53 protein-coding genes (1 of these 53 cut by a window edge) are annotated in these 54,675 nt (G+C 33.7%); 16 read left to right on the top strand and 37 right to left on the bottom strand.

The window, feature by feature from the left end; genetic code table 11:
• From DW114_RS12070 to DW114_RS12150, 18 genes are all read right to left on the bottom strand, one after another.
• Positions 1 to 425, bottom strand: partial view of a hypothetical protein gene (locus tag DW114_RS12070; protein WP_147322630.1) — the 5' portion only. It extends 328 nt beyond the left edge of the window; the window shows 425 of its 753 coding nt (coding positions 1–425); its start codon is at positions 423 to 425; its stop codon lies off the left edge, out of view.
• A complete protein-coding gene (locus tag DW114_RS12075) occupies positions 412 to 1,050 on the bottom strand; it encodes an ATP-binding cassette domain-containing protein (RefSeq protein WP_117454012.1) in 639 nt (212 codons plus the stop codon). Before DW114_RS12075 ends, DW114_RS12070 begins: the two co-directional genes overlap by 14 nt.
• Positions 1,051 to 1,064: 14 nt before the next feature.
• Positions 1,065 to 2,324 (bottom strand): hypothetical protein, encoded by a 1,260-nt coding sequence (locus DW114_RS12080; RefSeq protein ID WP_117454013.1) that lies wholly within the window; start codon positions 2,322 to 2,324, stop codon positions 1,065 to 1,067.
• Positions 2,311 to 3,135: a hypothetical protein gene (locus tag DW114_RS12085; protein WP_117454014.1), complete on the bottom strand. Its 825-nt coding sequence runs from the start codon at positions 3,133 to 3,135 to the stop codon at positions 2,311 to 2,313. Before DW114_RS12085 ends, DW114_RS12080 begins: the two co-directional genes overlap by 14 nt.
• Before the next feature lie 134 nt (positions 3,136 to 3,269).
• Entirely contained in the window at positions 3,270 to 3,758 is a 489-nt protein-coding gene (locus tag DW114_RS12090) for a response regulator (protein ID WP_117454015.1), read from the bottom strand.
• Positions 3,759 to 3,908: 150 nt separating this feature from the next.
• Positions 3,909 to 4,661, bottom strand: coding sequence for a hypothetical protein (locus DW114_RS12095; protein WP_117454016.1), 753 nt, complete (start codon positions 4,659 to 4,661; stop codon positions 3,909 to 3,911).
• The gene (locus tag DW114_RS12100; protein WP_117454017.1) at positions 4,648 to 5,286 is read right to left on the bottom strand and encodes an ABC transporter ATP-binding protein; all 639 of its coding nucleotides are present in this window, start codon (positions 5,284 to 5,286) and stop codon (positions 4,648 to 4,650) included. Before DW114_RS12100 ends, DW114_RS12095 begins: the two co-directional genes overlap by 14 nt.
• A gap of 12 nt (positions 5,287 to 5,298) precedes the next feature.
• A complete protein-coding gene (locus DW114_RS21275) occupies positions 5,299 to 6,567 on the bottom strand; it encodes a hypothetical protein (protein WP_117454018.1) in 1,269 nt (422 codons plus the stop codon).
• Positions 6,554 to 7,378 carry a hypothetical protein gene (locus tag DW114_RS12110; protein ID WP_117454019.1) on the bottom strand — a complete coding sequence of 275 codons (825 nt, stop codon included), beginning with the start codon at positions 7,376 to 7,378 and terminating at the stop codon, positions 6,554 to 6,556. The genes DW114_RS21275 and DW114_RS12110 overlap by 14 nt, the downstream gene beginning before the upstream one ends.
• Positions 7,379 to 7,452: 74 nt before the next feature.
• Complete coding sequence (locus DW114_RS12115; protein WP_117454020.1) at positions 7,453 to 7,848, bottom strand: hypothetical protein; 396 nt, start codon at positions 7,846 to 7,848, stop codon at positions 7,453 to 7,455.
• A gap of 9 nt (positions 7,849 to 7,857) precedes the next feature.
• Positions 7,858 to 7,995, bottom strand: a complete 138-nt coding sequence (locus DW114_RS21280; RefSeq protein ID WP_158552251.1) for a hypothetical protein — start codon at positions 7,993 to 7,995, stop codon at positions 7,858 to 7,860.
• The gene (locus DW114_RS12120) at positions 7,952 to 8,557 is read right to left on the bottom strand and encodes an accessory gene regulator B family protein (protein WP_117454021.1); all 606 of its coding nucleotides are present in this window, start codon (positions 8,555 to 8,557) and stop codon (positions 7,952 to 7,954) included. The genes DW114_RS21280 and DW114_RS12120 overlap by 44 nt, the downstream gene beginning before the upstream one ends.
• 84 nt (positions 8,558 to 8,641) lie before the next feature.
• A complete protein-coding gene (locus DW114_RS12125; protein WP_117454022.1) occupies positions 8,642 to 9,928 on the bottom strand; it encodes a sensor histidine kinase in 1,287 nt (428 codons plus the stop codon).
• A 4-nt stretch (positions 9,929 to 9,932) separates the two neighbouring features.
• Entirely contained in the window at positions 9,933 to 10,619 is a 687-nt protein-coding gene (locus tag DW114_RS12130) for a LytR/AlgR family response regulator transcription factor (RefSeq protein WP_117454023.1), read from the bottom strand.
• Positions 10,620 to 10,730: 111 nt separating this feature from the next.
• On the bottom strand, positions 10,731 to 12,587 hold the full coding sequence (locus DW114_RS12135; RefSeq protein WP_117454024.1) for an ATP-binding cassette domain-containing protein: 1,857 nt from the start codon (positions 12,585 to 12,587) through the stop codon (positions 10,731 to 10,733).
• Positions 12,580 to 14,721, bottom strand: a complete 2,142-nt coding sequence (locus DW114_RS12140; RefSeq protein WP_158552252.1) for an ATP-binding cassette domain-containing protein — start codon at positions 14,719 to 14,721, stop codon at positions 12,580 to 12,582. Before DW114_RS12140 ends, DW114_RS12135 begins: the two co-directional genes overlap by 8 nt.
• A 144-nt stretch (positions 14,722 to 14,865) precedes the next feature.
• Positions 14,866 to 16,371 (bottom strand): RDD family protein, encoded by a 1,506-nt coding sequence (locus tag DW114_RS12145; protein WP_233509413.1) that lies wholly within the window; start codon positions 16,369 to 16,371, stop codon positions 14,866 to 14,868.
• Positions 16,372 to 16,375: 4 nt separating this feature from the next.
• The gene (locus DW114_RS12150; RefSeq protein ID WP_233509466.1) at positions 16,376 to 16,690 is read right to left on the bottom strand and encodes a hypothetical protein; all 315 of its coding nucleotides are present in this window, start codon (positions 16,688 to 16,690) and stop codon (positions 16,376 to 16,378) included.
• A 153-nt stretch (positions 16,691 to 16,843) separates the two neighbouring features.
• Here DW114_RS12150 and DW114_RS12155 point away from each other — a divergent pair, with 153 nt between their 5' ends.
• A complete protein-coding gene (locus DW114_RS12155; protein ID WP_158552253.1) occupies positions 16,844 to 17,554 on the top strand; it encodes a VanZ family protein in 711 nt (236 codons plus the stop codon).
• Between the two features lie 18 nt (positions 17,555 to 17,572).
• Here DW114_RS12155 and DW114_RS12160 read toward each other — a convergent pair whose 3' ends face one another.
• From DW114_RS12160 to DW114_RS12205, 10 genes are all read right to left on the bottom strand, one after another.
• On the bottom strand, positions 17,573 to 17,839 hold the full coding sequence (locus DW114_RS12160) for a hypothetical protein (RefSeq protein WP_117454028.1): 267 nt from the start codon (positions 17,837 to 17,839) through the stop codon (positions 17,573 to 17,575).
• Positions 17,840 to 17,906: 67 nt separating this feature from the next.
• The gene (locus DW114_RS12165) at positions 17,907 to 18,812 is read right to left on the bottom strand and encodes a hypothetical protein (RefSeq protein WP_117454029.1); all 906 of its coding nucleotides are present in this window, start codon (positions 18,810 to 18,812) and stop codon (positions 17,907 to 17,909) included.
• 79 nt (positions 18,813 to 18,891) lie between these two features.
• A complete protein-coding gene (locus tag DW114_RS12170; RefSeq protein WP_117454030.1) occupies positions 18,892 to 19,893 on the bottom strand; it encodes a LacI family DNA-binding transcriptional regulator in 1,002 nt (333 codons plus the stop codon).
• A gap of 63 nt (positions 19,894 to 19,956) precedes the next feature.
• Positions 19,957 to 20,622, bottom strand: a complete 666-nt coding sequence (locus tag DW114_RS12175) for an HAD family hydrolase (RefSeq protein WP_117454060.1) — start codon at positions 20,620 to 20,622, stop codon at positions 19,957 to 19,959.
• Between the two features lie 62 nt (positions 20,623 to 20,684).
• Complete coding sequence (locus DW114_RS12180; RefSeq protein ID WP_117454031.1) at positions 20,685 to 22,646, bottom strand: alginate lyase family protein; 1,962 nt, start codon at positions 22,644 to 22,646, stop codon at positions 20,685 to 20,687.
• Positions 22,647 to 22,703: 57 nt separating this feature from the next.
• Positions 22,704 to 25,502, bottom strand: coding sequence for a polysaccharide lyase 8 family protein (locus tag DW114_RS12185; protein ID WP_117454032.1), 2,799 nt, complete (start codon positions 25,500 to 25,502; stop codon positions 22,704 to 22,706).
• Positions 25,503 to 25,556: 54 nt separating this feature from the next.
• On the bottom strand, positions 25,557 to 26,378 hold the full coding sequence (locus DW114_RS12190) for a PTS system mannose/fructose/sorbose family transporter subunit IID (RefSeq protein ID WP_117454033.1): 822 nt from the start codon (positions 26,376 to 26,378) through the stop codon (positions 25,557 to 25,559).
• On the bottom strand, positions 26,365 to 27,156 hold the full coding sequence (locus tag DW114_RS12195) for a PTS mannose/fructose/sorbose/N-acetylgalactosamine transporter subunit IIC (protein ID WP_117454034.1): 792 nt from the start codon (positions 27,154 to 27,156) through the stop codon (positions 26,365 to 26,367). The genes DW114_RS12190 and DW114_RS12195 overlap by 14 nt, the downstream gene beginning before the upstream one ends.
• An 18-nt stretch (positions 27,157 to 27,174) precedes the next feature.
• Positions 27,175 to 27,666: a PTS sugar transporter subunit IIB gene (locus DW114_RS12200; protein WP_117454035.1), complete on the bottom strand. Its 492-nt coding sequence runs from the start codon at positions 27,664 to 27,666 to the stop codon at positions 27,175 to 27,177.
• 12 nt (positions 27,667 to 27,678) lie between these two features.
• Positions 27,679 to 28,869, bottom strand: a complete 1,191-nt coding sequence (locus tag DW114_RS12205) for a glycoside hydrolase family 88 protein (protein ID WP_117454036.1) — start codon at positions 28,867 to 28,869, stop codon at positions 27,679 to 27,681.
• A 297-nt stretch (positions 28,870 to 29,166) separates the two neighbouring features.
• On the opposite strand from DW114_RS12205, the gene DW114_RS12210 reads away from it, so the two are divergent.
• The 6 genes from DW114_RS12210 (at position 29,167) to DW114_RS12235 (ending at position 34,572) form a co-directional block, all read left to right on the top strand.
• Positions 29,167 to 30,150: a bifunctional 4-hydroxy-2-oxoglutarate aldolase/2-dehydro-3-deoxy-phosphogluconate aldolase gene (locus tag DW114_RS12210; RefSeq protein WP_117454037.1), complete on the top strand. Its 984-nt coding sequence runs from the start codon at positions 29,167 to 29,169 to the stop codon at positions 30,148 to 30,150.
• A 1-nt stretch (position 30,151) separates the two neighbouring features.
• Positions 30,152 to 31,171, top strand: coding sequence for a sugar kinase (locus DW114_RS12215; protein ID WP_117454038.1), 1,020 nt, complete (start codon positions 30,152 to 30,154; stop codon positions 31,169 to 31,171).
• 10 nt (positions 31,172 to 31,181) lie between these two features.
• The gene (locus DW114_RS12220; protein WP_199483581.1) at positions 31,182 to 31,991 is read left to right on the top strand and encodes a gluconate 5-dehydrogenase; all 810 of its coding nucleotides are present in this window, start codon (positions 31,182 to 31,184) and stop codon (positions 31,989 to 31,991) included.
• 15 nt (positions 31,992 to 32,006) lie between these two features.
• Positions 32,007 to 32,642: an RpiB/LacA/LacB family sugar-phosphate isomerase gene (locus DW114_RS12225; RefSeq protein WP_117454039.1), complete on the top strand. Its 636-nt coding sequence runs from the start codon at positions 32,007 to 32,009 to the stop codon at positions 32,640 to 32,642.
• Between the two features lie 237 nt (positions 32,643 to 32,879).
• Positions 32,880 to 33,233 carry a hypothetical protein gene (locus DW114_RS12230; protein ID WP_117454040.1) on the top strand — a complete coding sequence of 118 codons (354 nt, stop codon included), beginning with the start codon at positions 32,880 to 32,882 and terminating at the stop codon, positions 33,231 to 33,233.
• Position 33,234: 1 nt separating this feature from the next.
• Positions 33,235 to 34,572 (top strand): hypothetical protein, encoded by a 1,338-nt coding sequence (locus tag DW114_RS12235; protein ID WP_117454041.1) that lies wholly within the window; start codon positions 33,235 to 33,237, stop codon positions 34,570 to 34,572.
• A 75-nt stretch (positions 34,573 to 34,647) separates the two neighbouring features.
• Here DW114_RS12235 and fba read toward each other — a convergent pair whose 3' ends face one another.
• From fba to DW114_RS12255, 4 genes are all read right to left on the bottom strand, one after another.
• On the bottom strand, positions 34,648 to 35,517 hold the full coding sequence (gene fba, locus DW114_RS12240; RefSeq protein WP_117454042.1) for a class II fructose-1,6-bisphosphate aldolase: 870 nt from the start codon (positions 35,515 to 35,517) through the stop codon (positions 34,648 to 34,650).
• Positions 35,518 to 35,666: 149 nt separating this feature from the next.
• Positions 35,667 to 35,996 carry a DNA-directed RNA polymerase subunit delta gene (gene rpoE, locus DW114_RS12245; protein WP_117454043.1) on the bottom strand — a complete coding sequence of 110 codons (330 nt, stop codon included), beginning with the start codon at positions 35,994 to 35,996 and terminating at the stop codon, positions 35,667 to 35,669.
• A gap of 16 nt (positions 35,997 to 36,012) precedes the next feature.
• Positions 36,013 to 37,656: an arginine--tRNA ligase gene (argS, locus tag DW114_RS12250; protein WP_117454044.1), complete on the bottom strand. Its 1,644-nt coding sequence runs from the start codon at positions 37,654 to 37,656 to the stop codon at positions 36,013 to 36,015.
• Entirely contained in the window at positions 37,653 to 38,045 is a 393-nt protein-coding gene (locus DW114_RS12255; protein ID WP_233509411.1) for a DUF1934 domain-containing protein, read from the bottom strand. Before DW114_RS12255 ends, argS begins: the two co-directional genes overlap by 4 nt.
• Before the next feature lie 534 nt (positions 38,046 to 38,579).
• On the opposite strand from DW114_RS12255, the gene DW114_RS12260 reads away from it, so the two are divergent.
• Positions 38,580 to 40,445 (top strand): transglycosylase domain-containing protein, encoded by a 1,866-nt coding sequence (locus DW114_RS12260; RefSeq protein ID WP_117454046.1) that lies wholly within the window; start codon positions 38,580 to 38,582, stop codon positions 40,443 to 40,445.
• A gap of 264 nt (positions 40,446 to 40,709) precedes the next feature.
• Entirely contained in the window at positions 40,710 to 41,894 is a 1,185-nt protein-coding gene (locus DW114_RS12265; RefSeq protein WP_117454047.1) for an NlpC/P60 family protein, read from the top strand.
• 144 nt (positions 41,895 to 42,038) lie between these two features.
• Here DW114_RS12265 and DW114_RS12270 read toward each other — a convergent pair whose 3' ends face one another.
• Positions 42,039 to 43,148: an N-acetylglucosamine-6-phosphate deacetylase gene (locus DW114_RS12270; protein ID WP_233511367.1), complete on the bottom strand. Its 1,110-nt coding sequence runs from the start codon at positions 43,146 to 43,148 to the stop codon at positions 42,039 to 42,041.
• Positions 43,149 to 43,295: 147 nt separating this feature from the next.
• Between DW114_RS12270 and DW114_RS21995 the strand changes: the two genes are divergently transcribed.
• From DW114_RS21995 to DW114_RS12285, 4 genes are all read left to right on the top strand, one after another.
• Positions 43,296 to 43,421 (top strand): hypothetical protein, encoded by a 126-nt coding sequence (locus DW114_RS21995; RefSeq protein WP_255411871.1) that lies wholly within the window; start codon positions 43,296 to 43,298, stop codon positions 43,419 to 43,421.
• A gap of 36 nt (positions 43,422 to 43,457) precedes the next feature.
• Entirely contained in the window at positions 43,458 to 44,159 is a 702-nt protein-coding gene (locus tag DW114_RS12275; RefSeq protein WP_117454048.1) for a response regulator transcription factor, read from the top strand.
• A gap of 12 nt (positions 44,160 to 44,171) precedes the next feature.
• Positions 44,172 to 46,334, top strand: a complete 2,163-nt coding sequence (locus tag DW114_RS21695) for a sensor histidine kinase (protein WP_158552254.1) — start codon at positions 44,172 to 44,174, stop codon at positions 46,332 to 46,334.
• Positions 46,335 to 46,441: 107 nt separating this feature from the next.
• On the top strand, positions 46,442 to 48,655 hold the full coding sequence (locus DW114_RS12285) for a GGDEF domain-containing protein (RefSeq protein WP_117454050.1): 2,214 nt from the start codon (positions 46,442 to 46,444) through the stop codon (positions 48,653 to 48,655).
• A 25-nt stretch (positions 48,656 to 48,680) separates the two neighbouring features.
• Here DW114_RS12285 and DW114_RS12290 read toward each other — a convergent pair whose 3' ends face one another.
• On the bottom strand, positions 48,681 to 49,004 hold the full coding sequence (locus DW114_RS12290) for a cyclic-di-AMP receptor (protein WP_002606956.1): 324 nt from the start codon (positions 49,002 to 49,004) through the stop codon (positions 48,681 to 48,683).
• A gap of 178 nt (positions 49,005 to 49,182) precedes the next feature.
• Between DW114_RS12290 and DW114_RS12295 the strand changes: the two genes are divergently transcribed.
• Positions 49,183 to 50,031, top strand: a complete 849-nt coding sequence (locus DW114_RS12295) for a patatin-like phospholipase family protein (protein ID WP_117454051.1) — start codon at positions 49,183 to 49,185, stop codon at positions 50,029 to 50,031.
• 72 nt (positions 50,032 to 50,103) lie between these two features.
• Here DW114_RS12295 and DW114_RS12300 read toward each other — a convergent pair whose 3' ends face one another.
• Positions 50,104 to 50,997, bottom strand: a complete 894-nt coding sequence (locus tag DW114_RS12300) for an AraC family transcriptional regulator (RefSeq protein ID WP_117454052.1) — start codon at positions 50,995 to 50,997, stop codon at positions 50,104 to 50,106.
• A 98-nt stretch (positions 50,998 to 51,095) separates the two neighbouring features.
• Here DW114_RS12300 and DW114_RS12305 point away from each other — a divergent pair, with 98 nt between their 5' ends.
• A complete protein-coding gene (locus DW114_RS12305; RefSeq protein ID WP_117454053.1) occupies positions 51,096 to 51,971 on the top strand; it encodes a PHP domain-containing protein in 876 nt (291 codons plus the stop codon).
• A gap of 146 nt (positions 51,972 to 52,117) precedes the next feature.
• Here the strand turns inward: DW114_RS12305 and DW114_RS12310 are convergent, their stop codons facing one another.
• Complete coding sequence (locus tag DW114_RS12310) at positions 52,118 to 52,990, bottom strand: LysR family transcriptional regulator (RefSeq protein ID WP_117454054.1); 873 nt, start codon at positions 52,988 to 52,990, stop codon at positions 52,118 to 52,120.
• A 109-nt stretch (positions 52,991 to 53,099) separates the two neighbouring features.
• Here DW114_RS12310 and DW114_RS12315 point away from each other — a divergent pair, with 109 nt between their 5' ends.
• Complete coding sequence (locus tag DW114_RS12315; protein ID WP_117454055.1) at positions 53,100 to 54,272, top strand: M20 metallopeptidase family protein; 1,173 nt, start codon at positions 53,100 to 53,102, stop codon at positions 54,270 to 54,272.
• A 34-nt stretch (positions 54,273 to 54,306) separates the two neighbouring features.
• On the opposite strand, the gene DW114_RS12320 is transcribed toward DW114_RS12315, so the two are convergent.
• Complete coding sequence (locus tag DW114_RS12320) at positions 54,307 to 54,582, bottom strand: type II CAAX prenyl endopeptidase Rce1 family protein (protein WP_117454056.1); 276 nt, start codon at positions 54,580 to 54,582, stop codon at positions 54,307 to 54,309.
• Positions 54,583 to 54,675: the final 93 nt, after the last annotated feature.

The raw sequence follows: 54,675 nt of genomic DNA on the forward strand, positions 1-54,675 counted from the left end.
TCTCTCATTGGCAGACAAGCACCAAAAATATTAATAAAATCTTTCTCCTGATATCCAAATGGCTCATAAACTTGAATTGTCTTTTCATTTAATGGTGTGCCTTTATAAATATCTAAAATATTTACATCACTGCAAATAGTATTATAATCCTGTTTTCTATTCTTCAATGATACTTTCACGATTAAATCACTTTTTTTATATAATTTTTCAAATGTATTAGATTCTGAATCATACGTTATATTTTCAACGAGTGTTTTATCAGTTTTTCCTTCATATCCAGCATTATCCAAATTGAATCTCACAGTTCCTTCTGATACATCAATTTTTTCTATTACAGGGATTTCCTTTCCTTTATAGTATCCATAACCAATACTGCCCAAGACTACAATGATAAATAAAATCAATAATTTTCTAATCTGTTTCATATGCATGCACCGTTCCATTATTAAATTTAAACGTTTCATCACAAAGTTCTTCAATATCAATTTTATTATGTGATGTTATAATTATCAATTTTCCTTTTTCTCTTTCTTCTTTTAAGATATCATAAATCATCTTTACACCATCTTCATCAAGGCCACTTGTAATTTCATCTAGTATAAGGATATCGTTATCTTCCATGATTGCCTGTGCAATCCCTAAACGTTGTCGCATTCCTAATGAATACTTTCCTACTTTTTTATTTTCTTGTGTCAACAATCCGACTTTTTTAATTGCTTCCATTATCTTGTCTGTATGAATTTCATTTCTTATTTTCGCTAACATTTCAAGATTTTTTAATCCACTTAATTCATTGAAAAAATCTGGTTTCTCTAACACGATACCAATTTTTGGCATTGATTTTATCGCAGAATATGGTTGTTCATCTAAAGAAATCATTCCTTCACTTGGTTTTACTAAATTACTGATGATTCTTAACAGCATCGTTTTTCCACAACCGTTATATCCAACAAAACCATAGATATGACCTGATATGAGTTCTACATTTACATTTTGAAATATCATCTGTCCTTTTATCGTTTTCTCAACATTCTCTAATTTGATTTTCATATTACTTTCCTCCTCTAATAATAGTCCCAATGATTTAGTGTATAACAGTTTGCCCATATTAATATAAATGTACAACATCCTAATGAAATCAGAGTTAACATATCATGTGTTCTCATTAAAATGATTGAACTTCCTATATTGGTTATAATAGAAAATCCTATAACGATCATCAAAAATATTAATACATAACTAAAGAATTTTATATCTTTTATCATCTGATACCCTAAGAAAGCTATTAATGCAAGATTAACCATTCTTAATATGCTCTCCATCATAAAATGTAAAAATGATAGATTAGCATTCTGAAAATAAACATCTATGGCATATTTTATACACAATAATACCATAAGATATAAGATTCCTTTTCCTAAAACTTTTAGAAACCATATACTTCGATTGGTGATTCTGATTGCATAAAACAATAGATGACTTCGATAATTAACCAACATATAATATAGAGGAATTCCTGCTAGTAACACGATTCCCAGAATCCATATACATAAGGGGAATATGATTTCATTTATCGATAAAAAGAAAACATCTGGAAAACCTATATTTTCTATTCCTCCTAAACCTCTAAATAAAGCGCTTTGCAAATAGAATATTATGATGCCGATTACTACAAACAAAAGCTTAGACTGTATCGCTTTCATTTTTGAACTGTATTGGATAATAAATGGCAACAACACATTCATTAAAATACCTGCCACACATATATACCACATATATGGCTGATTCCCAATACAATGTTCTACAGAATAATAATTGCCTATGAAACGCAATAATGTTGAAAATACTAAACAAATGGCGATAATGATAAAGTAAATTACATATTTATTCTTAAACTTGGAATATAGAAAACAATTTAACTGTGCTAATATCATAAAGATCGTCACAGAATGAACAAACAATAGCAGCATGACAATAAAGAAAATTGATGTTGCCTCGAAGCAACAAAGAATAATATCGAAATAGAATAAAAATATCACAAAAGCACTCATCAACATGCACTCTTTTAAATAATTTTTCTTCCATACATTTTCATTTATATACCGCGTTCTGATAAAAATATTTTGATAATATAGATTTACTCTATACAACATCATACAGATAAAAACCGGTAGAAAGATGAACTGAATATTCTGGAAGAACCATATACCTAAATCAACACCATGAATACCGGATATTAATCGTACAGCACCTACCAAAGCTAATAAGCCAAAAAATATATAATCAAAATTTTTTGTTGGAAGTATATACCTATGCTCGCTCATAAGCAGTTCTCCTACAAAATACATAGTATAAAACGATATTTATTATAAGGAAGATCCCTAACCAAACAATATAAACAATAGGTTCTATAACGATTCTTGTATCTGGTTGAATTATATTTTGTATATTATAGTACCCAAATGGCACTGGTAAATTTCCAATAACCAGCATTTCTACAATCAAAAAGAGGAACATACCAATATAGGCTATCACTTTCTGTTTCACAACTAAACTGATAGAGAATGCTGTTACTGCACAAAAGCCTCCAAATATGCTGATAAGAAATATGAAAATGAAGATAAACATATATGGATTTTCTAAATAGATTTGATAGAAAGTATAATTACTTAGAAAAGCTTCTATGTTAGTTTCATTTGCTGTTGCCTGTACTATATTTAAAACATTATCATTAAAGTCCAGTGCCAATATGACACTACAATAGCTGACCACAAGAGGAATAAAAATCACGATAAATCCTGAAATAAAACTAATGAGGTATTTTGATAAAAAATATTTTTTCCTTGTAACTCTTGTGAAAATCACATCTGTCATATACTGTTCATGTAACCAAGTATCCGCGAAAGGAAACACGACCAATAACGGTATTAAAAGAAAGAAAAAACTCATAAAAGCATGTTTTGTGTAGTTTAACATCATAAAGAAAAAGTTCTGATAAGATCTACCTGCATAATATGCACTAGATATACCATTTAATGACATGTAAGAAAGTAATAAGGTTATACCAATCAATATAATCAAAAAAGCCTTCTTATGAAACAACAAATACAAATCTTTTTTTATACATCCAAGCATAGAATCCCTCTTTTCCCTTACTTATTTTTTATACTCCCTAGGTTACCTTTATTATAAATAAAAAAATGAAAGTCCAGCGCAAGAAAAACGAAAGATTTTCTAAAGAAAAAGACTGTTTCCAGTCTTTCTAAATATTAATTTCTAATGATCGCCTCTGGTATTAATTTATCTAAGTAAAGCTTACTGAATATCCACGATACAATAACACAGGTAAAGCAGCCAATGATATAATCCCCAAATGTAAATCCATATGAATATGGATATAATGCACCTGTCTTTCCATATAAAGGATATGTTTTGCTGGAAATATGCTCACGATTAGACAATATAAAATCATCATTCTTTCGATGAAAATCTTTTAATAAATCGTTTAAACAACTTTCTAATTCTTCCTTAAAATTATTTTTATCTATAAAACTAAATGGGTGTACAAGAAAACTTTGATGCTCATATTTTTGATGCCAAGATATGAAAATAATTGGTACTTCCTGATTTTCTTCACGTATCTTCACTGCAACATCTAATCCATTAGTATCTGGCATTTCAATGTCTAAAAACAATGCATCTACTTTCTTTTCTGCTTTAAAATAATCACTCGCTGCTTGATAAATATATGGTATAATTTTCTGCTAGTTTTCATGATTGTGCGATCAGTAACATCATCATCAATAAACGCAACTTTCATATAGTTCAACTGCCCTTGTTTTATTTATTATAACATTTTTTAAGAGTACTTTTCAAAAAAAGAAAAGGTCACATCGTATGTGACCAAATCATTTTAAATTATGAAAGGATGCACGAATTATTTCTCTGGTATCTTTTAATTCCGCAAGCCTTTGATATCCTTCCAGTTTGCTTTTTATCTCTTGTTCATTATATCCATCATCTTTCATTTGTGATGTAATATCTTGTCTTTTTTCTTCATCAAACGCAAACAAGATCATATCGTTTTTCATCATATCTTTGACAGATAATTCATTATTCTTCACATTTACATATGCATCTTCCTTCGTATTATATTTCCCATATAATGAAGAAACATAGTTATAGACTCCTGTTTTTTCTTCTTTTAGAAACACGATATATGTTTGATCTTCTCTCATTGGTAAATTCGCCCCAAATATCATTAATACATCTAACTTTTCATATCTTATCGGCTCATATAAATTTATATTTATTCCCTTCTTTTCTTTATCTCCTTTATACACATTCAATATTTTCACATTACTTAAGATTGTTGTCATGTGTTGTTTTCTATCATTTACTTTGACTTCTGCGACAAGATCACTCTTTTGAAATAAATAATCAAAATTATTTGCTTTTTCATCATACATGCTATTCATTTCATTAGCATCAGACACTTTACCTTCAAATCCCGCATAGTCTTGCCAAGTGACAACTTCCTTTATCTGATGTAGATCAATTTCAGATATCGTATCAATGCTTTTTCCTTTTATAAAGCTATAAGTGAAAATCCCCAATGTTAGTAAACAAAATAGGATAACTAAACTTCTAATCCGTTTCATAAGCATGCACCGTTCCATTATTGAACTTATATGTTTCATCGCATAATTCTTCAATATCTATTTTATTATGGGAAGTGATGATGATCAGCTTGCCTTTTGCTTTTTCTTTCTTTAAGATTTCATAAATCATATTTACGCCATCTTCATCTAGTCCACTTGTGATTTCATCTAATATCAAGATATCATTATCTTCCATGATTGCCTGCGCGATACCTAATCGCTGCCTCATTCCCAAGGAATATTTTCCTACTTTTTTATTTTCCTGGGTAAATAGTCCTACTGTTTTGATTGCCTGCATGATTTCTTCTGTGTGAATTTCATTCCTGATCTTCGCTAACATTTCTAAATTTTCTAAACCTGTTAATTCATTGAAAAAATCCGGTTTCTCTAATACGATACCGATTTTTGGCATCGTTTTCAATATTGTATATGGCTGTTCATCTAATGAAATCGTTCCTTCACTTGGCTTTACCAAATTGCTAATGATTCTAAGCAGCATGGTTTTTCCACATCCATTATATCCTACAAAACCATAGATATATCCTGACATCAACTCTACATTGACATTTTGAAATATCATCTGTCCCTTAATTGTTTTCCCTATATTTTCTAATTTTATTTTCATTGCTATTTCCTCCTAGTAATAATCCAAATGATTTAATGCATAACAATTACTACCCAGCATCATCATAAAAATCACAAATAATGATAGTATCATTTCTATGCTGTGCATCCTCATAAGTATGATATTTTCAAATATTCCTATGCTCAATGATCCAATCGTTAATCCTACTAAGCATATCAATGCGATGTTGAATATTTTTACCGTTTTCACGAATTGATATATCAGAAACAGAAGTAAAGAAATATCACTGATCCATAATACACTTTCTATGATACTGAATATGAATGAATATGGAATATTCTGTTTTAGATAAATGAAATCAACAAGATACTTAATCAATAAAACAAAAATCAATGGTATCATAGCTTTCAATGTATTTTTGATAAACCACGAACTCCTATTTGTTATTCTGATTGCATAAAACAAAAAGTGTGAGCGATAATTCTTGAATAATGTATATAGCATAATGCCAACAAGAAAAGAAATAAGCAAGATCCATAGTAACAATGGAAGGATGATTTCATTGATTGACATGAAAAACATTTTTGGAAATTCCAATAAACTATTCACTGGATATCCTAAGTAGCTGATATTGAGTAAAATAGAAAGTATGACGATTCCACCTGTTATCAAAAATATATTAGAAACTTTCTTTAACTTCTCTTTTTGCCAAGAAATGATAAATATAAAAATATTGATGAATAAAAATATTGGAATATACTTTATCAATTGGAAGGGAGCTTCCATAAATGCTAAATCAGAATATATAGGTGGTATAAACTGTAACAGCATGTTGAATATCAGACTCGACAAAATGGTATAAAAATAAATCCTGTTTTTCTTCAACATTTTTGGATAGGCAAAGTAATTAAACTGTGCAAATAATAAGAAGATAATGATACTAAGAATATATATGACAATATAGTATTCTATGAATGAAATATCCATTTGAAAGCAACATAATAGGATATCTGCATAAAACAAAGTAACAATAAGTAAAACAACCTTTACGCATTCTATAAAATAATTCTTTCTATACTCTATTTTATTATCATATCGTATAATGGTGAATGTATTATCATAGTATTTATTCACCTTATAGAAGAAGAAACTTATTGGTATTGGTAGAAGAACAAATTGCATATTTGCAAAATAATAAGTTATTGTGCCTGTACCAGTGGCTCCTCCCAAAGCCAAAGGAATGGAAGCAACTATAATGAGTAATGAAAAAAATAATATATCAAAATACACATGGTTATAAATAAACTTATTCTTCTCCAAAAGGATCCCTCCTTAAATAGATTAAATATATGATTCCATTACATATAATAAAGAATAAAAACCATACAATATATATTATCATTGGTATATCAAAATTGGTAAATGGCTGTGAAATTCGTTGTATGCTATAATAGCCAAATGGAGTAGGCAAAAAGCTTATAAGCAGTAATGAAATAACTGAAAAAAAGAATACTGCAATATAAGGAATTACTTTATTATTTACCAATAAACTTATTGAAAAAGCACTTATTGCATATAATCCGCCAAACATACTAATTATAAGATTAAACATAATAATATAAACATAAGGATGCTGCACATACAACTCATAAAATGCATAATTCCTAGCCATACTAGCAATTGAATGTTCTGGTATAGAATAAGCTAATATATTAAGTACATTATCATTAAAATCTAATGTTACTATTTCTGCGATATAGGCAATCATCAATGGAATAAATAAAATTAAGAAACCAGATAAAAAACTTATTATGTATTTAGATATAAAAAATTTATATCTTTGTATTCTTGTAAATATGATATCTGTCATTTTTACTTCATTAATCCAAGTATCTGAAAAGGGTAATACTACTAATAAAGGTATGATGTAAAAAAAAGCTGTCAAAATTGATTGTTTCGCTGGATCAAATACTATAGTAAAAAAGTGTTGATATGATTTTCCACATTTATATGCATTATTTATGTCATGTAAACAGATATATGAAATTAGCAAAGTTAATATGATTAACGTTGCCATAAAAATTTTCTTATGATATAAAATATATAAATCTTTTTTTAAGACATTTAACATTATAACACCTTTCTTTCTATTCTTTTAATTATATATAGTAAAGTAAGCAACCTTTTTGATTGCTTACTTTACTGTTAATTTATATCAACATAACCATTACAAGAATAACTTGCCATATTTAGACGATAATCTTGATAATGGATTAATAATTCAGTTCCTTTACCTGCGTATCTAGTATAATCTGCAGATTTTTCAGATTCCCCTTCTGTTGGAAATAGTGTAGGTGCGATAGAATAATTACCAGTAGAATCTGATAAATATATTTTCATGGTATTAATCTTTCCATCTTCATAAAACCGTGTTTTATACGATTGTGTATTTGTAGATTTTGCAGCACGTTTTTTCCCCAAAGTTTGCAAAGCTGGTATTTCAGTTATACTAACTCTAGTAGCCCCAACACTTGTTAACGTACATAAACATCCTACAGCTAATACTGGTAATACATACTTCATTTTTTTGATTCTTTCCATTTTGTTTTCCTACCTTTCTTTTAATTTTTCTTTTAAAGCATTTGGTTCTTTTAATTGATAAATTCCATGTTGAGAGACTTTCATTGCAGATTTAATTGCTTTTTTATAAGATTGTTTCGCAATTTTCTCCATTAATTTTTTCTTCATAATTTCTCACCAACTTTCCTTTTATCAATAGTATTGCATTTATTAAGATACAATACCAAATCGTAAGAGACATATTTTTATTTATAAATGAAATCAAATAAAAACACACCAATGTAATTACAATAAGTCCCTTTGCTTCTTTACTAAATCTCTTTTTCATTGTTTCACTTAATAACTTATTTGCATGATCAACTGGTGCTAGCTTCCAAATGATTGCTGTACATACAATACTACTAATTATTTGAATATACTGTGGTACCATGATAATCAGTAATAATTCAAATAATATGTAAATCGTTATATATGTTAAGTTACAAGTTAAAAAGCTTTTACAATGAAACCCTCCAAAGGTTTCTCTCATTTTAGAAAAAAGTAAAATGTAACCTATTGTATAAAGGGTATGTCTAGTAAATAGAGAAATCACGATAATACTGCTAAAACTAATACTTTCAGAGATATATAAAGCAATACCATGACGATATATTTCTATATCATCTTCAATGATGTTTCTATCGTATAAGTAGTTAACAATCATATCCGCAAGTTTCAGTATCACTAGCATTCCCCTTCCTACAATTACATTTTAAACGAAGCAAAATTAAAATCAATACTTTGAGTCTAATCTGTTAAATACGAGTCTAATCTGTTAAAACGCTTTCAAAATTGCTAAACTTTCAAAAAAAGTTTCCTTCATAGTAAACGTCAATTCACCATGGTAATTATTTAAAATACTCTTTACACTTTCAAGTCCATAACCATGATTCTCTTTATTTATTTTTGTTGTTTCTAAATTCTTATTACTTTCCAACACATTATCTCGTGTTGTATTTTCTATACGCAAACATAAGAATTCACTTTTCATTGTTGCTTTTATTCTAATGATAGGATTATTAGAATCAGAATTTTCAATGGCATTCTCTATTAGATTAGAAAGAACACTATATAAATCAACATCCTTAATATTAAGCTTTTTTGGTATTTGTATATCAGCTTCAAACTTTATATTATTTTCTTTTGCTTTAGATGACATACGCTTTAAGACCATATTAAAAATATCATTATTACTATAACACCAGTTAACTTGTTCATATGCTAAATGATCTTTTTCCTCAATATACAACTTTAATTTATCATAATCTTCTTTTTCTATTAATTCATGCATATATCCATAAATATGCTTCATATCATGCTTTAAAATTTTTAATTTTTGATAAAATTCTTCATCTTTTTGATAGCTTTCCTTATTATTTTTAAATTTTTCTATTTGTATTGCAGAATATAATCTATGTTCACTTTCTTTTTGAACATTTTGAAACAACAGTATAATGGAAATCATGCCAATAAAAAGATTTAGAAAAAGTATAATTGCATCGTTTTGATTTAAAACTCCAGTAAATAAAATAGTGAATGTCCTAATAGTGATCATACATGTGCTAAATGTAGTCAGGATAATTGGCCACCATGATTTATCTATATTACAGAATAATCTTAGTTTTCTTTTCTTTTTCAAAACAAGGACTAATAAAGATATGAATAAGAATAAACCCTTTGAGATAATCACAATATTTAAATAATAGCCATTATTCAATAAATAGCTAATACTTTCTTGATATATCAGAGAAAAAGATAAGGAAGTAAATGAATTGCATATGTCTAATAAAAAAATAGGAAAAAAAGATATAGTTAATTTGTAAACGATTGAATCACTGCTATAATAGAATGCAAATAAAATGATTGTAAGGTTTGTTAAAAAAACTAGCAAACTTCCATAATTATCTAAATAATTGAAAATTGTTGTCAATATAGTGATAAACACTCCTAATAAAATAATACAAAAAATAGAACGATTATCTTTTTTCGTCATTAAAGCATAGCATAGGAATGCTAATAAAAAGCTTTCCAAAATATTAATTACAATATCAAATGAACTCATAAAATCACCTAATTCTAAATTCTCTATAAGCGCTCATTAATGATTTTCTTCTATTTCTACTAACTTCTAAAGCGATATCATTCTTCAATATGATGGTATCATCCATGGAATAACGAATTACATGATAAAAATTAATAATCATAGATTTATTAATCTGATGAAAACCATAAATATATTGATTAAGTACTATCTGAAGCGATAAACCTCTAATTTTCTTTTCTGAATTATCTGTAAAATGAATAATTACACCATTTTTTTCTCGTTCAATATACAAAATATCATAGCTATAAAAATAAAAGCTTTTGTTTTCGTAATTATAAAACAATTTTCCATTTCTTCTATTGAAATCTATAATTAATTCTTTTAGACAAATAGTCATTTCTACATCTAGTTTATCTTTGCGTACAAATCTAAATGGGTGTACATTAAAGCTTTCATGTTCATATTCTTGATACCATGAAACAAAAACAATTGGTCCTTCGTAATCATGTTCACGAAGTTTTTTTGCGATCAATAATCCATTTTCATCTGGAATATCAATATCTAAAATAACTGCATCAGCTTCTTCCTCTGATGCATAAAACTCTGCAGCTGATAAAAAATATAGTGGTGTAATCTCATGAAACTTCTCTACAATATTCTTTATAAGCTCCATATCCTCTTTTGTATCCTCAATAAATATAATTTTCATAATGTATAAGCTCCCCTTTCAACATTACTATCTTATAGATATTCTACTATTTTAAAATAAGGAAAGCAACTTTTATCTTTTGTAAGGTATATTATTTTTTTATTGATTATCCTAATTTCTTAACACACTTTCTGGTGATAGATGTTTTAGATAAGCGCTGCTGTAGAACTTCGTTAAGATCACGCTCATAATGAATGTTATACATAAAAATCCTATATATAAAACAAAGCCTGGAAATGGTAAACTTATACCGATGAGATTGCTGATACAAACGATTAATAAAACACCAATGGATGATGTTATACAAGCAATCAGATATTTGAATAAACTTTCAAGAGATAATAACTTATCTAATCCTTTATGGTTCATTCCATTGATGATCAATAATGCCATTTCATTATTTCTTTTATATAGATAATTTGTCTGGAATGCGCCAAACATTACCACGAATATAAATAAGATGCTTGCTATGGAAAATAGCTTTACGATTGTGATATTTCGCATGATTTCAGATATTGTTTCCGTATCGCAGAAATCTGTATTATAGTACACTTCTTTAATTTTTAAATCTTTTTTGATAGATACTAAATCTTTATAATCCTTTGTTAACAAGGTCATTCCAGCATATGTTTTAGAAGCAGCATGTTCTTGATAGAGTTTTTCTATCATGGATTGTTCCATATAAATATAATTTCTTCCCTGAATATATGGTGCCTTCACATTTTCTTTTAGTACTCCTTTGATTGGAATATCTACAGTTATTGGATGAGGTATTGGTTCATTATCTTTATATTCATATAACATGATTTCTCCTGTTAATGTTTTCTCATTCCCTGCTTCTTTTAAGGTATCATATGCCTCTTGGCTAACGTAAACACCCTTATCATGATATGTTATTTTTACTTTATCATCAAAATGGTTCTGTGGAAAGTAAGGCAATATATCAATCCATTCATTTCCACAGATCATCCCTGCTTTGATATAAGGGAATGCCTCATAATCTTCATCAAGTGATGATACATCCGATATCGTTTTATCGCTTAATTGTTTCATCACACGATCTGTGTATAAAGAAGCTCTGTTTTCCACAACCAATAACTGGTTTTCATAAAGCTGTTCAAAGTTATGCTTACTGTTATTCTCATAATAATTAAACATGACAAATGTTTGTAAGAACATAAAAAATGTCAAACACATTACGATTAGAATAGAAACATTCAACAATTTATACTTCTGAAAGAAGTAGTAGATATAATCTTTATAAAAAGCAAACGTCAATTTCTTTTCTTTCGTTTTGATTACCAGTGTTTCAACACGAGCTACATCCTTTTTACATATGATTTCTTGATTTTTAATCTCATATATTTTATCCACATAGGTTGCTGCATATTGGCTATGGCTCGCAAGAATGATACATTTATGTTCATGATGTGCTAATTCTTTAAGTATTTCAAAAATATGAATCTCATTTTCTTTATCCAATGCACTGGTGATTTCATCAAGAATCAAAACATCTGGTTGTTTACATAAAGCACATGCGATTGCAACACGTTGTCGTTCTCCTCCTGATAAAGTTTGAATGGATTGATGTAAATCAATGGATAGATGTACTTTTGATAAGAATGCTTTATAATCTTCTTCTTGATAATCATATCCAGCAATAGATGCATAAAGTTTCATATTTCCCATGACATCATAATGTTCAAATAAAGTACTATCTTGTAATACATATCCAAAATTCAGTTTCCGTAAAGTTTCTTTTTCACTGCTTGTTGTGATTTGTTTACCATTGATATAATAGGCAAAGTTTTCATCTTTTGAAATTAGACCGATTCGATATAACAATGATGTTTTACCAGTACCGCTTGGTCCTTGAATAAGGGTTACACTTTTATCAGGAAAGCTTAGATCACAAGACTTTATCAATGGTTTTTGATAAGTGATGGATATGTTCTTTAATTCAATCATGATGTGCTCCCCTTTCTATCAATATTGGTATAATGAATTCCACAATACTTGCGATGAATATAATTATGAAAATCATCTGTATATGAAAACTGGTTGGCAAATAATTCATAAAGCGGTTGACAAAGAAAATTGCAGCTGTGAAAGTGCTACAGGTAACTGCCAGTTTTATTGTACTTTTTTGATAATATCTTCGTTTTATTCGTATAACTTCTTTATCTGTGTATCCCAGATTTTTCAAATAGGAGTTCACATGGATCATTTGATTACGTTCATTTAATTTCATTAAAGTTATCATCAAAATAATCATTAAGCCTGCGATCAAAGAAGTCCATTGTAACATCCTTTGTAAACTTTTTGTACCTTCAGAAATCGCATAATAATTTGCATAGGAATTACTGGCACTTAACCCCATTTCATTTAATTGCTTTAAAACTTCTGACATATGTATAGGACTATCCACTTCCACAGTATATGCTGTTGGTTTCCATGGCTGATAGTTGATTTTATAAATTTCTGAATACTCTTTTTCAGCATTTTCTGGCAAAGTATCATAAAATAAATCAATCTTATCTTTACTTGGATCATCCGTATTAAGAAAAGCTTCATATACTATTTTTGAATTGGTTTCTTTATACTCATTGATCAGGTTTTCCATAGTACTGCGTTTTATGTAAATCATATTTCCATACATCGTACTAGTTTCCATATCATTTCCCTTTAATATTCCCGCAATTGGTAGTTCTACTTCTACTGGTATACAGGACACTTGCGTGAGTGGAATTTCACGTTGATCTATTTCTATACTTGATGTATCTTTCTGATAATATACTGGAACGTATACTTGTATTTGTATTTTTACATCTTTAAATTCTTCTTTACTCATTTTAAAAGTGGATACCATATCATTAGATAAATATACACCATCCTGATGAAAATCCAGATCTATATCATTAGCATAATCTTTTCCATCAAGATATGTTGAAATATGCATTTCATAGATTTCCTGTTTAGAACGTAAAAAATCTTTTTTATTTTGATCCTTATCGATAATGCTAGCTTTCAATTCCCCATGTTCTTCTTCTAAGCTCTTATAATGGTAAGGTAAATATAAAGAAAAGATATTTCCTAACACACAATCATATCGCCATTCTACTGAATCTACATGTGGAATTTGTTTTATATCATTGATTTGTGAATCACTAAGTGGCACCTGTCCTAAACCAGATCCATCATAGCTGTGTGATTGTGCACCATCATCTGGCTTATAGACAATCATTGTGGATGATATGTCTTTCATAGAGGAACTATTGATTTCTGTAGCATAACCACTAAATTGTGTTGAAAGTGTTAAGAACACAATACAAATAATACTCACGCCTTTTATAATTTTTGCATACTTTGTATCATGATGATGGATATAGTTTAGATATTTCTGAACCAGATGAATATTTTTTTGTTTATGTTGATGTTCCTGTAGCTTTTCCTCATGATGATTTGCATATTCCAATATAAGCTTTTTATGTTCAATTTTATATCTAGTGTCTGCTTTTTTTATAATGTTTTCATCGTGAGTAGATATTATGATAATCTTCCCAAAATCTTTTAATTCATTCAAAAAACGATAAATCATCTCAGCATTCTCTAAATCTAAAGAAGCAGTAGGTTCATCTAATATAATGATATCTGTATCTTTCAACACAGCAAGTAATAATGCGACTCTTTTCTTTTCTCCTCCTGATAATTGTGCGGGATAATGTTGTTTTAATTGTTCTATTCCTAACAATGTCTGATATTTTTCAAAGTTATTCTTAGAAGAAAATAATGTTTGATACATTTCGATATGTTCTTTAATTGTTAAATCTTCTAATAAGTCAGGTTCCTGAGCAACATATGCAATATGATGAAAAATAAAATCACGTTTTTCATCATCAGAAAGACTTAATATATCTATATCCTGATAGATATATGATTTTGTAAATACTTGATGAAGTGTTAACTCCTGTAATAATGTTGTTTTACCACTGCCACTTTCTCCACATAAAATCGTAAGTTCTCCTGGATATATTTCCATATTATGAGAAGCTAAAATGAAATGATTATTAAACTTGATATCTTGAAAGCTAAATTTTAGCACATTCATCCCCCCCATTATTATGTATGATTAATTTTCATTTTATCATTTTTAATAAATAATTCAAGACGTTTTCTATAGAATATGCATTCTTAAGATAAAGTTAATGTTTAACGAAAAAAAGCTGTATGCATAATCACATACAGCTTAACCTCTTGCTTTCACAAACATTTCCACAATTTTTTCTGCATCTTTTGGACAATTAGTCTTGCCGATTCTTTCTCCTCGATCTTCACGATAGAAATCACTTCCGGCACTTACAAACAGTTTACGATCCATAGCAATCTTTAATAATTTTGCGATATCATCTTTTGTATGACTTGGATGGAATACTTCTAATCCATCAATATCCATATGCAATACCTGTTCCATTAAACCAGGATCATTTTCCATCAATTTCCCTGGATGAGCAATGATCGCAATCCCATTCGTTAAGTGGATTACATCCAACACATCCTGGATTTCTGGATATTTCACAGGTACATAACATAGTTTTCCATATGCAAAGAAATCTTTCGCCATTTCATGATAAGGATTCATTGCTTTACTTCCACTCAGATATGGCTGAAGCAGTGGTGAGTCTTTATATTCAGCACGATTTAATACATATTCTGCAATCATTTCTCCAGGTATTCTTTGGAAACGATTGTTTGCCAACAGTTTTTCTACTGGCACTTTCAGTCCGATAATATTTTCAAACTTGCGAACTCGTTCAATACTTGCCTGCTTTTCATTGATTAATGCATCATTTTCAATCTGGTGATATAATTCATGTGGATAATCCACAAAATAACCTAATACACGAATGCGTTTACCATATAATTCTGCGTTGATCTCAATACCTGGAACATAATTGATATGATATAAGGCACTCATACGTTGTGCAATGGCAATTGATTTTGCGCTGTCTAAATCTGTAATAGATATCGTCTTTAAGCCTTTTTCTTTAGCAATCTGGAAAATTTCCTCTACATTATTAGAACCATTGGCGCTAAAGTTAGAATGAATATGCAAATCGATTGTAGTTTCTGGTTCTTTCATGATTTTTACAGGTTGTTGAGGTTTTGGTTTGACTGTTTGTTTTACAGGCTCGCTTTGTGGAACAATCGCTGATGGATCATACGTCACAACCTTTGTACCCATGATAAAGTCAATAATACTGCGATGTTTTGGTTCAAAGAATACCACAAGACCATTGATGAACCAATATGCGACAACACCTAACATATTGGTGAAGTATAATAATATAAGGAAAGGAATATCAAATCCAATCAATTCACGCATCAACAATCTACGCTGCATGGCGACTTTGCCTGTTTTTGTGATAACACGTAAGCCAAAGATTTTCTTTCCATAGCTTTGCCCTTTGGTTTGTGTATAAATAAAGTTATTAAACAGTAAAATAGATATGAGCAGCAATACGCCTATGATAATGGAAATTATTTTAATTCCTGCAATACTAACGATACTGCCAAATATTGCAAGAAACAAAATATTCCATATAGAAATCGGCAGCAGCATGACACAGACATCTGTAAGAAATGCAAACAGACGATTAGACATATCTGATTTTTCAAATGCACGATATCCTTTCACTAAAATTTTATCTTCACTTATTGTTTTTGATGATTTCTTTCTTTGCTTATTTTTCATCGTTTCACCCATCCACTTTCTTTTCATATTTCAATAAACCGATATGTACCAGCAGCATATCCATAAAGGATGCCAACAAAAATGATACACCTAATATATATAATGTTTTAATATCAATTGTTTTGCCTTTCAGAAATAAAAGGCTTGTGGAAACTGCAATACCTACTGCCACGAATGGTTCCAGCATGCGCAGCTTTGTGCTTTGCATCGTCATTTGATATTCGCATCCGCAGTTGGGACATTTCAAGTGTGCATTCCCGAAGAAGAGTTTCAATCGAATTGCTGTTTTGCAATGTGGACATGTATATATTTTCATCATTTTCACAACCTTACCACCATATTATACAACATTTTGTGTATTTGTATATGCCTTAAGATTTCCATATGGAAAACGTTAAGGAAAAAGTAAGAATCTTACGCGTAATTCCTGTTAAAATTATACATACAACCCATGTCAGAAAGGAGGACCTTTATGAGCAAAACTTGTTCATCCATCGCCATAAGAATTTGCGCATTGATTGCCGTTTTATCTTGTGCTTTTAGTTTATATGCTGGAATCGATCCTAATTATTCATTAAATATCAAAGGTCGGCTGTTATGTGCTGTCGCCTTTGTCATTCCTCTAGGAATTGCCAGTATTTTGATTGCTCATCGAAGCCATGATGAAAATCAGCGACAAAAAATATATCATATCTTCTGGGTCATCCTATTTCTATATTACATTTTACAGCTTGGATATATGTTATTTTTCGCTAGTGAATTTGCAAGACAGAATCATAATATCTTTGATGGCAATTATATTTATAATCTGATGCTGCAATGGGAATACAGTACTAATCTGATTCCATTTAAAACCATTAATTTGATGTTAAATGCCTATCAGATTGAATTAAGCTATGTTGCTAATGTAAATCTATTAGGAAACCTGGCAGCCTTTATGCCATTTGCATTCTTTTTGCCAAAATTGTTTCCATCCATGCAGAAACCTAAAAAGTTTTTGATCAGTATGGCACTCATCATTATTTCTGTTGAAGTGCTTCAGTTATTTACTTTATCAGGAACACTGGATATCGATGATTTTATATTAAATATGACAGGTGCTTCTTGTTTCTATTTTGTGTTAAAGATTCCTGTTTGTAAAAGAATGATGAAACCTTATAAGATTCAACATATTATCGGATAAAAAAATCCCACAGAGCGATTATACCCTATGGGATTTTTTTTCATATTTACGCATTTCATTCGTTAAATAATATCCAATGTAAATAGGTTCTGTTTCATACAAGCTTTGAATCTTTGCTTCATCATCTTTCCAATCATCAAAGCTATCATGCTCTTCTTTGGATATTGGATAGAAATACGTATCCATACCTGCTGCCTTCTGTTCTGTAATCACATAAGTATGATCTAATACGCCTACACCCATGCGCTTATGATGTTTTGTTTCTTTATAATCACTCCACTGCATCTTGTATGCCTCCTGTCTTTTTATTACTTTTATTATAGAACGTTATTTTGAAAATGCAATAGAAATTCTAATCATGATTTATTTTGTATACAGCAGTATGAAATTTTTCATCATATACATTATTTTTATCAGCTATTAACTGAAAAAGATAATTATATTTTTCATTATAATATGTTACTGTACCAAGTGTATCCTCTGTATCTATCAATACTTTAATCTCATGATTTTTAATGTTAAATGCATATAATTTATTCCAATCTCTTAATAATACGATATCCTTATCTTCAATATATATGGCTGTTAATAAACTATCAGATATCATGCTTGTATCAAAGTTATATAAAACCTCATTTAATTCTTTATTAATCAATTGAAGATGCATTTTATTTAAACAGATATATAGTTTTTCTTTATGAGAATATTCTAAAAAATCAGTATAACGAGATATTAAATCATTATCAAAAGCAAAGAAATTTTCTTCATCAAACTTATAAGTAAGAAGTTTAGTTTTTAAATCATGTTTATCTCTTCCATCTGAGAAAATACAGTGAAATTGTTTACTTTCAATACCAAAAATTAAAAATGGTAAAAAATCTTTTTCAGGAATATTTATTTTACATACTGTTGAACTTTTCTTAAAACAATAAATGTATGGAGTAAAAGCTAAATATAAAAAGATGATATCATCTATTCTAGTTTTCTTTATTATGGCAGTACCACCTTTAAACTTTAATGGTGCTTTTTCAATAAGATAATCGTTATTATCTAAATAGAAAAATTGATCTTTTGTATTTATCAAAAGTGTTTTATCCCATAATTGTAATGCATTAGATAAGTTACGAAAAGGTATTGTTTGAATGATTTCAAATTTAGGATTCAAAATCATAAGTTTTTTATTATCCGCAAATAAAAAACGTTCAGAATCAAGTTCACAATGAAAAATCATTTGATTTATTTTTTTGACTAGCTTCATTCATACCACTCCTATGGATAGACATTTATATTATATCTCAATTTATAAGCTTAAAAAACCGCTATTTATTCAATAACGGTTAATTGGTGGATTCACACCAGTTCACATTGCATTTTAAGATTTGATTTGGTGCTTCCTCATGTTTGCCTTCTAAAGAATCAATCAATATCTTTGCGGCCTGATGTCCCTCATCATATGCTGGCTGGACAATGGTGGTAACGGTTGGTGATGAAAAATTACTCCATTCTGTATTATCAAAACCTATTAATCCTATGGTATGAGGCATAAGATTACGGTAATTTTTCAAAGCGACATATACCCTTGGCAATAAGAAACAGTTTACCACAAAAATCAAGGTACGGGTACCAAATTTCAATTCTTTATTTAACATTTCTGTCAACGCTTCACTTTCTACATCTCCATCAACAACATGGGTAATGCATTGTTTCCCTTTTAACTGTAATGCATCAATAAATCCTGTCGCTCTCTCTTTTCTAGTACTTAGTACACTTGGATCTGCAGTAATCATGATATATTCATCATATCCTTTTTCCATTAGCATTTCACTTGCTTCCAGAACGGCTTCATAATTATTGGTTTTTACCCATTTTTCACGATCCATGGAAACCTGTGAATCAATAAAAACAACTTCTTTTCCTTCGTTTTTTATTTTATCCACAAGCTGATCAAATTTACTGGATGGCTGAACAATAAAGCCATCTACTCCCATTGCCAGCATACGGTTAACATAATCTTCCTCGTTCTCCAAAATATAGTTGCTATTTCCTACAATTAATTGATATCGCTTTTCTCTGGCAATATCATCAATACCCTTAACAATCTGATTCGCAAAACTATTGGTGATATCCCCAATGATAACTCCAATCAGTTTTGTTTCCTTTGCGTTTAACAAACGCGCTGCCACACTTGGCCGGTAATTGGTTTCCTCGATTACCTTTGCGATTCTCTGTCTTGTTTCTTCTGACATTTTATCAGTTCTTCCGTTCAGATAAAATGATACTGTCGTCTTTGATGTTTGCGCTCTACATGCAATTTCCTTAATTGTTATTTTTTCACTCATACCGTATCTAACCTCTTTATCTCCTTAATTGTAACATAGCACTCTTATTTTTAGCAAACCTGTTTACTTATTTTGAAAAAAAGATAGATCAAATTGGTAATAATCCTGAATAACTTCATCTACACCAGGCATATTTTTATATTCTTCTATTTTATCTGCGGTTGTGATTGCGACAATCTTTTCCACATGACATGCATGTGCAAATGCAATACCGGATAAAGAATCTTCCACAATCATACAGTTTGATAATGGAACACCGATACGCTTCGCTCCATCTTCAAACATACTGATTTTATTGCTGTGTGTACCATCGTCATAAATGATGTTATTCACATCAAACCACTTATCAAGATGAAAAGAAGACACAAAGAAATCTACATTTTCCTTAATGGATGCAGTACAGATTGTCATCGGCACCTGCATCATTTTTAATTGATCCAATACTTCTGTTAGTCCTGGTGCTAAATGAAAACTTTCTGGCTGTTGAAGGCATATTTCTCGATATAACGCTTCTTTATCCTTAGAAAGCTTTTCACTTTCTTCATCACTCATTTCTCCCATTAATACTTTTATAATCTGTGCATTGGTTTGTCCATGCATATGATCCATTTCATCATCACTGATTGGTTTTCCACGATACTTTTCTGAAAACACATCCCATGCAATTTTATGTTTTGGGCTATCAAAAAACATTGTCCCATTAAAATCAAATAATAATCCTTTTTCCATAATACATCCCACTTTCTTTTTCTCCTTAATTATAACAGGTTTTACTTATGCTAAACAGTGGTTTATGCACGTAGTCGTATAAGTTTTTTATGATTCCCATGTTGATGTATGACAACACATTTCGCATGAAATGGCATATTCTCACAATAACAGATTTTCTTTCCTTTAAATATTTCTTTATGAAAGATTGCGACAGTATAAGACTCATCATCACTCATCGTAAAGCGATAAGCACATGCAATATCTTTTGACATTGGCGTATCCTGATTTTGATAGATATCTACTGGTGTTACTTGAATATCTGTAGCACATAGTATGGTGATATTTTGATATTGATTTGTGAAGGTATCTTTTAATGTAATGACATCATGTGGCAATAATTCATTATAGCGCAGAGAGCATGGCTTAGTTTCTATTTCTTTTTCGCCTTTGGTATACATATACAGCTTTGTTTCTCCTTGCAGTATGATACGATTCTCTTGTATTTCTGCTTTCATATTTGGATCTATATGAAAATAACTTTCTATCTGATGTTGCCCATCTTCTTTTACCTCATCTACAATTATCCAAATCGAAGGATCAATCACAATAAGCTTTCTTGTCCATATCTGTAAAGGATCATGACTGAATAAATTTCCCTCCAAATAATGCATGTGATCAACATGACGTACATAGTTTTTTCCAGGAATGCCAAAATCTTGATAACCCCAGCTATCGGATGGAATACAAGATGGTTTGTTATCTACAATCACACTGTTATGGGAAGGCATGGATTTCAATATTACCCGTAATGGATGATCTTCACGATATGTATATCTGCCCGGATCAATCAAAACCGGCACACCCTGATGATAAATAGATACATGTAAATTATCGCTATGTCCATGTCCACTTCCCAGTGAACCATTGGTAAACATCGTAAAACTTGCTTGCGTTGACCAATCACTGCGAATTGTATACATGCCACTGTCTTCTCCATCAAAAATCCGTTTTACTGGCTCAATGACTGGCAGCTTCTGATATTGGATGGCCTCTGTTACCCCAAAGGTATATAAGCTTTCTAAATCATATTGTGGATACCCGCCATATTTCCATACACCATTTTGATATAAAGAGGCTGCTCTTGTCATGACATCTTTTATGCATGCACGATCACTATCGCCAAATGTTTCAATATGGAAATCAAAAGTTGCCTGATACAATAATGCATCTGCCAGCTTTTCTACTTGATGTTTCAAAACAGGCAATTCTTCATTATGATAGAAACGATCATAAAACAACGCCTTCATTCCATAGTTCAATACTTCAACATGATACATGGTAGATTGTTCCCATTGCATACCATCATCATAAACCTGAATACCAAACTGTGTTTCAATTTCCGCACGTGCCCACTTGTATATCTCATTCTCACAATAGTTCGAAAGATAAAGTGGCATTGTAGAAATAATGGCACATGTCTGAATACTTCCCCAGTTGCTAAGGGTATACTTAGTTAGGTAGTGATCTTTTAAATATTGAATTTGCTGGTCGATATGAGAGAGGATTTTTTCCAGCTCTATATCGCTTAATATACCCGCCCTATATATATAAGGAAGAGTTTCCATGAAATTCATGATGCGAATGCCCGTATCTAAGGTTCTTGTACTGCAAGATGGCTCCATTTTTTGATGTGCATCTATCCAGTCAAACATTAATGCTTTCCCTTTTTCAATATATTTTTTATCATCTTTAAGATATCCTGCCAGCATCAAATAGTTTAAATAATCCATCCGATTTAACATGAAGCACCATTCTTCATCATCATTTCGTTGTACATTCCAATCCATTTTTTCAAAAGAATATGGTATTTTACAACGCTCCATATCCCATGGTTTATCAAATGTGAAGACTTGTTGAAGCAATTCATCAGCTTGTTTTATGATCAATTCCTCGTCTTGTTTTGTGATATAATCTTTGATATGTGAAATTTGTTTATACGCAATCAAAGCTTCTAATTGTTTTTTACAATACTTGATATCCATTTTCGTGAATCCTTTCTTATGCGTGAAAACTACTTACAAGAAGTAGTCTTCATCTATTTATGATTTTCTTTTCTTTTTTGATATACGATATATTTCTACCATTGCGCCAAATGATACCATCGCAATTCCTGCTGGAAATATGGGATTGGTATGATCCCCGGTATCTACATCATTGGTTTTCGCTGTTTCTTTCTTTACCGTATTTTCTTTGTGATCTGATGTATCAGACCCAGGTTTATTTTGATGTTCTTTTTCTGTATTTTCATCTTTTTGATCATCCTGTGGTTTTGCTTTTTGTTTTAATGTGAAGTTGATTGATTTACCATAAGATTGATCTGTATTTACAGTGATGATTGTTTTGCCATCCTGATATTTGATTGTGACAGCATCTTGTTTTTGTGTTAATTCATAATCTTTATCAAGTGTCAAAGTGATGGCCTTTTGTTCAAATGTAGGATCAGATACAGCAAATAATGTTCCACCATCCGTTTCCTGTTCTAGGATAGAAGCAGCTGATTCACATTGAATTCCATTACTGTTTCCTTTCGTGAAAAAGTTATATCCGATCATATTTTGTGAAAGATCTTTGACAACATGTACACTTGCAGTATTGGCAAGAACCTGAATATCAGGATTTTGAGCAAATGTTTTCATCTCTTCTTGACTGGCATTTGGCATCATGACATAGCTGTATGTGTCTTGTTTTGGGTCTTTTCCATGTTCATAAGTCAAGGTGAAAAAGTTTTCACTAATTTCTTTATCTGGATTTGGCGTTCGGATATCTTTTAAATTGGCACTTCTTGTTTCATTTTTTACCTCAACTGCCTTATCTTCAGGAAAATAATATCCGATACTTGTGTGCTCTTCATTTGTCTGATAATGAATCCATGAAAGATGTTCATGGGAACCATTAGATAAAACTACAGCTTTTCCATCTTTGTCCATCGCAGAAACATTCGTTTTTTCATTTACATCAGACATACGATTATCAATGGTTGTGGTAACATCCCGATGTAATTCATCATGGATATCAGAACCTAAAACAACAATTTTATTACCAAACATAAACCATGACTTATTCGCATTCGCATTTTTATATGCAATAAAATCATCACCTAATATACCTTGTTGTTTTGCGACATAAGCATTATCATCCCCTAATTGCATTCCAGCAACAGTATTCCCATTTAATGTCACACTGCCTGAAAAATGATTGGTACCTACAGGGAAATATACATAATCATTTTGTTCCTCACTGCCAGCTGGATATCCTGGATAAAAGGCACTGCCATGAAACATTTCTGGAATAGTCAAACGATTTTCATTAGGAACGGTGGTACCAGGCATACGGTATGGATCTATCGCTGCCATATAATTTACACCAAATGATTTACTCTGATCACGACCAGCTAAATAAAGATAGAATGCACCATCTCCCTGAAACCATGGCTTTAAATTTTCTCCACTCATATATTCATATTTTGATATACGATTAGAACTTCTTGATAATGCGAACGCAAAACCATCCCCAACCTGAATGTTTTTATCCATAGCATTGAATGCATAAGAACCTTTTTTCAACTGGCTGACTGCCTGGATATTTTCATCATTCATAATATTTTGATAAGGCACTACAGCAGACAACGTCAAACCATTTGCGTTTAACTTTGTTGGCATAGACTGTACCATATATTTTATCTGACTTTCCATCTTTGCTTTTTCTTGATTTGGTAAAAATTGTGTAAGCAATACCATAGATTCGATGACGCCAGTCGCATCACTATAGCCACTTGCTGTTCTGGATACGGCACGCCCTTTTACAATCTCCATCATATATCCTTCATACATAACAGGCGCAAAACTGTTATAAACCCAGTTTTGTAATGTATCTAATTGATCACTTGGCTGCCAGGGTGTATCATTTAAAATGACTAAGGCCTGTACAGCCCTTTGAAGCAATAGTTTTCCATAAGAGCCAGTGTATGCGACACGATGATGCTGGATAAAAGATCCATCAGCATATACTCCATCAGTATTCCCATTTACAATATTGTAAGGATCAATGGTAGAAAAAACACTCATCATATCTTGTACAGCTTTTTCAATTCTTTTTTCATCATGGGTCACAGTACCCTGTAATATACGATTCATTGTGATATCCGCAAGATTTGTGCCTGTATGTTGAGGTGCGGTTAAATCAACATCTCCATTTTTTCCATTACGTAAATAATTATCAAAGCCTTTGACATAGTTTTTAATCAACTCTGGATTTCTATCATTTAAGGCTTTTTCCATAAAGACAAAAGTATCACTTAACTGTGTTGGCATGCCGATTTCCCAATTCCACCAGTTGCCAAACATCAAGCCATCTTTAGAATAATCATAATATTTAGAAAAAGCCTGATCATAAAATTTTTGAATGGCATCACAAATGATATCTTCACTTGTTTTATCATGGTAATACTTTGTGCCATAGGTACCATATGCAAGAGCCATTTTATAAATATTCTGCGTTGTTTTGTATAAATTATCTGAATTTTCTACTTCTGATGTCGCTTTAGAACTGATGTTTATTCCATCAAATATGAAATCATCTTCGCCTTTATAGGATGAAAAAGCGCTATCCGCTGCTTTTTCTATTGAACTGATTTTAGATGCCAAAACTGGTTGAGAATTACTTGTTTCATTTCCTGCAACATAGTTTTTAAAGCTATCTTTAATTTTATTCATATATGTTAATGTATCATTTTCACTTAATATCGCCTTCTGTGTTTCTTTTGCGGAAATCGGCACTATCATAATACCTGTCTGCAAAAACAAAGCACTGCTTAATGCACCTGTGATAATTTTTTTCATAAAACTTCTCCTTTCTGACAAAAAAAGGGGAACACGATATTCCCCTTATATTCTTTATTTCAAGATACCAAGTAAGCTAAATGCAATACCAATCACAACAGTAATCAATACCAGTACATACGTTGTTACACCTTTTTTCTTGATAAGATAATACATCAACAAGGTATATAAAACTGGTAGTAATGCAGGAGCTACTTTATCAAGCATTGCCTGAATATCTACAACAGACTGCGTTTTTCCTTCTACTGCTGCCTGATTGGAAGCAAATGTGATTGCTACACTCATTTTAACAAATGTTGCGGCTAAGCCTGCAATTACGGTAACACCAATCATGCTGGCAGCATCTGATATTACACCCATTTTTTCTGAAAGCTTATCAATCATGGTAGTACCAAGTTTTCTACCATAACCACCCATGACCAGTTTAATTGCCAGCAAGACAATATTTTCTGCTAACAGGAATAAAATTGGTGCAGCTGCAATATGATCCATTGCCATTGAGGCAAAGATTGTAGAGAATAATGGGGCGATACAGAACTGTGATAAGGAATCACCGATACCAGCAAGTGGACCCATCAAGGCCATTTTGATACCACGAATTTCCTCATATTCCATACCACTCTCTGCCATTGCTAAGTGAATAGATGTAATAAATGGCAAGAAGTTAGGGTTTGTGTTATAAAATTCACAGTTATTATTCAATTCTTCTGCGAACTTGTCTGCATCATTTCCATATAACTTTTTTAATGCAGGATACATGACAAGAGCATACCCTAAACCTTGATAGTTACTATAGTTAAAACCATTTTGTAAGAAAAATGCACGTAAGGTTGTGACGGTATAATCTCTTTTTGTTAATTTATTAGATCCAGTCATCGTGTTCTACCTCCTGTGTTGGGGCACCAGCAGGATTTGCTGCTGCTTTTTCTGTTTCATTATAGTGTTTTAATGCGAATACTGCACCAACAAGTGCGATACCAATAACTGGCAGTTTTAAGAATCCGGCTAAAATATATCCTAATAAAGCAAATGGGATAAATTCTTTTTTCAACATAACACTCATAATCATCGCAAAACCAATTGCTGGAAGCATACCACCGGCAACTGTTAAACCATCTAATAGCCACTTTGGTACAAGTGCAACCAGGTTGCTTAAGGTATCCATACTGAATGCACCTAAGAAGCCTAAGATAAATCCTACGATAGCAAACAGCCATACGGTCATATTTGCGCCTCTCTTAAATGCTTTGAAGTTATGTTTCTTTAATGAATTTGCAGCACCTTCTGGAGCTCCTGCACGTACGGTATAGATTGCTGTCTGTAAGAACTGAATTGCGACAGCAAATGGAAGCGATAAAGATAATGCACTTTCTGGAGTAACATCTCCTGGCATTGTAATTGCCATTAAAGTACCAATGATGCCCGGACCGATTGGATTTGGTGGAACTGTACCACCAGCACCAACGCCAAATCCCATAAATGCTAATTCCGCAATTGCTCCACACTCTAATGCGATTGGAATATTGCCTAAAATCACACCCACACCAAAGCTTAAAACGATAGCTCTGTTTGTATAAATTCCCCACAGCATACCTGCATAACAGAATGCTGTCCAAAGGCCAATCAATATGGCCTGAATAATTGTAATATCCATTTGGTTACCTCACCTTTCTTATAAATAATTTTTAATATCTACCTGTATACTTCCATCATTGCCACTTGGCGTGGTTTTGGTGTTAAATGTTACATTGTATTTTTCAATCATTGTACGTAAAGCATCTTTATCCTCTTTTCCAAGGAAAATAGAACGTGTTACTTTTTCTTTACCTTCGCTGTTATGGATATTACCGATATTGATTTCATGAATCGGTACGCCTCCTTCTACCAGACGAAGTGCATCTTTACAATCTTTCACAATAATAAAGATGGATTGTGCAGGATTTGCTTTATGTATAATGTCAATGACTTTCTGTACAGGATAAAAACGCATTGCGATTTCCTTTGGCACAACAGTTTTCATTAATGTTTGTGACATCGCATCATTTGCAGTTTCATCATTTGCGACAATTACCGTATTGGCACCAATGGATTTTACCCAAAGCTGTCCTTGTCCATGTACTAAACGTTCATCAATTCTTGTCATTAAAATATTTGGTGTACTCATAATCATTCCTCCTTACCAATATGGGTTCCATTCTTTTAACTGTCTTATTAAGGCTTCCATATAGAAGTAATCTCCCCAGATATTACCTTCATCCACACCTTTTCCACTGTGCCATGAATAAACACCATGATAAAGAATCGGATCACCCTGTTTATGTTGTTTACATGTATAATGTTTCATCAAAGAACGCAAGATATTAGCACTTGCTCCCTGGTATACTTTTTTATATGGATCTTCATCGGATAAGTTATGATCCATTTCCAACATACCACATACTGCAATGGCAGCAGCACTGGAATCTCTAGATTGATCAGGATCATCCGTAAATATCAGATCCCAATAACATACGTTATCTTCTGGCAAACGATTTAAGAAATAATTCGTCATCCCTTTATATATATCGCAATATTCCAACTGTTTTGTATAACGGATATTTAAAGGAATACCATAGATACCCCATGCCTGTCCTCTGGCCCAGGAGCTGTCATCACTATATCCCTGACGAGTTGCGCCATGATCAGGACCACCTGTTTCAGGATTCATATAGAAGGTATGATAAGCACTGGCATCATCACGAATCACATATTGACAGCTTGTTTCAAAGTGTCGTTGTGCAATTTTTGCGTATTTCTCATCACCAGTTGTTTCACTTGCCCAATACAATAATGGAATGTTTAACATACAGTCGATGATAAAACGATAATGTTCTTTACTGTCTAATGGACCCCATGCCTGTAAGAATCCACCTTTTTCCTGCCAGCGTTCCATCAGCTTGTCAGCTGCCAGTATACCAGCACGTTTTGCATGTTCATTGCCAGTTAATTTATAACCAGCCACACAGGATAAAGAATAAAGGAATCCTAAATCATGATGATCTAATTCAATTCGATTTTCTACACGATGTAGAAAGCTTTCCACATTACGGTCTGCAAGTATACGATATTTTTCCTCATGTGTATATTCATATGCCAGCCAAAGCATTCCTGTCCAGAATCCATCTGTCCATTCAATATTTTCTATGATTGGATACGTCTGTTGTTTTGTCGCAGAATAAGGAAATTTATCTTTGAAGTATTCCATGTTCAGATCAACCTGCAGGATACATTCCTTCATCGCTTTGTTTAATTCATCTTTCGTCATTGCTGGTGTATTGAGAAATTCATCGCGTTTTTTAATTTCTTCGATATTCACCTTTCTTACCATACGTTTGTTACCTCCTGATTCAAGTGAATCTGTTGTTTAAAGCAAACCGGTTTACTAGACGTTTACATTATAAGTGGAAAGTGCTTCCATGTCAATCTTTTTCTATAAAATTTTTTTATTTATTTTCTACCTTTTTCTATGCTTTCTTATATAATTATCACGTTATTGCCATGTTTTAGTTTATTGACGAAAACTATTGACAAAATCGGTTTACCAAATTATACTGTTAGTGAACTGGTTTACTATAGATAAAAGTAAACTGCGTACTAGACATACGTAAAAGAAAGCAGGGATTTCATGAATAAACATATGGAACGAATTTCACAGATTGGTATTGTGCCTGTCGTGAAAATCATGGCAAAAGAAGATGCGCTGCCTTTAGCTCAGGCATTATATAACGGAGGACTGGATGTTGCGGAAATCACTTTCCGCAGTGAACATGCCAAATACGCAATCCAAACCATTCATCAGGCATTACCCGATATGTTGGTCGGTGCAGGCACTGTATTAAGTGTTGAACAGGCACAGGAAGCGGTGGATGCTGGTGCAGCCTTTATCGTTTCTCCAGGCTTTAATGAAAAAGTTGTTGCCTGGTGTATTGATCACGATATCGATGTGTATCCAGGTGTATCCAGTGCAAGTGAAGTAGAATTAGCCATGTCTTATGGCCTAAAAGTTTTAAAATTCTTTCCTGCCCAGAGTAGTGGCGGTGCTAAGAAAATTAAAGATTTCAGCGGTCCTTATCAGGAATTAAGCTTTATGCCAACTGGCGGTATCAATATGAACAACATGCATGAGTATTTATCTTTACCTAATGTATCTGCGATTGGTGGAAGCTTCATGTTGCCAAATGATCTGGTAAACGCAAAAGACTGGGATGGTATTGAAGCATTATGTAAAGAAGCAGTAAAACATATGCTGGATTATCAACTGATTCATATTGGTATCAACAGTGAAAACGAAGAAGCATCTCTTGCGACTGCAAAACAGTTATGTGATCTGTTTCATTTCACATATTATAAAAAGCCGAAATCTAACTTTGCCGGCGTTGGTTTTGAAGTATTGCACAACAAAGGCAGAGGAGAAAACGGCCACATTGGTATTTATACCCCATATCCACAACGTGCCATGTATCAATTAGCAAAACAGGGTATCCACTTTGTTGAAGACAGCATCACAAGAAACAAGAAAACGCATTTGATTAACTTTGTTTATCTGGATATGGAGATTGCCGGATTTGGCATTCACCTAATCAATCCTGATGTAAAAATGGAGGTATAACATGAAAGTTATCACTTTTGGAGAAATCATGCTGCGATTAGCACCACATGGCTATTATCGTTTTTCACAAGCAAATGACTTTGAGGCAACCTTTGGTGGTGGAGAAGCCAATGTCGCAGTATCACTTGCTAATTATGGCTTGGATGCAGCTTTTATCACAAAACTGCCAACGCATGATATTGGACAGTGTGCTGTGAATGATTTAAGAAAATATGGTGTCGATACTTCTATGATTACTCGTGGTGGGGATCGTGTTGGTATCTATTATTTGGAGAAAGGTGCTAGTCAACGTGCATCACAGGTCATTTATGATCGTGCACATTCTGCCATCGCAGAAGCAATACCAGAAGATTTCAACTGGTCTGAAATATTTGAAGGTGCAGACTGGTTTCATTTTACTGGAATCACACCAGCATTAAGCGATACACTTTCCGCTATCACATTAGAGGCATGTAAAGCCGCAAAAGAAGAAGGCGTCATGATTTCCTGTGATTTAAACTTCCGTAAGAAATTATGGACAAGTGAAAAAGCAGGACAAGTCATGGATGAGCTGATGCAGTATGTGGATGTATGCATCGCCAATGAAGAAGATGCCGAAAAAGTATTTGGCATCAAGGCAAGTAATACGGATATCACAAGTGGTCAGTTAAATCATGAAGGATATATCGATGTCGCAAAACAGTTAATTCATCGTTTTGGATGTAAAGCTGTAGCCATTACCTTACGTGAAAGTATTTCTGCATCCGACAACAACTGGGCAGCGATGTTGTATACAAATGATGAAGCTTATTTCTCAAAGAAATACCCTGTACACATCGTTGATCGTGTTGGTGGTGGAGATTCCTTTGGCGCAGGTTTGATCTATGCGATGCTTATGAAGAAAAAGCCACAGGATACGATCGAATTTGCGGTAGCGGCAAGCTGTTTAAAACACAGTATTGAAGGAGATTATAATCGAGTCAGTGTAAAAGAAGTAGAAAATCTAGCCAATGGCGATGGCTCAGGCAGAGTACAGCGATAGGAGGAAAATCATGGAAGAATTCACAATGGATGCCTTTTCCTTAAAAGGCAAAGTAGCACTTATTACCGGTGCTGCTTATGGTATAGGTTTTGCGATTGCCACTGCTTATCACAAAGCAGGTGCAACCATCGTTTTCAACACCAGTCGACAGGCTTCTGTAGATAAAGCCATGCTTGCATATCAAGAAGCAGGAATTCCTGCTAAAGGTTATGTATGCGATGTTACAGATGAAAAAGCTGTACAAGCAATGGTAAAACAAATCGAAGAAGAAGTTGGTACAATTGATATTCTGGTAAATAATGCTGGAATCATCAAACGTATCCCTATGCTGGATATGAGTGCTGAAGATTTTAGAAGTGTTATAGATGTAGACTTAAATGCACCATTTATCGTATCAAAAGCCGTATTGCCTTCTATGATAAAAAAAGGTCATGGAAAAATCATCAATATCTGCAGTATGATGAGTGAACTAGGACGTGAAACCGTCAGTGCCTATGCGGCGGCCAAAGGCGGCTTAAAGATGTTGACAAAAAATATCTGTAGTGAATATGGTGAAGCCAATATCCAGTGCAATGCTATAGGTCCAGGTTACATCGCCACACCACAGACTGCGCCATTAAGAGAAAAACAACCCGATGGAAGCCGACATCCTTTTGATCAGTTTATTGTATCAAAAACACCAGCTGCTCGCTGGGGAACACCGGTTGACTTGATGGGATCTGCAGTATTTCTGGCAAGTGATGCCAGTAACTTTGTCAATGGACATATTTTATATGTAGATGGCGGTATCTTAGCCTATATCGGTAAACAACCACAATAAGGAGGAATGTGTAACATGAAAATTGCTTTAATCAATGAAAACTCACAAGCTGCGAAAAACGCACAAATCTATGAAGTATTAAAAGAAGAAGCAGAAAAAGCAGGTCATACTGTATTTAATTATGGTATGTACACTGCTGAAGATGAAGTACAATTAACATATGTGAAAAACGGTCTTTTAGCAAGTATCCTTTTAACAAGCGGTGCTGCAGACTTTGTTGTCACAGGATGTGGAACAGGACAGGGCGCAATGCTTGCCTGTAACTCTTTTCCAAATGTCATCTGTGGACGTATTGCTAATCCATTAGATGCGTATTTATTTGGACAGGTAAATGATGGCAACTGCATTGCTATGCCATTTGCGCAGAACTTCGGCTGGGGCGCAGAAATCAATCTGCATGATACATTTGCCAAACTATTCTCTGAACCATTTGGCGGAGGATATCCAAAAGAAAGACGCGAGCCAGAGCAACGCAATAAAAAGATTTTAGACAGCGTAAAGGCAATTACTTATAAACCACTGCTTCAGGTTCTAAAAGAAATTGATCAGGATTTCTTAAAAGAAACGATTGCTGGCAAACACTTTGCAGAATATTTCTACCCAAACTGCAAAGATGAAGAAATTGCTGCATATTTAAAAAGCTTATCATAATATATAAGGAAGTATCTATACTTCCCGCTCTCTTGTAAACATGAACAAATACCCTTTTATAAAACATGGAGAATTCTCCATGTTTTTTACTATAAATTCAGAAATAACTATCAAAATCTTTACAAAATGACCTGTACAAAAGTCTTTTTTACAAAAAGCTTTACTTTTTTAAAACATTACTATTTTTATGATATACTATATATTGACATTCCTAAAGGAATGAAGGAGGAGAAGAATATGAAATTAAAAAATATTACTGGAAATGATTGTGGAGAAAAACTTAAAAAGTTTGGTAGAATTACTTTTTACATTTTCTTAGTGCTTGCAGTGCTTGTTGCACTATTTGGCATCTTTGGTGGAATGGGAATCATTGCTGATGGAGATACAGGTACCGGCATGATGGTTCTGTTCATTGCGGCTGTTTATATCGTTATGATTTTATTCTTTGCATATATCGCATTCCTAAAAACATATGCTTATGGAAATATGGTACAGGTACAGGAAAAACAATATGCATTACTACAGGACTTATACAAAAAGCTTTATGATGATGGCACATTAAATAATCAAACAGACAAACTGGAGTTCTAATATGAAATATCGCTATCAGTTTCTATTAGACTTATATAGGAACCGTTCTTATCATCCTGATAATCTGATCTGGCTTTATCGATATGAACATGTAGCACAGAATGGGCATTACTTAAAAGTATACCTGTACTGTAGAAACAAATACATGCATTTGGAGGAAGTAAACTTTCAAATACAGCAAGGTGATCAAACAAAAACGGTTTCTGTTAAAGAATTTCATAAAATCAAGCATAACTATCAGCCTTATTTAAAAGGCTGTCTGATTCCTGTGGAAGATGACTTATCCGATATCTCTTTAGAAGTCACATCATATCAAATGGATGGAAAAACATATCCTTTTGTGAAAGAAGATATAAAAATCACATTAACAGATGAACAATGTAACCAGGAAAGAAATGCACTATTATTACAACAAATGGATATCACGATGATGCCATCCATTCAGGAAACTTATTACATATGTGCCTGTGGAAATATCCATCGTATAGGTGAAACCTGTCCAAACTGCCATCGCCCATATAGCGATATTAAAGCAATGGTAGAACAAGGACAAGAAGCCCTATGTAAAAAAGCTCTATTGAAGAAATATTGTCGTTTATCCGAGTTAGAAAAACGTAATTACAAGACTGATCAATGGATCTCAGATATACAACAAGAAGCAACTGCTTTATATATTTCCTGTATATCAGATGATTATGCATCTTTTCTTAAACAAGCAGTTTCCTCACATAGAAAAGATATTATGAAAACGATAATTGTATCTATTTCAGTGGCATTAGGATTAGCTTTTAGTATTTTATTATTCATTGGACTACAACCAACGGTAAATGATTTAGATAAAAATCTATTGCCAAATGATTCCTTATATTCCCCTTATGGAAATAATGATTATGGCTATAATGATACTGATGATGATTCTGATACAGATAATCTTTATTCTTATGGAGATGATGATTACCAATATAAAACATGTTCCATTGATCAAAAGGAAATGATGTTATATGTTTCCTTATCCGGCAAAAACGATAAGATTACTGGTATGCTTTTATCAATCGATATCGACAAAGAACAATTAGGTACTGATCCAAACCTTCTTGATGAAAGTCAATTAGATATGGTAAGTTCCCAGATATTAAGCCAATTTGGTTTAACTGGTGATGAAGATGGTTTGTATACTGATATTTATGTTGTTGGATCATCATTAATCATTGATATCGATATTGATGTTGAAAGTGTTGATGATAAGACATTAAAAGCTTTAGATTTTGAATTTATTAAAAATTATTCTTACAAACAGGCACTTATGGAATTTAAGCTGTCTGGTATGGATTGTTACTAAAAATCTGTGATATACTCACAGATTTTTTTAAACAAAAAAAGACGATATGTTGAACATACCGCCTATCTGTCATTCTTATTCAGCTTTTCCAGCAGAACCGAACTGATTCATCATAGCAACAACTTTTGCCTGGATTGCATCAGCACCTGGTTTTAACAGTTTACGAGGGTCATAACCTTTACCTTGCTGATCTTTACCTTCTTCGATGTATTTACGTGTAGCAGCAGCAAATTCTAACTGAAGTTCTGTGTTAACGTTGATTTTAGATACACCTAAAGAAATAGCTTTTGCGATCTGATCTGCAGGGATTCCTGAACCACCGTGCAATACTAATGGTTTACCATTTGTAACGTTCTGGATTTCTCCTAAACGATCAAAGTTTAATCCAGCCCAGTCAGCAGGATATTTACCGTGGATATTACCGATACCAGCAGCTAAGAAGTCAACGCCTAATTCAGCGATTGTCTTACATTCCTGAGGGTCAGCTAATTCACCCATAGAAGCAACACCGTCTTCTTCACCACCGATGCCACCAACTTCACATTCGATAGAAATACCTTTAGAGTGAGCTAAAGCAATCATTTCTTTAGATTTTTCTAAGTTTTCTTCAAATGCATAGTGAGAACCATCGAACATTACAGAAGTGAAACCAGCTTCGATACAAGCTTTTGCTCCTTCGTAAGAACCGTGGTCTAAGTGTAAAGCAACTGGAACTGTGATTCCTAAGTAATCGTGGATTCCTTTTACCATTGCTACTACGTTTTCAAATCCACACATGTATTTACCAGCGCCTTCAGAAACACCTAACATAACAGGTGATTTTGCTTCTTCTGCTGCCAATAAAATAGATTTGATCCATTCCATGTTGTTAATGTTGAATGCTCCAATTGCATAATGACCTGCATGAGCTTTTTCAATCATGTCTTTTGCTGAAACTAATGCCATAAGTATATTCCTCCTTGATTTCAATTTACACTCTTATTCTACTTCATTTTTCCCTTTTTGAAAAGGGTTATTGTTATTTATTTCACTTGTTTCCACGATTTAAGCGCATACACATAGAAAAAGCACACCATTTATGATGTGCCTTCATATTAATAATCTTCTTCTGTAGTTTTTAATGGTGGGATATCATCTTCATGACTATCTGTATCATCTTCATCTTCGTCAATCAGAATTTCACTTGTATCCACAACAACTTCGTTATATGTGTGACGTTCTCTTAAATCCCATTTGTTTTCCCCTACACATACAAAACGATCATCTAAAGATAAATCACTATAGAATTGTGCAATATTATCTTCTTCCTGTGCCTGTGTAAATCCCATAATCTGACAGATTTCTTCCCACAGCTTAATAAAAGTTACCGGTTTTTTCTTTGTGGATAACTGTTCATATGCGACATCGATCATTGCTTTTTTCATGTTAAACTAAATCCTCCTACATTTTTTCAATAGCTTCTACACCGATCAGTTCCAAGGCGTTTTTCAGCGTGATTTTTGTGGCCTTTAACAGTGCCAGTCTTTGTGCACTCAATTCTTCATGTTCCATATCAATGACTTTACATGCATTGTAGAAACTGTGGAAATAAGCTGCAAGTTTCTGAATGTAATTACATACCTTATGAGGCGAACGTGTTTTTGCGGCATCTGCCACTACATTTGTAAATTCATTGATGTACTTCATCAATGCGATTTCTTTTTCATGTGTTAATAAATCAAAGTTTTCTGCTTCTTTCATTTCAGGTGCCTGACGCAGGATAGAACACATTCTTGCGTGTGCATATTGTGCATAGTACACAGGGTTGTCATTACTCTGTTTTCTTGCTAAGCCTAAATCGAAATCAAAGTGTGTATCAACGGCACGCTGAACAAAGAAGTAACGTACAGCATCTACACCTACTTCATCACATAACTCACGAATCGTAACCGCATTTCCTAAACGCTTACTCATCTTCACTTCTTCACCGTTTTCCACAAGACGAACCATCTGAATAATGTCTACCTGTAACTTATCAGGATCATTACCCAATGCTTCAATACTTGCCTTCAAACGAGGAATATATCCATGGTGATCTGCGCCAAGCAAATCTACCAACATATCAAAACCACGATCCAGTTTATCTTTATGATAAGCGATATCTGGTACAAGATATGTGTAAGAACCATCTGTTTTTCTTAATACACGATCTTTATCATCGTTAAACTTAGTAGTCGCAAACCATAAAGCCCCATCTTTTTCATAAGTCATGCCTTTTTCATCCAGCACCTTTAAAGCCGCTTCTACTTTACCATCATCACGAATCTTTTGTTCACTACTCCATACATCAAAGTGTACACGGAAGTAATCTAAGTCACGTTTGATTTTATTCAATTCAAACTCAATACCTTTTTCTTTAAAGAACTTTAAGTTCTCTTCATTTTCTTCTACATAAGTATCTTTATATGTTTCCGCTAATTCAATGGCAATCTTTTTTACATCTTCTCCATGGTATCCATCTTCAGGCAATACAAAGTCAAGTCCCATGTGTTCACGATATCTTGCCTGCAAAGATTTACCAAGATTGATAATCTGATTACCTGCATCATTTACATAATACTCACGGCATACATCATAGCCACTTGCCTTCATCAAACGGGTAATGCTATCACCCCATGCTGCACCTCTGGCATGTCCAAGATGCAAGTCGCCAGTAGGATTTGCGGATACATATTCCACATTCACTTTTATGTTATGACCTGTATCATTATGACCAAAATTATCACCCTGTGCCAAGACTGTTTCAATAATCTTTGCCAAAGATGTATTTTTGATTTTAAAGTTGATAAAACCAGGTCCTGCAATTTCACAGCTTTCGATATCCGCAGCATCTTTATCAAGTGCTTCCATAATACCTTCCGCAATCTTTCTTGGGTTGTTTTTCAAAATTCTTGTTAACTGCATGGCAACATTAGTTGAGTAATCTCCATGGCTTTTATCCTTTGGAATTTCAATCACGATATTGTCTTCTTGCAATTCTTGTCCAAACGCTTTTGATACAGCATCCTTCAACGCATGCTTTAAACTCATCTCGATCTGGTTCATGCCTGATCCTCCTTCAATATCCATAAAATCCGGTAGCCATCTGTCACTTCACCACCGCTGAGGATATCATATTCCAATGCGATGATGTTATCTTTCCTTATATATTTATACGTATAAATTTCCAAGTCAATCGTGCCAAATTCTGACAGTACACTTCCGCAGGTTTTCTCATTCATTTGGAAATGCAGATTTGAAATGACTTCACCTTTTCGTTCAATACGAAGTCCTTCATCATCTGCGACAATATTCACAGATGCTACCCCATCCTTTTCCACATATTCCATACACAGAGAAGACCCTTTTTTCACTAAATTTACATGGCCTTCAAACATCAGATTTTTCTCATTTGTGTATCGATGCTTTTGTTTCACTGTAAGATGTTTCTTCATGTTCTCACCACTTATCATGAGCATTATAGCAGAATTTTATATTCATGCAACCTTTTTTAGTCAAAAAGATTAAAAACTTTTGGTTTTCGGTTTTTTCGCCTGTTTTCTTTCCTTATATTATATATCACAAAAATCATATTCCAAATAATTGTTCTTCCTTATATTATATATATGCATGTTTTACTTCTTAAAAAATCTCTTCCTTATATATATAAGACGAAAAATTCTTGTTTGTTAATCAGGTTTAATTTATAAAAGTATCATATTCCACTTTTATAATATAATTCGTATAATAGGCGAATAACACCTGCATTTCATGAAAAATCAGAAATCAGCATCAAAAACCCACGGATTTGTAAAGAATGCGCTTTCATACCCGGAATCCATGGTCTAACAGTGGTACAGCATTATAAGTCAAAAATATCATATTCCACTTTTATAATATCGATTTTGCATTAAATTTGGCATTTTTCCATACCATTTCGTTTAGAAAGACATAAAATTGCTCACACTAAGACATGAAGAGGTGGCGCTATGAAACTATTTAAACGTATCATTTTTTGTTTCACTTTTCTTATCCTGACTGCTTTGATTCTTTTGTATGGCATTGCCTACATGGATACTTTGTCTTTAGATGAGCAAAGAAAGAATATCACCATCTATGACAAGAATGGAGATATCATGTATGAATCCAATTTTAAGAAAGATATGAAGTGGACAAAGATTGATGATATTCCAGAGTTTATTCAAAAAGCATTTGTCAGTGTGGAGGATAAACGTTTTTATTCCCATGCCGGCTTTGATCCTATTCGGATATCCAAAGCCCTGCTTACTGATATCAAATCCAAAAGCATTGTGGAAGGTGGCTCTACCATCACACAACAATACGCAAAGAATTTATTTCTAACAAATGAACAGACCCTATCCCGCAAGGTTCAGGAAATGTATTATGCTGCGCGTTTAGAAATGCAATACAGTAAAGAAGAAATTTTGGAGGGATATTTAAATACAGCATACTTTGGGCATGGCATCTATGGCATCAATGCTGCATCCCATTATTTCTTTGACAAGGATATGAAGGATTTAAGTGTTGCCCAGGTTGCGATGTTGATTGGAATACCCAATGGACCAAGTATCTATTCCCCATTTCTTCATCCAGACAATGCCCTGCAGCGGGAACATTTGATTCTGGGTATTCTAAAAAACAATCATCTGATTGATGATGCTACTTATCAATCTGCCATGGAAGAACCTTTGACTTTATCCACCAAAGAAGAAACCAAGACCAGCGGCATCAACCAGTACTACATTGACGCAATCATTTCTCAACTGAATCAAATGCACATTGATTTAAATCAGGAAATCAAAATTGATACCTATTATGACCCTGATGCCCAGCAGGCGTTATCCACAGCAATTCAAAACAATACCAGCGCAGATAATGAACTGGAAGTTGCTGGTATCATTACCCAGCCCTTCACTGGAAATATCTTGGCATTATCCGGTGGAAAAGATTATACGATTTCACAATACAACCGGGCAATACATTCTTCCCGTCAAATTGCCAGTACAGTAAAGCCACTGTTATACTATTGCGCGCTTCAACAAGGTTTTACGCCATCCACCCAGTTTTTATCTCAAGAAACAACCTTCCCACTTGGTGAACATGATGAATACAAGCCACACAACTACAACAATCAATATCCGAATCAGAAAATCAGCATGATCAATGCTATTGCGATGTCAGATAATATCTATGCTGTCAAAACACATTTGTTTCTGGGTATCGATACACTACATAAAGCACTGCTTGATTTTGGTATCACCCAATCACAGCCAAATGCCAGTGAAGCGTTAGGCTGTGTGAATATGTCAGTTAGTGATTTAAGTGGCATCTATAATACCTTTGCCAGTGAGGGGCTTTATATAGAACCCTCCATGATTGCTCGTATCACCAATAAAGATGAAGTACTATATGAACGCAAAGTAGAACCCAAGCGTTTGTTACAGCGTGATGAAACCCTAGTGCTTGATCAGATGTTGACAGCAACCTATGATATCAAAAACAAGACCTATGGCCTGCCTAGTATGTATGGCTCCAATCCAAATGTGAAAGTTGCGGTAAAATCAGGTACCAGTGACTGGGATTCCTGGGTGATGGGATTTAATCCAGAATATACTATCGGGGTGTGGAGTGGCTTTGATGATAATCGTGATTTAAGCAAAGACTATTACATGGTTTCCAAAAATATCTTCAAGCAGAGCTTTGATACCCTGTATGCTCACAAAGATGGCATCTGGTATCAGCCAAGTGACAACATCATACAGCGCAAGGTGAATCCTGTTACTGGAGAAGATGCACAGGATGGAAGTATCTACTGGTATCTCAAAGAGCGATGAAAACGTTATCATGACTGTTTTTGGCTAAAGGTAGTGTACATTTCGGTAATATTGTCTATAAATTTGTGAATATTGTGTGAAATTCAAAAAAATTTGAAAAATATTTTTTTATTTTTGAAATTCCTCAAAATCCTTTGATTATCGACTCATTTTAGGTTTTATACCCACTCCAAAAGTGACAAATTCGTAAGTTTCAACTATTTTTGGGGTTGCAAAGCGTTTGGGCGTTTGTTACAATGAGGGCGTTGATGTCGAGGTGATAAAATGAATTTTATTGAAAAAAACGCTAAAAAAGTCGCATTATTCCTATGCTTTGCTACAGCAGGTACTGCGGTAACCACTGCGTATGCAATGGAAAATTCTACAGGATGGAAAGGTAACGGAGCAGACAGAGTTTATATAAACGCAAATAACGAAAAGGCAACTGGCTGGCTGACTCTTGAAGATGGTGTTTACTTCTGTAACGATGAAGGACACCCAGTAACAGGTTGGCAGACAATCGAAGGAAAGAAATATTTCTTCGACGCAAATGGTATTAAACTATCTGGTGTACAGATCATTGAAGGTCGTCAATACACATTTAGTAAAGACGGAGATCTGTTGAACGGATGGAATACTGAAAAAACATCTTACTTCAACGAATTCGGTGATAAAGTAACTGGTCTTCAGAAGATTGATGACAAATCATATCTGTTTGATGACAAAGGTGCAATCAAAACTGGATGGCAGGAAGTTGACGGAAAGAAACTGTACTTCAATGCTGATGGTTCATTAGCAACCGGAAAAACAAAAATCGGTGACAAAACTTACACATTTAATGATGATGGTACATTAAACGTAGGTTGGGTAAAAAAAGGTAAAGAAAAATTCTATTATGACAAGTATGGTAATATGACAAAAGGCTGGAAAACAATCGATGGTGATAAATATTACTTCGATAAAAAAGGTCAGATGTTATATGACTGTGATGAATATGCAGGATACAAATTTGCTAAGAATGGTGTAGCTACACCAATCGAAGAAGATGAAGAAGAAATGGAAGATCAGATTGATGACAATGGAAATGTTGTTGAAACAGCTTCTAGAGGCAACAGCTCTTCTAAATCAAGCTCAAATTCTTATAAAGCAAACGTTGGTAATGCAGATGGTTCTATCTATTCAGCTGCAATGTCCCAGTTAGGTGTTAACCAGGACTGTACAGCATTAGTTAGTAACTCATTGGCTGCTGCTGGAATTTATTTCCACGGATGGCCTGCAGAATACTTAAGTCTTGGACCTACAGTATCTTACTCACAGGCACAGCCTGGTGATGTATTGGTTTACAATGGTCACGTAGCAATCTATGCTGGTGATGGTATGGCAGTACACGGTGGTTTCAACGGAAATCAGACTGTTCTGTTCTCTGTAAACTGTAGTTCTGGAGCATTCCAGGTAGTAAGACCTCAGTAATATGTATAAAAGAACGCGATATGCGTTCTTTTTTTTATTTATATCCTACTTTTTATCCATTCTCAGCAATGTTTATGATAAATACAGGTATTTGTTTACCTGACAGTAAAACATCCCTCAAACGCCTTAAAAACAAAAGAAGCACTACAACATGCTTCTTCCATTGATAACAACTTCTTTTAATTTTAAATGATGATCTAAAATTACCAGATCAATCTTTTTACCCAAACCAATTTCATGAGCATACGTCTTTAACTTCTTTGCGGCATTTAAAGAACACATATCCACACATTCCATTAAATCAAAATGCAGTTCCTTGTACAAATACGTAAATGTTGATAATAAATCACGACATCCCCGTTTCAGTTCCCCATCCATATACACAGCACCATTGATAATACTGACATGCTCATCTATTGGATGAACACCATGGGTATCTAATCCAGCAAATTTACTATCTGATATTGCGGTGATTCGCTTACTTCCAATCATTGGTATCATCCATTTCAGCATATATGGCTGTACATGAATGCCATCCATAATGACTTCACATAAACAATCACCTAAGAAAATCGCATCCATCATGTTTTCTTTATGATGATCCACATGCGGCATTGTATTGCCCAGATGTGTAATCTGATCAGCACCATTATCAAAAGCTTCCATCACTTCATCATAACTGGCTTTGGTATGTCCCAAAGATACCTCTACACCATATAAATGCAATAAACGAATTGCTTCCTGTGCATTTTCTACTTCCGGTGCAATTGTCATAATCGCAATGTCCTCATGATACTTCCCTAAAAAAGTATCCAGCTCACCAATATTTACAGGACGGATATCTTTACGATTCATAGCCCCATTCATATCTGGATTCAGATAAGGTCCCTCCAAATGAAGCCCCATATATCTTGCGCCTTTATAAGAACCACGAAATGCTGTACGATAGGCTTCAATCAATGGTTCATATTCCTTTAAGGAACGTGAAGCCAGCGTTGGACAAAACGCTGTCACACCTAACTTAGGATATAGCATCGCTAATTTCAACAGCTCTTGAATATCTGTAGTATCTGCGCTGATACCCATACAGCCATGTGTATGAATATCCACAAAGCCTGGCAATGCCAAATCACTTTCCATTTTTGGTGTCTTATAATCTATTCTTTCCACAAACCCGTCTTCCAGATAAAGATCACCAAACACCAGTGTTCCATCCTGGAAAAACTTTACATTTTCTATCTTTTTCTTCAACATAAACACCTCTTTATTAGTATTGTATTGCATACTTCCCCCTTTTACAAGAAATATTTAAATGCTTTCTTTAGAAAATCTTTCGTTTTTCTTCCCTTTCCTCTTTAGAACTGTTTTTTATAATAGAAGTGAACATAAGGGAGGGATTTTATGAATGAGATACTGTTTTATTTAGGGGTCGCCAGCCTTTTTATTGCTTTTTCCATCACACTTGCGATTTCCCTGTGTATCGACCATATTCAGGAAAAACGATATCGCCATACTTCTCGCTGGTAAAATATTGTATAATAAAATAAAAGCGAGGGGTTTTCCATGAATGAGACAATTTTAATCGTAGAAGATGAAGTAGAAATTGCGAATGCAATTGAAATTTATTTAAAGAATCAAGGATATCAAACATATATCGCAGGCGATGGCAAGGCTGCTTTGGATATTCTTGATCAAAAAGAAGTACATTTGGCAATCGTTGATATCATGATGCCAATTATGGATGGAATCACTTTTACCATGAAAGCAAGAGAGCGTTTTGATTTTCCAATCATTATGTTATCAGCAAAAAGTGAGGATATTGACAAAATAACCGGTTTAAATATCGGCGCAGATGATTATGTAACCAAACCTTTTACACCTATGGAGCTATTAGCAAGAGTCAATGCACAGTTGCGGCGCTATAAACGTTTTCTTTCCATCGCAAAACAGAAAGAAGAAATGAAGGATGTTTGTATCCTGGGTGGTATTGAACTGCATAAAGACACAAAAGAAGTGTATGTCGATGGCGTACTCAAACAGCTGACACCTATTGAATTTAAAATTCTTCAGTTGTTTATGGCATCTCCAGGACGTGTTTATTCCAGTGAAGAAATCTATGAAAAAGTCTGGAAAGAAGATGCTATCAATACAGAAACGGTCATGGTACATATCCGAAATCTGAGAGAAAAAATAGAACTGGACCCGAAAAAGCCACGATATATCAAAGTCGTTTGGGGTGTCGGTTATAAAATTGAAAAACAATAAAGGATGATGAACATGAAAAAAAATCAACACCCAGCAAGGCTATTCCTGCTGGTCATCATAGGTCTTATGGTATTTATGTTACTTTCCATGGGGCCAAGCAATAATTCTGCCACAATGAAGGCTGAAGCAACACGACAGGCAATCATAGAAGAAACAGAAAAAAACTCACCACAGATTTTTGCGGAGCGATACAATGATGAATTTGAAACACATGTAGGCAGATGGATCGTATCTTCCTATATCAGCTATTTGGATTCAGAAGCATTAGAAGGCCGCCGATCTTTCTTCAAAGATACCCACTACCTGTATACAAGCTCTTTACAAGTTATTGATCGAGTATTAAATGACTATCTTGGGGAAAATAATGGAGATAGTTTAAATGATTTTAATTTAATTGGCTATTATGTTGTGGATACCACAGATGATAAAACAGACCACCATATCACAAACAGCCAAAAATACAAAGAATATGTATCCAAAGATACCAGCATCACAAAGAAAGATAACACATGGTTTATCGTCATACAGTTTGATAAAGATGGAAAACTAAAGGTCACAAAAAGCTATAATAACACCCGTTCTTTAGTCATACAAAATAGTTATGAAGAGCAGCTACATGAAATTCTAACATCAATTTCAAATAATGATGATACACTTGCCAACCTTGAAGTCAATGATATAAAAAATATGACATTTGCCTTTATCGTTACGGAAGATATGGGTTTAGTTTCCACAGACCCTGTATATGATGAAAGCGCAGTTCATCTAGTTTATCATGATGAAATGTTAAATTCACAAAATATGTATTTCACAATGTCTATGTTTATCCTCATCGCCTTTGTGGCATTCTATCCTCATAAACGTATCAAAGAAACAAAATTCTATCGTACACTCATGTCTTTGCCAATTGAACTTATGGCATTCAGCTTAATGATTGTTTTGATTTTGATTTATACGCACACTCTATCACTAGGGGGAGATGCTGCTTCCGCACTCGGTGCTTTCTTTATCTTCCCAATCGCGTATCTTTTAACGATGCACCTAATCTTCTTCTTCAAAGAAGTAAGTACTATGGGACTAAAGAATGCTTATCTGCAATATTCTCTGATTCATAACGATATGAAAGAAATCAAGAAAATTTTAATTGAAGTTTATCACTATCTGGCAAACGATAACTTGGAGCCAACAGATAAAGGGCTGTTACGCATCATTTTCCTTATTTTATTAAATCTGTTGTTAATTGTATTGTTTAACAGCTTAGGATTATTCTTCTATATACCATACATTATTTGCCTGTTTTTAATCATATTCCGAAAGAATCAACGCCGCATTGAGGATTTCTTAAAAGTAAAAGAACTGACAACCAATATCTCCAATGGGGATTTTGAGGAAGCGGTGGAAAAGGATAACTTAGGTGTTTATGAACCATTGAAGGGTGATTTGATCAACATCCAGCAGGGCATTGAAGAAGCCGTAGAAAAAGCTATGGTTTCCCAGCGTATGAAAAATGAACTGATTACCAATGTATCCCATGATCTAAAAACACCTTTAACGGCTATTATCAGCTATATCGATCTATTGAAAAATGAAAATATCACAGAAGAAGAACGTAAGAACTATCTGGAAATCTTAGAGAAGAGTGCTGATCGTTTGAAACATCTGATTGAAGATTTATTTGAAATGAGTAAGGCAAACAGTGGCAGTATCACTCTGGATTACATGGATGTCGACTTAATTTCATTATTGAAACAGGTAGAAATGGAATGTCAGAATGCCTTTAATGAAAAACATTTAATCATCAAGCATCATTTCTCTGATGAAAAGGTATTATTACCATTAGATCCGCAAAAAACCTGCCGTATCTTTGAGAATCTATTAAGCAATGTTGGTAAATATGCTTTAGATCAAACACGAGTGTTCATTTCCGTCACAGATTTTGAAAGCCGTGTAGATGTTGAAATTAAAAACGTATCCAAAGAAGAAATTGATTATACACCTGATGAAATCGTAGAGCGCTTTACCCGTGGAGATAAATCACGCAACAGCGAAGGCAGTGGATTAGGCCTGGCGATTGCCAAGAGCTTTACAGAACTGATGAAAGGGCGTATGCATATCGATTTAGATGGCGATATCTTTAAAGTTACCATCAGTTTCTATAAAAACAACAATGCATAAGCTTTAAAAAGGGACATTTTGTCCCTTTTTCTATGTGATAAAACATTTTAAAATCCGCATTTTATGATAAACTTGTGATATAATAAAAGAAAAAAGCGGTGGTACGTATGAAAAAAGTCATCAATCATCCTAGTTTCCGATATCTTCTATTCGGTTTTTCGCTTCTTTTTCTCTTTATTTCGTTTTATGATTATAACCGTATCAGTGAAAAACATATTGAAACTGAAATGATTGAAATCACGGGGGAAAACAATCAACTGATTAATGGGGCAATTACCAATAAAATAAAGGATCAATTGGAAATCCTTCAAAATTACGCCAAGCTTATCGCATACCATGAGGATATCACAAGTAAAGAAGTATTTGATCTGCTAGAGCCATTAACGAAGGAAGATCTTTTCACTAACGTCGCCATTACCACACCTGATGGTATTTCCTATACCAGTCCAACACATACAAGCGATAACAGTGAACGTAAATTCTTTGTGGAAGGAATGAAGAGAAAAACGATCATCAGTGATATGATTACATCCAAAATCAGTAATGAACAAGTCATTGTGATGAGTGTACCTATCTATAAACAGGCAAAAGTCATCGGCGTATTACGGGTTTCCATGAGCACCACATTACTGCCGGAATATTTTAATCTGTCTTTTTTATCAGGCAACATTTCATCTTTTATTATCCAGCGGGATGGCGTGAATTTAACACCTAAGAAAAATTATTATAATTTCTTTCACATGCTGGAAAAAGATGAACGCAATAAAGAAATCGAAAAAGAAATGAAGGAAAAGCTGGCAAATGGAGATCATGGCTACATCACCTTCAAATTAAACAATAAAACACGTTATGCGTACTTCTCAGACGTGGAAGGCACAAACTGGTACCTGTTAAGCGTGCTTCCTCATTCGTATGTCACAGAGCGTATAAACCACAATTTAACGCATACACTTCTTTTAGCTGGCAAAGTTAGTGTCCTACTTCTCATCATTGGCATATACCTGTTATATCTCATGAATGAAAGCCGTAAAGAAGAAGTAAAAAATCAGGAAAAACTACATACCATCATATCCAATACACCAGGTATCAGTTTCAAACATAAGATACACAATCCAGCATCTATCCAATTCTTTAACGATAATCGAAAGCTGTATGCAGGCTACAGCAAGGAAGAACTTTTAGATCTCATTTCTACCGATTTATCCAGCATTGTATGGGAGGAAGATTTTCCTATCGTTGAACAGTTAAACCGTCCCCAGAAAAAAGGGACTGTCGTTTCTAATACATATCGTATCCCGCTTAAGAATGGACATATGCAATGGATTTTTGACCAGCGCCAAAGCGTTTTAGAGAAAGATCATACGATATGGCTGTATATCACAGTACTTGATGTCACAGGTATGCGTGAAACCCAGGAACGCCTGCGACTTAGTGAAGAGCGATATGCAATGATATTAAAAGAAACCCGTTCTATCCCATTTGAATGGAATGTCAAAGCAGATACCATTACCTTCTCTGATGCATGGACAAATACCTTTGCCCACCCGAAAGTAATCGACCATTTCCTTTCTGTCACAAACAAATACTTCAAAGACCGTGAATACACTTATATTCCTCTAATGGAAAATATGATTCGAGGACAATCCAGTGATCAAATAGAATGTATCCTTCCAAGTGGACATAATGAAAACATATGGGTCAAGATACATGCAAAAGCGCTATATGATAATAATGGCTTTTTGACCCGCATCATTGGCAGTATTTTGGATATCAGTGAAGAAAAAGAAAAAACATCCCGCTTGATCAAACAATCTCAAATCGATGGATTAACTGGTCTGTATAATCGTATTACGATAGAACATCTGATCAATGAAGCATGTCAAAACAATCCTGATTCCTCCCTTATCCTGTTTGTGATCGATGTGGATGATTTCAAGAAAGTCAATGATACTTATGGACATGCCAGTGGTGATGAAGCATTGATCAATGTATCCAAAGCTTTAAGGAAATGCTTTAGAAGTGATGATTTGATTGGAAGAATTGGCGGCGATGAATTTGTTGTATTGATGAAAGCCAATACGAATGTTTATAAAGAACTGCCAACACAAAAGATTTCCATGTTGAAAAATATGTTGTCAAATATTCATATCCAGAAGGATATCAATTTTGTGATTCACTGCAGTATTGGTATCTCTATTCATCCACAGGATGGTACGAATTATAAAGAATTATTCACATGGGCAGATCACTCCATGTATGAAGCAAAAAAACATGGCAAAAACACATTTGTTTATCAGCCAAAGAACACAGAAAAACCATGATCCTTACGACCATGGTTTCTTTTTATTATAATTTAATAAATTTCTCAACATCGATAACAAAGATTGTTGCGCCGCCCACCTGTACTTCTACAGGGAAGGAAGCATATCTTCCAATATCATAAGAAGCAGTACTTGGCACAACTTCTGTACGTCTTCTACTGTATTCGCCAATGACTTCGATTGCTCTTTCAATCTTATCATCATCTGTACCAACGATCAAAGTAGTATTACCAGCTCGTAAAAATCCTCCAGTTGTTGCAAGACGTGTTACCTGATAGTTTTCTTTCGTCAAAGCACTGGAAACAGCTGGGCTGTCATCGTTTGACATGATTGCTAATATTAACTTCATAATAATATTTCTCCTTTCTATTAGTATAGTCATATTTTATCACTTATCCATGTTTAGCACAATGATTTTTTTGCTTTCTGTGACTTTGTGAAGGATTTGTCTAAATGATTTTTAATCATCTTTTCATCGCTCTTCCCAAATTGTGCTATAATATACAAACGTAAAGGAAGTGAGCATCATGGAGAATGTAGGACTGGTATTAGAAGGCGGCGGCATGCGTGGATTTTACACAGCCGGTGTACTTGATTATTTTATGGAAAGAGGCTTTTATACCAATGGTGTCATTGGTGTCAGTGCTGGTGCATGCCATGGTTGTAGTTATGTATCAAAACAGATCAAGCGAAGCTATCGTATCAACACAGAATATTTAAATGATAAACGGTATATGAGTTTTCAATCTCTTGTGAAAACAGGTGATTTCTTTGGCGCAGAATTTGTATATGATACCATTCCAAATAAACTGGATGTCTTTGATTATGATGCGTATAATCAAAGTGGAATGAAGTTTTATGCGGTTGCCAGCAATCTAGAAACAGGCAGAGCAGAATATCTTCCATGTATCAATATGAAACATGATGTCATCTATGTACGTGCCAGTGCATCCTTACCACTGTTATCACGAATCGTGGAAGCAGATGGCATGAAGCTGCTTGATGGTGGATGTACCGACAGTATCCCAGTTAAAAAGTTTCAACAAATGGGATACAAGAAAAACATTGTGATCTTAACCCAGTGCAAAGAATATCGAAAAGGTAAAAACAACTTACTGCCTTTGATACGTAGAACATATCGTAAATATCCAAAGTTTGTGAAAGCTATGGAAGAACGTCATATTCATTATAACCGTACCCTGGATGAACTTGGTGTTATGGAAAAGGAAGGCAGCGTCTTTATCCTTCGTCCAAAAACACCTGTTACGATTGGGCGCTTAGAAAAAGATATAAATAAATTAACAGATCTCTACAATCAGGGATATGAAGATGCAAAGGAACAGTTTGAAAACATCCTAGCCTTTGTGAACAGCTAAAAACTACCACGAGGTTTTTTACCTCGTGGTAGTTTTTTCCTTACTTGAAAAAAGACATTGCAAAAATAGAGATTACATTGGCTCTTTTCCCTGCATCATTTTACGATATGCAAGTGCTGTCATATGAAACATCCGCTTAAATATTTTTGCGAAATAACTGGCATCCATAAAGCCACATTGTGCCGCAATATCTGTCACATTGAACGTGGTTGTCCCTAATAATTCACATGCTTTCATCAATCGATACTTCATCAAGATCTGCATAGGTGTTTCCTTGATGTTGCGTTTAAAGCATCGTTGTACTTCCCGTTCACTGATATTCACATGATGTGCCAAATCTTTCAAAGTTATTGGCTCATCATAATGCGTTTTTAAATAATTCATCATTTGTTTAATTCTTTCATCTTCTGGATATCTACTTTTTGAATATGATAAAGTTGATATATTCGCTTCTTTTAATATTGTTAAACATACCTTCATCAATTGTTCACGTGCAATAATTTCATATCCAAAGCTCTCTTCATGACATGCCATATAAGCAGATTCAATACAACTTGCCGTTTCTTTACCTAATACCATATAAGGAAGATTATGATTGGTAATGAGTGGTGTAATATATCGTTTATCATAGACGCTGCCTTCTGCGCCAAATAAATTTTTTGATATCACAAAAGAAAACGCAATACAGGTATCCTTGCTTGTTTGAATGACTTGATGTAAAACACCACCATTGATAAACAAGCCATCGCCGGGGCACAAATGGATACATGTTTGTCCCGCATAGACATCAAGTTCTCCATCTTTCACATAAATCATTTCCATTTCATCATGAAAATGCCATGGAATCTGTCTTGCCGCAAAATGCTCCATATCGTTATAATAAGCAGCAAGTGGAAAGCTATCTTCTACTATGACATTCAATTGTTTGTTCTGTGCATTCTTTTCTACACTGCATTCTATAATCATATTCTCACCTCAGTCGCTTTTATCCAATCTTTCGGCTATATTATTATAGATTTTATCAGAAATTGTCACTATAATACAAGTATCAGGAGGTTTTTCTTATGAATACAATTGATTTACATATGCATTCCATTTATAGTGATGATGGAGAATATACGCCAACCGAATTAATGAAAATGTGTAAAGATGCTGGTTTACAAATTGTCGCAATCGCAGATCACAACAGCACAAAAGCGATACCTGAGGCAAGAAACGCCGCAGAAAAGCTAAAGCTTACCTATATTCCTGCCATTGAATTAGATTGTACGATTCATGGTGTTGATCTTCATGTGCTAGGATATGGCATTGATGAAAACAATCAAGCCCTTTTGGATAACGCAGAATATGTCAAAAAGCAGGCACAGAATGTAGGAAAGGAACAGATTGAAAAAGTAAAAGCCTTAGGCTTTTATATTGATGAAGACGCATGTTATGCATTATCTCATGAAGGTGTGATTACAGGTGAAATCATCGCAGAAGTTGCCCTGCAGGATGAGCGAAACCATCCACTTATGAAAGAATATCTGCCTGGTGGCTCACGTAGTGATAATCCGTTTGTGAATTTCTATTGGGATTATTGTGCGCAGTCAAAGCCAGCATATGTGCCTATTCACTATATTTCATTAAAAGAAGCTGTGGATATGATTCATGCGGCTGGCGGTATCGCAGTGCTTGCACATCCTGGGAATAACACAAAAGAAAACTTATCCTTAATAGACGCAATTTTTGCTTATGATGTAAAAGGCATGGAGGTATACAGCAGTTATCATTCACCTGAACAGATTGCTTTCTACAAAGATTACGCTGAACAACATTATTTAATGATCACCATGGGCAGTGATTTCCATGGTAAAACAAAGCCAAGTATTGCATTAGGGGGTAGTCATTGTCCAGATACATCACTTTATGAAAACGCTATTTTATCCTTGATCAAATAAAAAGTACACTTCATCAGTGATCCTAAATAGGTACTTAAAATAAAAAAGAGATTTCAAAAATGACTGTACTTATCAATCATTTAGAAATCTCTTTTTGTATATACCCTAAAGTAATAAAAAATCTTCATCACCTAACACTTTTTTCTTTATATATGCATTTTCATATATCTAATCAATGCCTCTTCCCTTTCCTGTAAAACATAACCTTTTCGCTTCAGCCAATATCCACTGATCCATACATCCTCCTCTTTCAAAGGAAGATAACACATATCATCATCCTTTATAATCAAATTGCCTGCGGTGATGGATAGATATTTTCCACTTTGCAAGGCATCATGAAAACTTCCACGATCCGATACTTTCAACATATCCGGATGCTGGTGTAACCGTAACAATTCCATCAATTTATTCGTACTTGTATCGTCGTAACAAACAAAAGGATACTTTTTGATATCTGATAGTTTCATGGATGTTTTGTGTGCAGCTTCATGCTGTTTGGACATCAACACATAAACAGGCATATGCTCTTTTAAGATTTGATATTCACACTGATATTTAGCCGCATATTTTTGTATACGTTCCTCGCTTTTCCCTAACAAAAACACAATACCTAAGTGATCATTTTGCTGGTTTAACGACTGAAACACTTCTTCATTTCCCATCTCCCGAATCCGATCATTATAACGTTTTCCCTGTTGTGTAAATTGTAGAAAAACACGCATGATCAAGGGAGAATAATAACTGGCAAGATTGATATCTTTACAGGATGTTTGATTCAGATGATAGATATGATCCAGTTCTGTCAGGATCTTTTTACTACTGACAAGAAACGCTTTTCCCTCATCACTGAACTCAATGCCCTGATAATTTCGATTAATCAAAGTATATCCAAGTTCTTTTTCCAATGACTTGATCATCGTTGAAAGATATGGCTGAGATACATTTAATTTTCCTGCTGCCTCTTTGATAGAATGACATTTTGCGACCATACACATTATTTCTAAATGACGAAAATTCACATACCTCACCTCATTTATACTATAACATATTTGTTATATCCTATAAAACTTTTTGAATATCCTTTCCATTTATATCTATGTTATCATACATCTGAAAGGTGGGATTTTTATGACAAATATCTTACAAAAATCAAATGACATCAAACAACTTTTACAAACATGGCGCAAAGCCTTACATCAGATACCAGAAACGGGCATGCACCTGCCTAAAACAATCGCATATATCACAAAACAGCTAGATACCATGCAGATTTCCTATCGTATCCTTGACCATGGCGCAGGGATCCTGGCTCAGATTGGTATGGCTTCTTCTCCTTGTATTTTATTAAGAGGGGATATGGATGCTTTACCTATCAAAGAAGAAAGCGGAGAATCTTTTGCGTCAGTAAATGGCAATATGCATGCCTGTGGACATGATTTACATGCGACAATGTTATTAGGTGCCGCAAAGTTATTAAAAGAAAATGAAAATGAAATTCATGGTTGTGTAAAACTGCTGTTTCAAAGTGGTGAAGAAATAATGGCAGGTGCCAAAGCCGCAATACAGGATCATATATTAGAAAATCCTCATGTAGATGCTGGTTTTGCGACTCATGTTATCTCTAATATTCCAATTGGTGTCATTGCGTATGGAGAACATGCAGCTTCTTCTTCCACATTGTTTGAAATTCACGTGCAAGGAAAAGGCGGTCATGGATCCATGCCAGAACTATGTATAGATCCAATTCAGGCTGCTGTGATGATTTATCAAGGTTTTCAAGGCCTAATCGCAAGAGAATGTGGCGTTAGTGAAGAAGTTATTCTAACCTTTGGACAACTAAGCGCAGGAAACAGTACCAATATCATTCCTGATTCAGCAATATTAAAAGGAACTCTTCGTACATATGATAAAGAAAAGCGTGAATACATAAAACAGCGTATGCAGGAAATCATCCAGGGGATTGCCCTTACTACACGTACCACCATCACACTTGATATCTTAAATGAGATGGATGATTTACATTGTGATCCTGCGTTAAATGATTTTTTTGCGCATAGCATTCAGGAATTAAATTCAGACTTCAAAATAATCAATCAGTTACATACTGCCGCATCTGAAGACTTTGCCGCTATCGCAGAATGCATACCATCTAGTTATTTTGCGATTGGTGCCGCGATAGATACCCCTCAAAACTGTTATGGTCAACATCATCCAAAAGTACGTTTTCATGAAGATGCACTTGTGATTGGCTGTGCAGCTTACACAAAAGCAGCTCTTGATTATATAGATAAACAAAGCTAAGGGTAGTTTTAGCTTTGTTTTTTCATAAAGGATCTTAAACATTTTCCAATGTCATATCTTTTTTCTTTTTACAAAAATCATAAAGAAAATAAATAATACTGATACCCATAACTATCCACATGACATAATCCACAGACCCAAATTGTGTAAGAACTGCCATTGCATTGGCAAACATATGCAACATGATACCACTATAAATATCATGATTTTTCTCTCTTAAAGTATACGCCGCAATACTCAAAAGAAACGCCTGAAAGAAGCCATTTAATGAAAAATGTAAAAATCCAAAAATGAAGGCATGTGCCAACATCGTTTTCCTTCTTGTACTTAAAATGGTTGATTTAGCATGCAGTAAACAAAAAATGACGTAACCCTTTAACTACTGGATTACGTCATTTATATT

Source organism: Absiella sp. AM09-50, from assembly GCF_003433845.1.
Taxonomy (GTDB): domain Bacteria; phylum Bacillota_I; class Bacilli_A; order Erysipelotrichales; family Erysipelotrichaceae; genus Hoskinsella; species Hoskinsella hominis.

Bases quoted from the DNA above. Each gene is read 5' to 3' on its own strand.
- DW114_RS12075 (WP_117454012.1), bottom strand. From the start codon at position 1,050: ATGAAAATCAAATTAGAGAATGTTGAGAAAACGATAAAAGGACAGATG.
- DW114_RS12080 (WP_117454013.1), bottom strand. From the start codon at position 2,324: ATGAGCGAGCATAGGTATATACTTCCAACAAAAAATTTTGATTATATA.
- DW114_RS12085 (WP_117454014.1), bottom strand. From the start codon at position 3,135: ATGCTTGGATGTATAAAAAAAGATTTGTATTTGTTGTTTCATAAGAAG.
- DW114_RS12095 (WP_117454016.1), bottom strand. From the start codon at position 4,661: ATGAAACGGATTAGAAGTTTAGTTATCCTATTTTGTTTACTAACATTG.
- DW114_RS12100 (WP_117454017.1), bottom strand. From the start codon at position 5,286: ATGAAAATAAAATTAGAAAATATAGGGAAAACAATTAAGGGACAGATG.
- DW114_RS12110 (WP_117454019.1), bottom strand. From the start codon at position 7,378: ATGTTAAATGTCTTAAAAAAAGATTTATATATTTTATATCATAAGAAA.
- DW114_RS12115 (WP_117454020.1), bottom strand. From the start codon at position 7,848: ATGGAAAGAATCAAAAAAATGAAGTATGTATTACCAGTATTAGCTGTA.
- DW114_RS21280 (WP_158552251.1), bottom strand. From the start codon at position 7,995: ATGAAGAAAAAATTAATGGAGAAAATTGCGAAACAATCTTATAAAAAA.
- DW114_RS12120 (WP_117454021.1), bottom strand. From the start codon at position 8,557: ATGCTAGTGATACTGAAACTTGCGGATATGATTGTTAACTACTTATAC.
- DW114_RS12125 (WP_117454022.1), bottom strand. From the start codon at position 9,928: ATGAGTTCATTTGATATTGTAATTAATATTTTGGAAAGCTTTTTATTA.
- DW114_RS12130 (WP_117454023.1), bottom strand. From the start codon at position 10,619: ATGAAAATTATATTTATTGAGGATACAAAAGAGGATATGGAGCTTATA.
- DW114_RS12135 (WP_117454024.1), bottom strand. From the start codon at position 12,587: ATGATTGAATTAAAGAACATATCCATCACTTATCAAAAACCATTGATA.
- DW114_RS12145 (WP_233509413.1), bottom strand. From the start codon at position 16,371: ATGAAAAATAAGCAAAGAAAGAAATCATCAAAAACAATAAGTGAAGAT.
- DW114_RS12150 (WP_233509466.1), bottom strand. From the start codon at position 16,690: ATGATGAAAATATATACATGTCCACATTGCAAAACAGCAATTCGATTG.
- DW114_RS12155 (WP_158552253.1), top strand. From the start codon at position 16,844: ATGAGCAAAACTTGTTCATCCATCGCCATAAGAATTTGCGCATTGATT.
- DW114_RS12160 (WP_117454028.1), bottom strand. From the start codon at position 17,839: ATGCAGTGGAGTGATTATAAAGAAACAAAACATCATAAGCGCATGGGT.
- DW114_RS12165 (WP_117454029.1), bottom strand. From the start codon at position 18,812: ATGAAGCTAGTCAAAAAAATAAATCAAATGATTTTTCATTGTGAACTT.
- DW114_RS12170 (WP_117454030.1), bottom strand. From the start codon at position 19,893: ATGAGTGAAAAAATAACAATTAAGGAAATTGCATGTAGAGCGCAAACA.
- DW114_RS12175 (WP_117454060.1), bottom strand. From the start codon at position 20,622: ATGGAAAAAGGATTATTATTTGATTTTAATGGGACAATGTTTTTTGAT.
- DW114_RS12180 (WP_117454031.1), bottom strand. From the start codon at position 22,646: ATGGATATCAAGTATTGTAAAAAACAATTAGAAGCTTTGATTGCGTAT.
- DW114_RS12185 (WP_117454032.1), bottom strand. From the start codon at position 25,502: ATGAAAAAAATTATCACAGGTGCATTAAGCAGTGCTTTGTTTTTGCAG.
- DW114_RS12190 (WP_117454033.1), bottom strand. From the start codon at position 26,378: ATGACTGGATCTAATAAATTAACAAAAAGAGATTATACCGTCACAACC.
- DW114_RS12195 (WP_117454034.1), bottom strand. From the start codon at position 27,156: ATGGATATTACAATTATTCAGGCCATATTGATTGGCCTTTGGACAGCA.
- DW114_RS12200 (WP_117454035.1), bottom strand. From the start codon at position 27,666: ATGAGTACACCAAATATTTTAATGACAAGAATTGATGAACGTTTAGTA.
- DW114_RS12205 (WP_117454036.1), bottom strand. From the start codon at position 28,869: ATGGTAAGAAAGGTGAATATCGAAGAAATTAAAAAACGCGATGAATTT.
- DW114_RS12210 (WP_117454037.1), top strand. From the start codon at position 29,167: ATGAATAAACATATGGAACGAATTTCACAGATTGGTATTGTGCCTGTC.
- DW114_RS12215 (WP_117454038.1), top strand. From the start codon at position 30,152: ATGAAAGTTATCACTTTTGGAGAAATCATGCTGCGATTAGCACCACAT.
- DW114_RS12220 (WP_199483581.1), top strand. From the start codon at position 31,182: ATGGAAGAATTCACAATGGATGCCTTTTCCTTAAAAGGCAAAGTAGCA.
- DW114_RS12225 (WP_117454039.1), top strand. From the start codon at position 32,007: ATGAAAATTGCTTTAATCAATGAAAACTCACAAGCTGCGAAAAACGCA.
- DW114_RS12230 (WP_117454040.1), top strand. From the start codon at position 32,880: ATGAAATTAAAAAATATTACTGGAAATGATTGTGGAGAAAAACTTAAA.
- DW114_RS12235 (WP_117454041.1), top strand. From the start codon at position 33,235: ATGAAATATCGCTATCAGTTTCTATTAGACTTATATAGGAACCGTTCT.
- fba (WP_117454042.1), bottom strand. From the start codon at position 35,517: ATGGCATTAGTTTCAGCAAAAGACATGATTGAAAAAGCTCATGCAGGT.
- rpoE (WP_117454043.1), bottom strand. From the start codon at position 35,996: ATGAAAAAAGCAATGATCGATGTCGCATATGAACAGTTATCCACAAAG.
- argS (WP_117454044.1), bottom strand. From the start codon at position 37,656: ATGAACCAGATCGAGATGAGTTTAAAGCATGCGTTGAAGGATGCTGTA.
- DW114_RS12255 (WP_233509411.1), bottom strand. From the start codon at position 38,045: ATGAAGAAACATCTTACAGTGAAACAAAAGCATCGATACACAAATGAG.
- DW114_RS12260 (WP_117454046.1), top strand. From the start codon at position 38,580: ATGAAACTATTTAAACGTATCATTTTTTGTTTCACTTTTCTTATCCTG.
- DW114_RS12265 (WP_117454047.1), top strand. From the start codon at position 40,710: ATGAATTTTATTGAAAAAAACGCTAAAAAAGTCGCATTATTCCTATGC.
- DW114_RS12270 (WP_233511367.1), bottom strand. From the start codon at position 43,148: ATGTTGAAGAAAAAGATAGAAAATGTAAAGTTTTTCCAGGATGGAACA.
- DW114_RS21995 (WP_255411871.1), top strand. From the start codon at position 43,296: ATGAATGAGATACTGTTTTATTTAGGGGTCGCCAGCCTTTTTATTGCT.
- DW114_RS12275 (WP_117454048.1), top strand. From the start codon at position 43,458: ATGAATGAGACAATTTTAATCGTAGAAGATGAAGTAGAAATTGCGAAT.
- DW114_RS21695 (WP_158552254.1), top strand. From the start codon at position 44,172: ATGAAAAAAAATCAACACCCAGCAAGGCTATTCCTGCTGGTCATCATA.
- DW114_RS12285 (WP_117454050.1), top strand. From the start codon at position 46,442: ATGAAAAAAGTCATCAATCATCCTAGTTTCCGATATCTTCTATTCGGT.
- DW114_RS12290 (WP_002606956.1), bottom strand. From the start codon at position 49,004: ATGAAGTTAATATTAGCAATCATGTCAAACGATGACAGCCCAGCTGTT.
- DW114_RS12295 (WP_117454051.1), top strand. From the start codon at position 49,183: ATGGAGAATGTAGGACTGGTATTAGAAGGCGGCGGCATGCGTGGATTT.
- DW114_RS12300 (WP_117454052.1), bottom strand. From the start codon at position 50,997: ATGATTATAGAATGCAGTGTAGAAAAGAATGCACAGAACAAACAATTG.
- DW114_RS12305 (WP_117454053.1), top strand. From the start codon at position 51,096: ATGAATACAATTGATTTACATATGCATTCCATTTATAGTGATGATGGA.
- DW114_RS12315 (WP_117454055.1), top strand. From the start codon at position 53,100: ATGACAAATATCTTACAAAAATCAAATGACATCAAACAACTTTTACAA.
- DW114_RS12320 (WP_117454056.1), bottom strand. From the start codon at position 54,582: ATGTTGGCACATGCCTTCATTTTTGGATTTTTACATTTTTCATTAAAT.